Below are 55,837 nucleotides of genomic sequence, written 5' to 3'. Positions count from 1 at the left end.
TGGCCCGTACTCCCGGGCGTGGCGGCGGACCCCGAGGGGCGCGGCCGCTGCGGTTGCCCTGACCCCGAGTGCACGGTGCCCGGCGCGCACCCCTTCGACCCCGGCCTGCTCGCGGCCACCACCGACGGGCGCATGGTCCGCTGGTGGTGGAGCAACCGGCCGGCGGCGCCGATCGTCCTGGCCACCGGCGGCAAGGCCCCCTGCGCGGTCTCCCTGCCGGCCCTGCCGGCCGCCCGCGCCCTCGAAGCGCTCGACCGCTCGGGGCTGCGGCTCGGCCCGGTCGTCGCCTCCCCCAGCCGGTGGGCCATCCTCGTCAAGCCGTACTCCATGGAGCAGCTCGGCGAACTGCTCTACGCCAAGGACTTCGTGCCCGGCTCTCTCCGCTTCCACGGCGAGGGCGGCTACCTCGCGCTGCCCCCGTCCGAGACGGGCCAGGGCGAGATCCGCTGGGAGCGGGCGCCGCTGCCCGGCTCGGCCTCGCCGTGGGTGCCCGATGTGGAGGCCGTGGTGGACGCCGTGGTCGAGGCCCTCACTCGTACGGGTGTGAGCGCGCCCGAGTTCTAGGACTGTCGGGCGCGCCGAGCCCGGGTTCCGCCCCGGGGCGTTAAGTTCCGGGGTCATGCCGCGTCATTCCCGGGGCCGTCCCCGGGACCTCAGAGAGTTCCGGTTTCTCGCCCTCGCGGGTGTCGTGGCGGCGTGCGCGGTCGCACTGCCCCTGGCGGTGGCGTCCGCGGGCTCCCCGGGCTCCCGCGGTTCAGGGGATACGACCCGTGCCGGGGGCTCGGTGGACCATGCCGGCGAGCGTTCGTCCACGCCGTCCGCGGGCGGTGAGGAGCCTTCCGCCGGGGCCGGCCTCCCCGCCCTCGGCCCGGGCCTGTCGACCGCCGCGCGCTGCGGTCCCGAACTCTCCTCTCCCGAGGGCGTCGAGGCGCAGACCTGTGTCGTGACGCAGGCCGCGGACACCTGGGCGCGGACCTACTACCGCAACGCGACCGGCGAGACGCTGGACGCCGTACTGAGTCTGATGGGGCCCGGCGCCCGGACCGTGCGGATCACCTGCGCGGTGGGCGCCGAGGACGAGCCGGGGACCTGTGAGACGCCCCGCGAGCCCGCACGCGGGGAGCTGCGGGCGTACACGGCGGTCGCGGAGTTCGCCCGGCGGGCCGGCCAGGGGCCGCTGCTGCTGCGCTCGGGAAGCAACTCGCCCACGGCAGCGGGCAGTTGAGGAGCGGCTGCGTTCGGTGAACGGCCGCGCGCATGAAAAGACCCGGTTGCTGGCGACGGGGGATGCACCAGCAACCGGGCTACTGGAACGGTAACAAGAGATCGGCGGTTCGCAAATTCGATCTCGCCCTTTCCGGTCACCGATCGGCTTGTCCCGACCGGCAGTTGTGAAGGGCGTCACCTGTCCGAGCGCGAGGGTCCGGCCGGCCGTCGAAGGGCCGGACCGGGCCCTGTGCCGAGCCGTCAGCTGAGCGTGACCTGCCGGTTGGTGAGACCGCCACGCGCGCGGCGCTCGTCCGGAGTCAGCGGCGCGTCCGCGGCCAGGGCGGCGGCGAGGCGCTCGGCGAACTCGGCCGCCGGCTTCTCCACGTCCTCGGCCTTGACCCCGCTCGGCAGGTCCCAGACCGGCACGGTGAGCCCGTGAGCGCGGAAGGAGCCCACCAGACGTGTGCCCTCGCCCAGGCTCGACCGGCCCGCGGCGTGCAGCCGCGCGAGAGCGTCCAGAAGCTGCTCCTCGGGGTGGGGCATGACCCACCGCAAATGGTTCTTCTCGGGCGTTTCGCACCAGTACGCGGCGTCCACGCTCTGGAGCTTGACGGTCGGGATGGCCGCGGCGTTGGCCCGCTCCAGGGAGGCGGTCACCTCCGGTGTGGCGTTGTCCGGGTCCGGCACCCAGAACTCGAAGCCGCTGTGCACTTCTGGCTCGAAGGCGCCCTCCGGGTCGAGCAGATCCTGGAGCCGCGGTCCGTCGGCCGGGGCGCGGCGGCCCTGCACCGGCGTGCCGGGCTCGGCTTCCAGGGCGCGCTGGAGGATGTCGGCGAGGTCGCGGCTGAGGTCGCCCGACGAGGTGTCGTTCTGCAGACCGAGGAGGACCGAGCCGTCGTCGCGGCGCAGGGCGGGCCAGGCCATCGGCAGGACCGTGGCCAGCGTGACCGACGGGACGTCCTCGGGGAGGCCGTCCTTGAGCGTCAGCCCGGCCGTGGCCGCCGGGACCAGCTCGCGCAGGGCCACCCAGTCACACTCGCCGGGCAGGCCCTCGAAGGGGCGGTGCACCAGCTCGGTCACGGCGTGGGCCGCGGCCCGGCCGTGACAGGCCTTGTAGCGGCGGCCGCTGCCGCAGGGGCAGGGCTCACGAGCGCCGACGACCGGGATCTCTCCGTCGGTGATCTGCGGGCGCTTGGCCTTCGTCTGGGGTCGCTTCTTGGCCATCGATGGGTCTCCCGGTTACGGCTCGTCTCGTACGGTCGCGAGCCTAGCCGTTCGTGCCCCGGGGAGCGGGGTCCTGTGGACAACGCGGGTCCGGGGCGGCGCGGGGCTGTGGACTACACGGGCCTGTCGACCTGTGGACAACGCGAACCCCGTGACAGGGCGGGCCCTGTGGCCGAGGCGGCCCGTGTAGACAAGGCGGACCCTGCGAGTAACAGGTTGGGCCGGGCCGGTGCCGGGTCAGTCCATGTCGTCGAAGGCGTCCGCGAAGTCCAGTCCGGGTATCTGGGACACCGCCGGGGCCGTCACACGGGTCGCGAAGTCGTCGCGGCGGTGGCCGGCGTCCGGGTCGTACACGTCGGCGTGGACGACGACCCAGACGGTGACCTCGCCGCGGATGTCGTCCCGCACACCCCAGTCGTCGGCCAGCGCGGTGATGATGTTCAGCCCCCGGCCGCCGTGCGCCGTGACCGACGGGGTCGCGGGGGCGGGACGGGTCGGGCCGCCGCCGTCCGTGACCTCGACGATGAGCCGGCCGGACGGGTCCACGCGCCACGCGGCCCGGACGTCACCGTCACCGGAGAACGCGTCGCCCAGGGGCCTGCCGTGTTTGCACGCGTTGCTCAAAAGTTCGGAAAGGATCAGTACGGCGTCGTCGATGACCGATTCCGCTACGCCACCTCTGCGCAACTGTGCACGCATACGGTGTCTCGCTTCCCCCACGCCCGCAGGGCCATGGGGTACGGCCATGCTCGACGACGTGGGCACCTCCTGTGCCACCACCAACGCCACCCCCGAGACCTCCTTCGCCCCACGCCACGGTGTGGATGCCCCATTGGCCTGTACCGGAAACCGGCCAATCCACGTCCGGTGACGCATTCACCACGATCGAATACGGATCGAACGCGCCGGAGCACTCCCCGTAATCGCGTGGCTGGATTTCATCGGTGTGGCCGAGACGCGAGGATCCCGTCCGGCAAGGTATGAGGTCAAGAGGTGTGCGTGAGTCTGGTGGGACTTATGGGCTCGGCGGACCTCAGCGGCCGAGTTGGTCGAGCACCGCGCGCGGGCGGTTGGTGATGATGGCGTCGACGCCCAGGCCGACGCAGAGGTCCACGTCCTCGGGCTCGTTCACGGTCCACACGTGCACCTGGTGGCCGGCCCGTTTCAGCCGCTCCACATAGAGGGGGTGGTTGCGCACGATCCGGAGGGACGGGCCCGCGATCGGCACGCCCGGGGGCAGCCGTCCGTCGCGCAGCCGGGGCGAGGCGAACTGCGCCAGGTACACCGTCGGCAGGGTCGGCGAGGCGGCATGCACGCGGTGCAGCGAGCGGGCCGAGAAGCTCATGACCCGCACCCGGGACTCCTCGGCGGTGGCCGGGGCGTCGAGGCCGAACCGCTTCAGCAGGACCAGCAGCCGCTCCTCGACCTGCCCCGCCCAGCGCGTGGGGTGCTTGGTCTCGATGGCCAGTTCCACCCGGCGCCCGGCGTCGGCGACGAGTTCGAGCAACCGCTCCAGCGTGAGGACGGACGTCGCCTCACGGTCCTCCGGGCGGTGCTCCCAGTCGGGGTCCTCGTCGCGCCCCTTGTAGGCCTCACCGCTCTTCCAGGAGCCGAAGTCCAGGGCGGCGAGGTCGGCGAGCTCCAGGGCCGAGACCGCGCCGCGGCCGTTGGACGTACGGTTGATCCGGCGGTCGTGTACGCACACCAGGTGGCCGTCGGCGGTGAGGCGCACATCGCATTCGAGGGCGTCCGCGCCGTCCTCGATCGCCTTGGTGTACGCGGCCAGGGTGTGTTCCGGGGCGTCCTCGGAGGCACCGCGGTGGGCGACGACTTGAATCACATGCTGTCGAGCGTGAGTCACCGCGTCATGGTGCCACCGCGCGCGGGTACGCGTCTGGTCGGACGGACCCGGCGGATTCACAGGTCCGGACGGAGACACTGGAATTGCATCCTTTTCGTCGGTAATGACCTATATAAAGAATGGCCCCGGACCCACAGCCACCGCTTATGGTGCTCTGACGGCCAGTGGGAAAAGCTGACGCCATACAAAGGGACAAGCACAGCTGTATCGCGCCGGACCGTCACCAGCGTGAAAAAGCGTGACCGAGTGCGACCCAGGAAACAGCCGTGGATCGAGGAGAGAAGCTGTGAGCACCGAGAACGAGGGCACCGCGGTACCCCCCGCCCCGTCCGCACCCCCCGTGCCGGTGGACGCTCCCGCTGCTCCGGCGCCCGAGGGGCAGGCATCCCAGGGGCCGGGACCGTACGGACAGGACCCGCAGGGACAGCCCGCCCCCGGCCGGCCCGCCCCCGGCCAGGGCGCTCCTGGTGACACCGCGCATCACGGTGTCTCCTCCTCCGCTCCCGACCCCTCCTGGCCCCCGCCCCCGCCGCCCACCTCCCCGTACGGCGACGGTGGTTCCGGTTCCGGCGGCGGCTGGGGTTCCTCGTACCAGCAGCCGGCGCCGAAGTCCGGCCGTGGCCGTGGTGGTCTGGTCGCCGCGCTCCTGGTGGCCGCGCTGGTCGCGGGCGGCCTGGGCGGCGGTCTCGGCTACACACTGGCGAAGAACAACGACGACAGCAGCGGCTCGACGACGGTCTCCGCCTCCAGCAGCGGGGGCGACGTCAAACGCGACCCGGGCACGGTCGCGGGCGTGGCCGCCAGGGCGCTGCCGAGCACGGTCACGATCGAGGCCGAGAGCAACAGCGGCGAGGGCGGCACGGGCACGGGCTTCGTCTTCGACAAGCAGGGCCACATCGTCACCAACAACCACGTCGTGGCCGGCGCGGTGGACGGCGGCAAGCTCACCGCGACGTTCCCGAGCGGCAAGAAGTACGACGCCCAGGTGGTCGGGCACGCGCAGGGCTACGACGTGGCGGTCATCAAGCTCAAGGACGCCCCGTCGGACCTGAAGCCGCTCACCCTCGGCGACTCGGACAAGGTGGCGGTCGGCGACGCGACGATCGCGATCGGCGCACCCTTCGGCCTGTCCGACACGGTGACGACGGGCATCATCAGCGCCAAGAACCGCCCGGTCGCCTCCAGCGACGGCAGCGGCAGCCAGGCGTCGTACATGAGCGCCCTGCAGACCGACGCCTCGATCAACCCGGGCAACTCGGGCGGTCCGCTGCTGGACGCGCAGGGCAACGTCATCGGCATCAACTCCGCGATCCAGTCCACCGGCAACGGCGGCTTCGGCACCGGCCAGTCCGGCTCGATCGGCCTGGGCTTCGCCATCCCGATCAACCAGGCCGAGTACGTCGCCCAGGAGCTGATCAAGACCGGCAAGCCGGTGTACGCGAAGATCGGCGCGTCCGTCTCGCTGGAGGACACTTCGGGCGGCGCGCAGATCTCCAAGGAGGGCGCGGGCGGCGCCGCTTCACCGGTCGAGCCCGGCGGCCCGGCCGCCAAGGCCGGCCTCAAGCCCGGCGACGTCATCACCAAGCTCGACGACCGGGTGATCGACTCCGGCCCCACCCTGATCGGCGAGATCTGGACCCACAAGCCCGGCGACAAGGTCACGATCACCTACGAGCGCGACGGCAAGCAGCACACGGTCGACGTGACCCTGGGCTCGCGCGTCGGCGACAACTGACCGGCAGCCGCACGCACCGACCCGTTACCCTTGTCCCGCGCCGCCGATCACGGCCGGCGCGGGGAGGCGTGCCCGAGCGGCCGAAGGGAACGGTCTTGAAAACCGTCGTGGCAGCGATGTCACCGTGGGTTCAAATCCCACCGCCTCCGCGCAGGTCATGAACCTTGCAGGTCAGAAGGGGCGCCCCGCGGTGAGGGGCGCCCCTTCTGTATGGGGGTGTGGGCGGAGTACGCCCTGGATACCCGGGTGCAATGGTTGGGACGCTGAAACGGCATGGGAGGCACGGCGGGCACAGCGCGACCGACCACAAGGCCGAGACCGCGCGGGCGCCTGAGGCCGGGCCGGATGAGCAGGTGGAGCGGCAGGCGCCGGATACTCTGGCGCAACTGCCCAAGCGCTCCTGGGTGGTGGTGCTGAAAGGCACCCTGAAGGAATTCAAGAAGGACGAGCTGGCCGACCGGGCGGCGGCGCTGACCTACTACGGGATTCTGGCGCTGTTCCCGGCGCTGCTGGCGCTGATCTCGCTGCTGGGAGTCGTGGGGCAGTCGGCGTCGCGGCAGGTGCTGGACAACATCCAGAATCTGGCCCCGGGCGCGGCGCGGGACGTTCTGCGCAACGCGGTGCAGCAGATGCAGGGCAACGCCGGGATCGGTTCGGTCATGGCGATCGTGGGTGTGCTGCTGGCGGTGTGGTCGGCCTCCGGCTATGTCGCCGCGTTCATCAGGAGTGCCAACGCCGTCTACGACGTCCCGGAGGGCCGTCCGGTGTGGAAGGTGCTGCCGGTGCGCATCGGTGTGACGGTGGTCCTGATGGTCATGGCCGTGGTCAGCGCGGTGATCGTCGTATTCACCGGCGGCCTGGCACGGGAGATCGGCACTGCGCTGGGAGTGGGCGACACGGCCCTCACTGGTGGTCGATCGCGAAGTGGCCGGTGCTGCTGGTCCTGGTGACGATCATGATCGCGATCCTTTACTGGGCGACACCGAACGCGAAGGTTCGCGGCTTCCGCTGGATCACGCCGGGCAGTTTCCTGGCGCTGGTGATCTGGATGATCGCCTCGGCAGGTTTCGCGCTCTACGTGGCGAACTTCGCCTCGTACAACAAGACCTACGGCACCTTCGCCGGCGTGATCATCTTCCTGGTGTGGCTGTGGATCACCAATCTGGCGATCCTGCTGGGCCTGGAGTTCGACTCGGAGATGGCCCGGCAACGCGCGGTGGCGGGCGGTCAGCCGGCCGGGGAAGAGCCGTACGTCGAGCCGCGCGACACCCGGAAGTGGGACGAGGAGGATCGCCGCCGTCTTGGACCCTGAGGTACGGCAGGGTGACCACACGCCCGGACGGTGAGGCGGCGCCGCAGGGGGTACCCGGACAGCCGACCGGATCAATGGGCGAGCCAGGCCCATGCGAACACTCGCGGGGCCCGCCCGGAACGCCGACGTAGGGCAGGTGAGCATGCATGACGGCAGACAGCCCCCACCGCACCGGTGCCGGAGCGCAGGAACCGGTGGGCGACCTGGTGCAGCGTGCCTCGCAGCAGCTCTCGCAGTTGGTGCGTGACGAGATGCGCCTGGCGCAGGCGGAGATGACCGAAAAGGGCAAGCGGTTCGGCAAGGGCGGTGGCCTGTTCGGCGGCGCCGGACTGGTGGGTGTGCTCACCCTGCAGGCGCTGGTGGTCACCGTGATCGCCGCGCTGTCGCTCACCATGGACGTGTGGCTGGCGGCTCTGATCGTCACCGGCGTCCTGGCCGCCATCACCGCCTTGATGGCGGCGCTCGGCAAGCAGCAGGTCGGCAAGGCATCGCCGCCGACGCCCGAGCGGACCATGGACAGCGTCAAGGCCGATGTGGCCGAGGTCAAGGAGAAGGCACAGCGATGATCCCGGACAAGTCACACACGGGCGATGAGGCAGCAGCACCTTCCCCGGAGGAACTGCGCGAGCATGTCGAGGCAACTCGTGAGGAACTCGGCGAGACCGTCGAGGCACTCGCGGCGAAGTCCGACGTCAAGACCCGCACCCAGGAGAAGACGGCAGCCGTCAGGCAGCAGGTTGCCGAGAAGACCACACAGGTCAGGGCCCAGCTGAAGGACAAGGCGACGCACGCCGCTCACGCCGTCCAGGACAGGACCCCGGAACCGGTACGTGCCAAGACCGCTGCGGCCACTGAGCAGGTCCGCGACAAGGCCGTGCACGTCGCAGAGCTGGCCCGGGACAAGGCCCCGCAACCGGTCCGTGAGAAGGCCGGCCACGGCATGGAGGCGGCGCGGGCCAAGCGGACCACGCTGCTCGCCGCCGCTGGCGCGTTCGTCGCACTGCTGCTCATCCGCCGTTCCCGGAGGCACCGATGAAAGCCTCGAAGATCGCTTACAAGCCGGTCGGCCTGGCCATGGGTGCCCTCAGCGGTGTGCTGGCCGGGGCGGTGTTCAAGGAGGTCTGGAAACGGCTCGGGCACGAGGAGGACGCCCCTGACGCCACCGACGAGCACCGCACGTGGCGGGAGGTGCTGCCGGCAGCTGTCCTGCAAGGTGCGATCTTCGCCGGTGTCAAAGCCGCCGTCGACCGCGGTGGCGCCACGGCCACCCGCCGCCTGACAGGCACCTGGCCCGGCTGACGGCTCCCGTTTACTCGTCGGCGGCTTTGCCCACCTCGTAGAGGGTCGGCCGGCCCCCGGGGGTAGAGGTGGGCATCGTGTCGCTCCGGTGTGGGCGCAGACGCAGATGGGCCGTGATCTGCTTTCCCACGGCGCGGAATCCGACGACGACTGTGTCGCTGACCGTGTGCACCAGGTGGAGTCCGTGCCCGCCGACGCGGTGCCGGTCGCGCTTGTGCACCACCGGTTCGTCGGGGGAGGTGTCCCACACGGTGATCGCGAGTGTGCCGGCCGACAGCTGCAGGACCAGCCCGCACGGGCCGGGAGCGTGCCGGATGGCGTTCGTGGCGAGTTCGCTGACGATCAGTTCGGCGTCCCTGGCCGGCAAGGCCGGTACGGGTGTGCGGCCGGTCAGCGGGGCGCGGGCGAGGAAGGCGCGGAGAACGCGGCGCGCTTCAGCGGCGCTGGCCGCACCGCTGTCCCACGCCACGTCGGAACGGAGCGTGGCGTGCTCACCCATGCCCTGCTCATCTGCCGCCTGCTTCATAAGCGGGATGACCATGTGGGGCTCTTTCGTTGTGCTCACCACTCTGGAGCGGCTTTCCGTGCTGCGCATACCCGGGCGCCGACCGCGCACACCGGGGCGGGCTCCCGGCGCCCGCGGTGCCGAACGGCCCACCCGGGGCACGTCGGTAGGCTGTCAGCGCTCCTCCCCAGGTGGGACGGGGCGATGGGAGTGGCAGATGCAGTCGCCGGAGGGAACGGGTTGAAGACCGGTGTGGCAGCGCGGGTTACGGCGTGAGCGGGCGCATCGTCGTCGTCACCGCTGTGCACGGCCCGTCGGCCCGGTTCCTGCCGGAGGCCCACACGTCCCTGTGCGAGCAGTGGCTGCCGGAGGGCTGGGCGTGGCACTGGGTGATCCAGGAGGACGGGGAGAGCGCGGACGTACGGCCGTACGTGCCCGACGACGAGCGGGTGACGTTCCGGCAGGGCCGGGCCGGAGGGCCCGGGGTCGCTCGGACCATGGCCCTGGCGCATGCCGAGGGTGCGTACGTGAAGGTCCTGGACGCCGACGACCAGCTGACGCCGGGCACGCTCGCGCGGGATCTCGCGGCGCTGGAGGCCGACCGCGGCCTCGGGTGGGCGACGTCGCGGGTGCTGGACCTCATGCCCGACGGCTCGACGGCCGGTTTCCCGGGCGACCCCGACCCCGGGCCGATCGAGCGCGGAGCCGTGTTGGCGCACTGGAAGGCCAACGGCTTCCTCGCCCCGGTCCATCCGGCCTCGCTGTTCGTACGACGGGAGCTGCTGCTCGCCCTCGGCGGCTGGATGGCGCTGCCCGCGTCGGAGGACACGGGGCTGCTGCTCGCGCTGAACGCGGTGAGCCGGGGGTGGTTCTCGGGCGAGGTGGGGCTGCTGTACCGGAAGTGGGAGGGCCAGGTGACCGGCCAGACCGCCCATGTGGACCGTGCCGAGCGGGCTGCCCGGATGGCGGTCGTGGAGGCCAGGGCCCGGGCGCTGGGCGGTTTCCGGTGGCCTTTTCCGGCCGGGCACTGACGTGAGCCGATCAATCGGCTATGGCTTGAGCTCGGTCTCCCTCGGCGCCTTCGCGGGCAGCTCATGGCGGATGTACCACTCCGTACCGAGCAACCGCTCCCGCTCGGGCGCCGGGAGCGCGGCTATCAGGCCCGGGGCTGCTCCCCGCTCCACCTCCGTGCGGTGCGCCAGCACGGCGGCGATTTTCCGGTCCAGCCAGCCGGTGACGTCGACGGTCGCCGTGACCCGGTCGTCCGGGACCGTGCGCATCGTCTTGCCCGTGGGGGCCAGGTGGCCGCCCCACGCCCGGACGGCGGAGTGCGGGTGGGTGGACAGATACAGCGCGCTCGGCTGCCAGGGCTCACCGGCGTCCGGGTAGAGGCGTTCGAATCCGGCGGCGTGCACTGCCGACAGGGTCACGCGGTGGGTGTGCACATGGTCCTCGTGGCCGGTCAGGCCGCCGTAGGCGTCGTGGGTGACGACGATGTCGGGGCGGAAGTCCCGGATCTGGGCGACCAGGGCGCCCACCGCCTCGTCGAGCGGGGCGTCGCACAGGCGCGGGCTGCCCGGCGCCGACCGCGGGACGCGGGAATCGGCATAGCCCAGCATGCGTGGGCGGCCGGCGCCGAGGATGTGGAGCGCCTCGGCCAGTTCCGCGGCGCGCGGGGTGTCCCTCGCCCAGGTCGCCGTGACGACGGCCGTGCGGGCGCCCGCCGCCGCGTGCCGGGCGAGGGTGCCGCCCGCCGTCAGGGACTCGTCGTCGGGGTGGGCGAAGACCGCGAGCAGGCTCGGTACCGGCACAGGCCCTCGCTACGGGCGGTCCGGTGACGAGGGCGCGTCGGTGGCGGCGGCGGTGGCTGTGGCTGTGGTGGTGACGGTGATGCTGATGCTGATGGCCTGACTGGGGCACTTCTCCGCCGCCTCCAGGGTCTCCGGGGCGTCGCCCGCCTCCTCGCGGCCCGGGCGGACGGCACCGAATCCGTCGACGAACTCGAAGACCTCCGGGGCCCTGTGGACGCACTCGGCGGAGCCGTAGCAGAGGTCGCGGTCGACAGAGACCTTGTGCGCCTTCATTCCGTTCATCCCCCTCGTCCCCCACCGGCCGATGCCGGAAGCCGGTGACCCGAGGTGTTGACTGCCCAGCGCGAGGCCGGCTGAACCGGCCCTCCCTACCGTGCGGCGGCCGCCGCCAGCCAGTGGGCGACCCGGCGTACGGCGGCCTCGTCGAGGCGTTCGGCGAGGGCCTGGACGGTCGCGTCGTCCTCGGGGGAGAGGTCGTAGAGGCCCGCCTTGCTCAGCCCGGACAGGAGGACCTGGTGGCGGCGGCCGGTCATGCGTTCCGACAGCCCGGTCGGTTGGGGGACAGAGGTGCCGGACTTCGGGGGTGTGCCGGACGTCAGGGGTGTGCCGGACGTCCGGGGTGTGTCGAAGCGGTGCCAGTCGCCGTCCTTCGGGCCCCACAGGGTGAAGGTCACCTCGTCCCCACGCGCCCGCAGGGTCTGTGTCATCTCGCCCAGGGCATGCAGAACGGGCGAGCGGTGGGGCGACTCCGCGGCTGTCCGCCAGGTCTGCTCGGCCGGGCGGCAGTACATCGCCACCCAGCGCGGGGCGCCCTGCGGGCGCGGGCTCTCGGGACGTGGCTCCACTGTGCTCACCCCTGTACGTCGCTTGCGGCGGCAGGGCGACCATAGCTGACGGGTCGTCAGTTATCCAGGGTTGGAGAGCGCTGGCCGCTGGGGAGGATCACCACGTCGTCCGGCACCGGTCCCTCCCCTCGTGGGGACCGGTACCGAACGGTGGGGGTCAACTCGTCCGGCTCCGCTGGAAGCCGACCGGATCAGTGCGCTGCTGCGTCCGGATCCTGCCAGTTCCGGCCACCGACGAGGAGTCTCCGGTTCCGGGTAGGCGGTATTACCGCAGGTCAGGCATATAGAGTGAGTTTTCCGGTCCGGACGTCCAGGCGCGGAGAGTTAAGGAGTGGAGACCTTGGGTTCCGACTCCGGGGCACGTACCGCCTTCGCGGAGCGCCTCGCACTGCTGTACAAGGAAGCCGGGAACCCTCCGCTCAAGCGGGTGTCCGAAGCGGTCGTCCGGCTCCAGCGGGTCGACGAACGCGGGCGTCCCGTCCGGGTGTCCGCGCAGCGCATCAGCGACTGGCGCCGGGCCCGGAACGTACCCGCTCAGTTCACCGCCCTCGCGGCGGTGCTGCACGTGCTGATCCCCGAGGCGCGGCGCACGCGGCCCACGCCGGTGTCCCCGGGCCTGTACGACCTCGGGCAGTGGCAGCGGCTGTGGGAAGCGGCGGTGGCCGGTCCGGTCGGCGAGCGCGGCTCGGAAGCCGCGGAGCAGGGGCGGCCGGAGGGCGAAGCCCCGCCCGTGCCGCCCGGCGGGGTGTGCCCGTACCGGGGGCTGGCCTCCTACCGCAGGGAGGACGCCCGGTGGTTCTTCGGCCGGCAGCGGAGCACGGACGCGCTCGTCGACCAGCTCCGGGCCGTGGCGGGGCCGGGCGGCCTGGTCATGCTCGTGGGCGCGTCGGGGGCCGGGAAGTCCTCACTGCTGAACGCCGGGCTGGTGCCCGCGCTGCGGGACGGGGCGCTGGATGATGGTGGCGAGGGTGGTGATGGTGGGGACGGCTCCGGTGAGTCCAGTGAGTCCAGTGACCGCAGTGGTGCAGGTGGTGCCGACGAGGCCCGTCACGCCACGGAAGTCGTGCAGCTCGTCCCCGGCGTTCATCCCCTGGCGGAGCTGACCCGGTGCATCCCGGAGCTGGCACCCGTCGTCTCGGCCGTGATCGCGGCCGACCCACCCGACGCTCCCGGCGCGGAGGACCCCGTCGTCCCCACCACCGTGGGTCCCCGCGTCGCGAGGGCCCCCGACGTCCGCGCCGCCGTCGCAGCCTGGGCGCGGCGCGAGGCGCCGTCCGGTGCCCGGCCGGTCGTCATCGTGGACCAGTTCGAGGAGACGTTCACCCTCTGCACCGACGAGACGGAGCGCCGTGCGTTCATCGAGGTCCTGCACGCCGCCTGTTCGCCGGCCGGTGACGGCGACCCGGCCCCGGCAAGCGTGGTGCTGGGCATACGGGCCGACTTCTACGAGCGGTGCCTCCGGTATCCCGAACTGGCCGACGCGCTCCAGCACCGGCACATGGTGCTCGGCCCCCTGACCACCGCGGAGCTGCGCGAGGCGGTGACGGGCCCGGCCAAGGCCGTCGGTCTGGAACTGGAACCGGGCCTGGCGGAGCTGATCGTCCGGGAGGTGAGCGCCGACGGCCCGCGCGGGGCGCACGGCGCGGGCGTGCTGCCGCTCCTCTCGCACGCCCTGCTCGCCACCTGGCAGCGCAGGAAGGCGGGCCGGCTGACGCTCGCCGGGTACCGCGCGGCCGGCGGCATCCAGGGCGCGGTCGCGGCGACCGCCGAGCGGGCCTGGTCCGGTCTCGACCCGGCGGCGCGCACGGCGGCCCGGCTGCTCCTGCTCCGGCTGGTCCGGCTGGGCGAGGACACCCAGGCCACGCGCAGGCGGGGCACCCGCCGCCAGCTGGCGGAGGAGTCGACCGACCCCGGCAAGACCGAGGAGTCCCTGGAGGCCCTGGTCCGCGCCCGGCTGGTCACGCTCGACGCGGAGACCGTGGAGATCACCCACGAGGCGCTGCTGCACGCCTGGCCGCGGCTGCGCGACTGGATCGACGACGACCGGCAGGGCAATCTGCTGCGCCAGCGTCTGGAGGAGGACGGCCGGGCCTGGGAGGAGTCGGACCGCGACACCTCACTGCTCTACCGGGGCTCCCGGCTGGAACAGGCCCACGGGTGGGCGAAATCCGCCGGGGATACGTTCCTGACCCGGAGCGCGGTGGAGTTCCTGGCCGCCTCGGTCCGGCTGCGCCGGCGCATCATCTGGATCAGCCGGGGCGCGGTGGCGACCCTGGTCGTGCTGGCGGTGCTGGCCGTCGGGGCGGCCGTCGTCGCCTGGAAGCAGCGGGACGAAGCCGTGTTCGAGCAGGTGCTCGCCCAGGCCGATCGCGTCCAGTACACCGACCCCTCGCTCTCCGCGCAGCTGGACCTGGTGGCACACCGGCTGCGCCCGGACGACAAGGGCGCGAACAGCCGCCTGATCTCCATCGTGAACGCCCCGCTGTCCACGCCGCTGGTCGGCCACAGCGGCGCGGTCTACCTCACGACGTTCAGCCCGGACGGCCGTACCCTCGCCACCGCCAGCTACGACCGGACCGTACGGCTGTGGAACACGACCGACCCCAAACGCCCGAAGCCCCTGGGCAAGCCGCTCACCGGTCACACCAGCTGGGTGAGCAGCGCGGTCTTCAGCCCGGACGGCCGGACCCTCGCCAGTGCCTCCGACGACGGCACGATCCGGCTGTGGGACGTGACCGACCCCGGCCACCCGAAGCGGCTCGGCAAGCCCCTGACCGGCCACGACGGCACGATCTACCTGGTCGCCTTCAGCCCGGACGGACGCACGCTGGCCTCTGTCGGCGACGATCACACCGTACGGCTGTGGGACGTGGCCGATCCACGCCGGCCGCGGGCGCTCGGCAAGCCCCTGACCGGGCACGAGGCCGCCGTACGGTCGGTGGCGTTCAGCCCGGACGGCCGGACGCTGGCGGCCGGCGGCGACGACGGCACGATCCGGCTGTGGGACGTGGCGGACTCGCGGCGTCCCGAGCCGGTCGGGAAGCCGCTGACCGGCCACACCGCCACGGTGCACTCCGTGGCCTTCAGCCCGGACGGCCGTACGCTCGCCAGTGGCAGCTCGGACAACACCATCCGCCTCTGGAACATGGCCGACCGGCGTCACCCGGCGGCGATCGGAGCGCCGCTCACCGGCCACACGGGCCCGGTGTGGTCCGTGGCCTTCAGCCCCGACGGCAGCATGCTCGCCGCCGCCAGCGCGGACAGCACGGCGAGTCTGTGGAAGGTCGGTGATCCGGCGTACCCGTCGCAGGTCGGCGCGCCCCTGGCGGGCAGCAGCGGCGAGATGTACGCGCTCGGCTTCAGCCCCGACGGGCGCACCCTGGCCACCGGGTCGGGCGACAACAAGGTCCGTCTGTGGGCGCTGCCGACGGCGGACATGATCGGCCGGACGGGAGTGTTCCGGCCGGACGGGCGGGTGCTCGCGACGTCGGCGCTCGACGGGCGGGTCCGGCTGTGGGACGTGCGCAAGCCGGGCAGGCCCGTGCCGATGGGTGAGCCCTTCCGGCCGAAGGGCGGCGTGCGCTCGCTGGAGTTCTCCGCGGACGGCCGCACGCTCGCGATGGTGACGGGGAACCGGGCCCTGCAGCTGTGGAACGTCGGCGATCCGGACCGCCCCGTCCCCCACGGGCCGCCCGTCCCGCTGCACATCCGGTTCGCCGATCCGCTGGCCTTCAGCCCGGACGGGCACCTGCTGGCGACCGCCGATGACGACCGCACCGTCCAGCTGTGGGACATCGGCGACCCGTCCCGCCCGCGCCCGCTCGGCGCGCCCCTCACCGGGCACAAGGGGTACGTCAACTCCCTCGTCTTCAGCCCGGACGGCCGTACGCTCGCCAGCGGCAGCGCCGACGGCACCATCCGGCTGTGGAACGTGACGGACCCCGGGCGGGCCGTCCTGCGTGGCGCACCCCTCACGGGGCATCTCGGAGCCGTCAACGTCCTCGCCTACAGCCCCGACGGGCGGACGCTGGCCAGCGGCGGCGACGACAACTCGGTCCGGCTCTGGGACCTGGAGAACCCGGACAGGGCCTCGCAGCGCAAGAGCCTCACGGGCCACACGGAGGCGGTCGTGTCCCTGACATTCAGCCGGAACGGCCGCACTCTGGCCAGCGGCGGCAACGACAGCACCGTGCGGCTCTGGAACCTCTCGGACCCCGCCAGGGCCACCGCGATCGGCCAGTCGATGAGCCCCAATTCCAGGAACGGCGGCACCTTCCTGTCGTTCAGTCCGAACAGCCACATGATCGGGGTGTCGAGCGGCACCGACACCATCCGGCTGTGGAACCTGGACGTCGAGGCGGCCGCACGCCGCGTCTGCACGATGACCCGGGGTGTTCTGACACCGGAGACCTGGAGCGAGTACCTGCCCCGGCTGTCCTACGACCCGCCGTGCGAGCCCTGACGGGGCCGGTCGCCCAACAGGCCGCCCTCGCCCGGCAGTTGAGTGATACGAGTCACAACCTGGGCTTTGCTGACGAACAGCCGGTTCCCATGGGCAAGCGCTTGTTACCCTTGGCCATAGCCCGACCGCTGGTGCATCCCCCGTCGCCAGCGGTCGGGCCTTTGTGTGGGCGCGTCGGGCCTTATGCGGGCGCTTGAGCCCGCAGGTCGAGCCGCATCAGGACCCGGGGGTGGCCGGCCAGCACCGAGGTGGTGTCCGCCGCGTATGTGAAACCGGCGCGTTCGAAGTTCTTCCGCAGTCCGGGGTACGCCATCGTCAGGTCGACCTTGGCGTCGCCGTTGTCCAGGGCGTACGCCTCGATCGCCGGTGCGCCGTGGGCGCGGGCGAACTCGACGGCGCCGGCGATGAGGGCGTGTGAGATGCCCTGCTTGCGGTGACCGGGGCGGACCCGGACGCACCACAGCGACCAGACGGGCAGGTCGTCGATGTGCGGGATCTTGCGGTTGCGGGCGAAGGAGGTGTCCGCGCGCGGGGCGACGGCGGCCCACCCGACCGGTTCACCGCCGTCGTAGGCGAGCACACCGGGCGGAGGATCCTGGTGACACAGCTCGGCGACGTACTCGCCGCGGGCCGGGCCGCGCAGCTCGTTGTTGAGCTTGGAGGGAATCCGGTAGCTCAGACACCAGCAGACGTTCGCCCCGGGCGACTTGGGTCCCAGCACGGCACGGACGTCCTCGAAGACCGTGGCCGGCCGAACGTCGATGCTCATGCCTCCACGATGTCACGAACTGCTGGGCTAGGTGTGCTGTCGCCCGCCCCCTCCCTCGCCACCGGGTTCGGCGGCCAGGGCGGAAGAACCGCCTTGAAGAACGACGAGCGCGAGGAGCAGCGCAACGGCACGAGACAGCAGACGAGATCGCATGCCCGCTTCAACGGACTGCTTCGCCGCTGGTCACAGGGCTGCCATTGTGATTTAGGAGTACGGATACGCTTCCGTCATGGACGTCCGTGTCGAGATCATCCGGGATCCGAGCGAGGAGCTCCTCGACGCCTTCGGGCGATTGCTTCCGCAGTTGTCCACGACGGCCCGGCCCCTGGACCGGGCGGCGGTCGACCGGATGGTCCGCTGCGACGCCGTCACCGTGCTCGTGGCCCGGGCCGGTGGCGTGATCGTCGGCACCCTGACCCTCGCGCTGCTGCCCCTGCCGTCCGGGCTGAGGGGCCGCGTCGAGGATGTGGTCGTCGACGACGCGGCGCGCGGGCAGGGCGTGGCGGGCCTGCTCATCGAGGAGGCCGTGCGGATCGCCCGCGAGGCCGGGGCCCGTACGGTCGACCTCACGTCCCGGCCGGACCGTGCCGCCGCGAACCGCCTCTACGAGCGGCTCGGATTCCGGGCCCGCGAGTCCACGGTCCACCGCATCGCGCCTTAGGGCCTGTCCGCCGAATCCCCGCCTGCTCCGCGGCGTCTGGCACGCCCGCTCGCCACGTTGCCGAACCGCCCACGTGGCTCCTGCCTCATCCAACCTCGCGCTGGGGACCCCATCGAGGGCGCTCCGGCGCCTTGCGGCCGCACGCACCAGACGCGGCGGAGCCCGCCCTCCGGGCGGACGACGGGGATGTGTCAGACAGGCCCTACGGGGAAGCCGCCCGCAGCATCCGCAGCTGGCCGATTTCCGTCGCGTTCTTCATCAGTTCCGCGTTCAGCCATGCCGCCATGTGCGCGACCGTGTACTGCGGGTCGTTCGGCCAGGGGAACGGGGCCGTGGTGTCCAGGTCGGCGTCGGTGAGGTCGTCCAGGACGGTCAGCCATTGCGTGTGCAGGCCGCGCAGCCAGTCGACGGCCGGTGCGCCCTCGCCGGGCCAGGTGATGTCCGTGCGGTCGCGGGGCGGGCGGCCCTGGGCGTGGTCGAGGGCCACGCTCCACCACCAGCCGATGTGCCAGCTGACCCAGGCGACGGTGGGGACGGGCACGGGGTCGGGCTCGGTCTCCGCCCAGTCCGGTACCCAGGTGCCGTCGGGGCCCTTGCGCAGCGTCCAGCAGTGCGGCGCGGGCTCCCAGAGGAAGTCCCCCGGCTCCAGCCGCTCCAGGTGGTACTCGAACAACGACCAGATCAACTCGTGCTGCCAGCGCAGCAGTTCCGTGCGGGAAACGCTCATCGCACGACACTACGCAAGCGCCCTGGCGTCCCGGGCCAGGCCCGCCCAGTCGAGGTCGCGCAGCCCGGGCTCCGCGTCGCAGCCCGAGGGCAGGCGGGGCGTGGCCTGGAACCAGACGACGGTGAGCCGGGAGCGGTAGGCGACCGGGTCGTGGGCCGGATCGAGAGCCGTGGAGTGGAACGTGCCGACGCAGGCCACGGCGGGCAGGACCTCCACGGGCCCGAGGCCGCCCGCGTACTGGTCGGGGTAGGCGCGCCGGGGCGGGAGCAGGTGGACCGGTGTGCCGGGGCGGGCCCGCCCGGCGGCGCGCAGCAGGCCGCGGATCCGCCGATCGTTCACGGGCTTGCAGGGGTAGCCCTCCAGCAGGTCGCCGTACGTCGACGTGAACCGCAGCTCGGCGAGATCCACCGGGCGGCCGGAGGCCAGGACGAGGCGGGCGAGCGCCAGGGCCGGCGTTGTGACGTGCTGTCGCATGGAAGTCTTTCGGTGCTCATGGGCAGGCCCTGGCTCAGGGCCGGTGCCCCGTCAGCCGCGCTGCCGATGCGATCGTCGCCCGGGCCTCGCGTTCGGTGAGGCCGGTGCCCCGGGCGGCGTCGACCAGCGCGTCCACGAGCGCGGGGCCGATGCCGTCCTCGTAGGCCCGGCAGGCCGCCCAGAACAGCCGGGTGTTGCGCTGGCCCTCGTGCGCGGCGAGGACGAACTGCACCAGGCCCTGGCCGTGTCCGCCGGTCGCCGGGGGCGTGGGGTGGTGGGTGCGGGGCGGCGGGAGGAGCAGGCGAAGGAGGGAGCGCGGACAGGGGGCGGGGGCCAGGTGCGCGGTCCCCGGGGCCGCGGCGTACACGCCCTGGCCGGTGCGGGAGCCGGGGCCGACGAGGTAGCCGCCGGCGCCCCGGATGTCGATGCCCGGGGCGAGGCGGCCCGCCGAGTTGGGGACGACCACGTCGGGCGGGCCGCTCAGCCAGAGGTGACGGCCGCCGGACGGGGTCACGACGACCACGGTCGGCGGGATGGTGAACAGGTGCCGCAACGCCAGCTCGCGCAGGGCGGCCGAGGCGTCCGTGCCGGTCTTCACGTCCAGGTCGATGCCGATCAGATGGTGCGGGGGCAGGCCGCAGGCGATGCCGTACCCGGTCGCCCAGGGCGCCGCGGCGAACAGTTCGCGGATGCGGGCGGGGTCGGTTGAGGCGTCGTAGACCCCGTGGCCGAGCCGGCCGCACTCGCCGTGGCAGGGGGAGGGGGCGGGGTCGTCGCGGTGCGGGGAGCGCAGGGCCGGGAGCTTGGTGCGGGACAGGGGGATGACGGCCAGTCCGCGTTCGGCGGCTGACAGGGCGTGTGCGAGGGCCAGCGTCGTGGCCTGCCGGTCGGTGGTGGCCATGCTCCTAGTTTCGTACGTACGTTCGAAAAAGGAAAGAGGGAACGGGTGTGGCTCGCCGGGGCGGAGAGGCGGACGGGAAAAACATGGGAACGCTTCGGCCTTGCGGCACCTGGGATTGACAAGCGCCTGCGCGGCGGTGCTTCGGTGTCACCGCGCAGGCGTTTTCGACGGCTGCGGGGCCTTGACGGAACCGTGGAACTGACGGACAGTCAGAAACCGTGAACGGTGAGCCGGAGGTCCACGAGGAGTTCGAGGCGCGCCTGAAGGCCTACGAGGGCCGCCCGGCCGCCGCCACCGGGGTCGGCCGGGACCCCGTCAACGCCCCGATGATCAGGCACTGGTGCGAGGCCATGGGCGACACCAACCCGGCGTACACGGGCCCGGACGCCATCGCACCCCCCACCATGCTCCAGGCGTGGACCATGGCCGGCCTCTCCCGCCGCCCCGAACGCACGGCGGCCTACGACGAACTCCTCGGCCTGCTCGACGAGTCGGGCCACCACGCGGTCGTCGCCACCGACTGCGAGCAGGAGTACCTCCGCCCCCTGCGCCCCGGGGACGAGATCACCTTCGACTCGGTGATCGAGTCGGTGTCGGAGCGCAAGACCACGAAACTGGGACCGGGCTACTTCGTCACCACCCGCACGGACGTCAGGGTGGGCGGCGAACTCGCCGGCACCCACCGCTTCCGCATCCTCAAATACGCCCCCGCACACCGGCCGAAAGCCTCGAACGCCCCTGAAGAGCGCCGCCCCCGCCCCGTCGTCAACCGCGACAACGCCGGCTTCTGGGAGGGCGTGGCGCGCCACGAACTGCTGATCCAGCGCTGCACCGGCTGCGGCACCCTGCGTTTCCCCTGGCTGCCGGGCTGCAACAGCTGCGGCTGGCCGGACTGGGACACCGTCGAGGCGAGCGGCGAGGGCACGGTCTACTCGTACGTCGTCATGCACCACCCGCCCTTCCCGGCTTTCGAGCCCCCCTTCGCGGTGGGGCTGATCGAGCTCGCGGAGGGCGTGCGGATCGTCAGCAACGTCGTGGGGGTGCCGTACGACAAGGTGCGGATCGGCATGCCGGTGCGGCTGGAGTTCCGCCGGTACGACGACGAGCTGGTGCTGCCGGTCTTCCAGGGGGTGACGCGGTGAACGCCGGCGACCGCCTCCCGCCGCTGGAGATCCCGATCACCCGCACCCTGATCGTCGCCGGGGCGATCGCCTCCCGGGACTACCAGGACGTGCACCACGTCCCGGAGCTCGCCCGGCGGAAGGGCTCCCCCGACATCTTCATGAACATCCTGACGACCAACGGCCTGGTCGGGCGGTACGTCACCGACCACTTCGGGCCCCGGGCGGAGCTGCGCCGGGTGGCGATCCGGCTCGGCGCGCCCAACCACCCCGGGGACACGATGGTGCTGACGGGCACGGTCGAGGAGGTCGACGGGGACACGGCGACCGTCCGGGTCGTCGGCGCGAACGGTCTCGGCAAGCACGTCACGGGCACGGTGACGGTGAGGGTACCGGCATGAGCCTGAGGAGACGGGACGGGCTCGGCGGGCGCGCGGCCATCGCCGGCATCGGGGCCACCGAGTTCTCGAAAGACTCGGGCCGCAGCGAACTGCGCCTGGCCGTCGAGGCGGTGCGCGCGGCCCTCACGGACGCGGGGCTGACGCCCGCCGACGTGGACGGGATGGTCACCTTCACCATGGACACCAGCCCCGAGATCACCGTCGCCCAGGCGGCCGGCATCGGCGAGCTCTCCTTCTTCTCCCGGATCCACTACGGCGGCGGCGCGGCCTGCGCCACCGTCCAGCAGGCCGCCCTGGCGATCGCCGCGGGCGTGGCGGACGTGGTCGTCTGCTACCGGGCGTTCAACGAGCGCTCGGGCCGCCGCTTCGGCTCCGGGGTACGGCACCGGGAGCCGTCGGCGGAGGGGGCGGCGCTCGGCTGGACGCTGCCGTTCGGCCTGCTCACCCCGGCCTCGTGGGTGGCGATGGCGGCCCAGCGCTACCTCCACGCCTACGGGCTGACCCCGGAGGCCTTCGGACACGTGGCCGTGGCCGGCCGCAGGTACGCGGCGACCAACCCGGCGGCCTACTTCCACGGCCGGCCCATCACCCTGGCCGACCACGCCGCGTCCCGCTGGATCGTCGAGCCGCTGCGGCTGCTGGACTGCTGCCAGGAGACGGACGGCGGTCAGGCACTCGTCGTCACCTCCGTGGAGCGGGCCCGGGATCTGCCGCACCCGCCCGCCGTGATCGCGGCGGCGGCCCAGGGCGCCGGACGCGCGCAGGAGCAGATGACCAGCTTCTACCGCGACGACCTGACCGGCCTGCCCGAGACGGCGGTGGTGGCCCGGCAGCTGTGGCGGACCTCGGGTCTCGCCCCGGCCGACATCGACGTGGGGATCCTCTACGACCACTTCACGCCGTTCGTGCTGATGCAGCTGGAGGAGTTCGGCTTCTGCGGCCCCGGCGAGGCGGCGGACTTCGTGGCCGGGGAACGCCTGCCGCTCAACACGCACGGCGGGCAGCTGGGGGAGGCGTACCTGCACGGGATGAACGGCGTGGCGGAGGCGGTCCGGCAGATCAGAGGGACGGCCGTGAACCGGATACCCGGTGCGGAACGGGTCCTGGTGACGGCGGGGACGGGCGTGCCCACCTCGGGACTCGTACTGACAGCCGACCCTCAGGGTTGACCCGCAGTACCCCGGGTCCTTCGCTCCACCTACAGGAGGTGCGGCTGACCCCACCCGTACAACCTGAGGGGGACCCCGCTTCGGGACCTGCGGCCGATCCGCTGACGGTGGCCCCGCTCATAGCGTTGAGCCATGACCACACTCGTCTGCACCAGCGCGTCGAAGGCCGCCGCACCAGCGGCGCAGGCTCCTCCGTACCCGTCGTTCTCGTCGTACGTCAGGGCCCGCCAGCCGGTGCTGTTGCGTACCGCCCGCTCGCTCACCGGCAACCCGAGCGATGCGGAGGACCTGTTGCAGACCGCGCTCACCAAGACGTACGTCGCCTGGGAGCGTATCGAGGACCACCGCGCCCTCGACGGCTATGTGCGCCGGGCGCTGCTGAACACGCGGACGTCGCAGTGGCGCAAGCGCAAGGTCGACGAGTTCGCCTGCGAGGAGCTGCCCGAGCCGGATCCGGTGCCCGGCGGTGACGACCCGGCCGAGCAGCAGGCGTTGCGCGACGCGATGTGGCGGGCGATCATGCGGCTGCCGGCCCGGCAGCGGGCGATGGTGGTCCTCAGGTACTACGAGGACCTCAGTGAGGTCCAGACGGCGGAGGTGCTCGGCGTCTCCGTGGGCACGGTGAAGTCGGCCGTCTCCCGTGCGATCAGCAAGCTCCGCGAGGACGCTGAGCTGGGACTTGTCCGGCAGTGAGGGGATCTGTCGGTCGGCGGTGAGCGGTTCCGTCGGCAGCCGTGACCTGATCGATCACCCGGTCCTAGTGACATACCACGCGGTATGTGCGCAGAATCAGCGCAACCTTTACCACCGCGTAGGCAATGTCGCCCGGGAGGACGCCGTGCTGAGCACGATGCAGGACGTACCGCTGCTGATCTCGAGGATCCTGACCCATGGGTCGACGATCCACGGGGCATCGCAGGTGACCACCTGGACCGGTGAGGACGAGCCGCACCGCCGCTCCTTCGCCGAGATCGGCGCCCGCGCGGCCCAGCTCGCCCACGCCTTGCGCGAGGACCTCGGCGTCGCCGGCGACGACCGGGTCGCCACCCTGATGTGGAACAACGCGGAGCATGTGGAGGCCTACTTCGCGATCCCCTCCATGGGCGCGGTCCTCCACACCCTGAACCTCCGGCTCCCGCCCGAGCAGCTGGCATGGATCGTCAACCACGCGGCCGACCGCGTGATCGTCGCCAACGGTTCGCTGCTCCCCCTGCTCGCCCCGCTGCTCCCGCACCTGAAGGCGGTCGAGCACGTGGTCGTCTCCGGCCCCGGGGACCGCTCTCTGCTCGCGGACGCGACCGCGCGGGTCCACGAGTACGACGACCTGATCGCCGGGAAGCCCACCTCGTACGACTGGCCGGAGCTGGACGAACGCCAGGCCGCCTCCATGTGCTACACCTCCGGCACCACCGGCGACCCCAAGGGCGTGGTCTACAGCCACCGCTCCATCTATCTGCACTCCATGCAGGTCAACATGGCCCAGTCGATGGGCCTGACCGACGAGGACACCTCGCTGGTCGTGGTGCCGCAGTTCCACGTGAACGCGTGGGGGCTGCCGCACGCGACCTTCATGACCGGCGTGAACATGCTGATGCCGGACCGCTTCCTCCAGCCGGCCCCGCTCGCCGCGATGATCGAGGGCGAGAGGCCGACCCACGCCGCCGCCGTCCCGACCATCTGGCAGGGCCTGCTCGCCGAGCTGACCGCGCACCCCCGCGACGTCTCCTCCCTCACCCAGGTCACCATCGGCGGCTCGGCCTGCCCGCCGGCCCTCATGGAGGCCTTCGACAAGCTGGGCATGCGGGTCTGCCACGCCTGGGGCATGACGGAGACGTCCCCGCTCGGCACGATCGCCCGTCCCCCGGCCGGTGTGGTGGGCACGGAGGAGGAGTTCGCCTACCGCCTCACCCAGGGCCGCTTCCCGGCCGGTGTCGAGGCCCGGCTGACCGGACCGGGCGGCGAACGCCTCCCCTGGGACGGCGAGTCGGCCGGTGAGCTGGAGGTGCGCGGCCCGTGGATCGCGGGCGCCTACTACAACGGTCAGGGGGCCGACCCGCTCCGCCCCGCCGACAAGTTCAGCGAGGACGGCTGGCTCAAGACAGGCGACGTCGGGACGATCTCGCCCAACGGCTACCTCACCCTCACCGACCGGGCCAAGGACGTCATCAAGTCCGGCGGCGAGTGGATCTCGTCGGTGGAGCTGGAGAACGCCCTCATGTCCCACCCCGAAGTGGCCGAGGCGGCCGTCGTCGCCGTCCCCGACGAGAAGTGGGGCGAGCGTCCCCTGGCCACGGTCGTCCTCAAGGAGGGCGCCACCGCCACCTTCGAGACGCTGCGCGCCTTCCTCGCCGATGAGGGCGGCATCGCCAAGTGGCAGCTCCCGGAGCGCTGGACGGTCATCGAGGCGGTGCCGAAGACGAGCGTCGGCAAGTTCGACAAGAAGGTGCTGCGCAGGCAGTACGCGGAGGGGGAGCTGGAGGTCACCCGGCTCTGACCGGTGTCGCGCTGACCGCCGTAGGCCATGACGTCATCGCCGTACGGCGGTCAGCCCCCACCCCAGCACCAGCCACAGGCCCGCCACGGCGCACACCCCGCCCCAGCCGAAGTGGCTGAAGGCCGACCCGGCGAGGGCCGAGGCGCTGGCGCCGCCCGCGAAACCGGCGACGACATAGGCGGTGTTGGCGGTGGCCGGGGTGGAGGTGGCGGTCAGGGCGAGGGTCTGGTTGGCGACGTGGGACGCCACCAGCGCCGCGTGGATCAGCACCGCGGCGGCGAACAGCGCGCCCAGGGTGTGCCCGCCCAGCCAGAACAGCGGCACGGACACGGCGGCGAGCAGATACGCGGACCGCACGACACGCGCCGCCCCGAACCGGTCCACGAGCCCGCCGGCCAGCGGCGCCACCGCACTCGCCGTGAGCCCGAACAGCCCGAAGAGCCCGGCCGTCGCCGTGGACAGCCCGTACTCCGGCCCGGTCAGCAGCAGGGCGAGCGAGGTCCACAGCGCGCTCCACGCCCCGAACATCCCGGCCTGCCGCAGGCAGGCGCGCCACAGGTCGCGCGAGTGGCGCAGCACCGCGGGCAGCGCGGCGAGCCCGGCGAACAGCGGGCCCTCCCGCCGCCGCTGCGACGGCAGGACGAGGGCGGTCGCGAGCCCCAGGACGAGGGTGAGCACGGCCGCGCCCGCGAACACCCACCGCCACCCGAAGGCCTGCCCGGCCAGTCCGCCCAGCACCCGGGCGGCGACGATGCCGGTGAACAGGCCCGCGATGACGGCCGCGACATGGCGGCCACGCCGCTCGGCCGGGGCGCGTTCGGCGACCAGCGGGACGAGCAGCTGCGGGATCACGGTCGCGGCCGAGGCGACGAACACGGCGACCGCGAGGGCGGTGACCCCCGGAGCGGCCGCACTGGCGGCCAGTGCGGCGGTCGTGACGAGCGTGAGCCCGCCGACCAGCCGGCGCCGGTTCGCGCTGTCGCCGAGCGGGGCGAAGAAGAGCAGGCCGACCGCGTAGCCGAGCTGCGCGACCGAGGCGATCCAGGCGATGGCCGAGGGCGCCGATCCGAAGTCGCGCGCCATAAGCGAGAGCAGGGGGGCGGCCAGGTAGATGTTGGCGGCGGTGACCGCGCTGCACACGGCGATCAGGGTGAGGAAGAGACCGGGGCCGGGCGTACGCGCCTCGCGTGCGGAGGCGGTGCCGGCCGGGCGGGACACGGTCGTGGCGGTGGTCGCTGACGGCATGGGAGGAGGACTCCTTGGAGTCGGCTCTAACAACTAACTGGTTGGTTGGATGATGGGGCAACAGTGTGGGCCGCCCTTCGATTCCCTGTCAACCAAACAGTTGGTTACTTGGCGCGCTACCCTCTCCCCCATGGGAGCAGCAAGGGACCCCGAGGCCACCAAGGCCCGGATCTTCGAGGCGGCGGTCGCCGAGTTCGCACGGCACGGCATCGCCGGCGCCCGCATCGACCGCATCGCCGCCGAGGCCAAGGCCAACAAGCAGTTGATCTACGCCTACTTCGGCAACAAGGCGGAGCTGTTCGCGATCGTCCTCGAGAAGAAGATGCTCCACCTCGCCGAGGCCGTCCCCGTCGACCCGGACGACATCGAGGGCTGGGTGGACCGCCTGATGGACTACCACGCCGCCCACCCGGAGCTGCTGCGCCTGCTCTTCTGGGAGGGCCTGGAGTACGGCACCGACGAACTGCCCCACGAGTCCGACCGCCAGGAGCACTACGCCCGCAAGGTCGCCGCCCTCCAGGACGGCCAGGACCGCGGAGTCGTCACCGACGCCATCCCGGCGGCCGACCTGCTGTTCCTGCTCACGGCCCTGGCCAACTGGACCGTGGTCGTGCCGCAGATGCGGCGCATCCTGGTCGGGGGCCGGGAGCCCGACCAGGACCGTCTGCGCAGCTCGGTCCAGGAGGCGGCGCGCCGCCTCACGGCCAGGTAGGACCGGCCAGGTAGCCCCGGGTTGGCCCCGGTAGGGCCTAGTTGGTCCCGATCCGGGAGAGCAGCTCGACGATCCGGGTCTGCACCTCGCCGCTGGTGGACCGCTCCGCGAGGAACAGCACCGTTTCGCCGGAGGCCAGCCGCGGCAGGTCGGCCTGGTCGACCGCGGCCGTGTACACGACGAGCGGGGTGCGGTTGAGCTGCCCGTTCGCGCGCAGCCAGTCCACGATCCCGGCCTGCCGCCGGTGCACCTGCATCAGGTCCATCACGACCAGGTTCGGCCGGAACTGCCCCGCCAGCGTCACCGCGTCGGCGTCACTCGCCGCCCGCGCGACCTGCATCCCGCGCCGCTCCAGCGTCGCCGTCAGCGCGAGCGCTATCTCCGCGTGCTGCTCGATCAGCAGCACACGCGGCGGGTGCTGCTCACTGTCGCGCGGCGCCAGCGCCTTGAGCAGGACGGCGGGATCGGCACCGTACGCCGCGTCCCGCGAGGCCTGCCCGAGTCCGGCCGTGACCAGGACGGGCACCTCGGCGGCGACCGCGGCCTGCCGCAGCGACTGCAACGCCGTACGCGTGATCGGTCCGGTCAGCGGGTCGACGAACAGCGCCGCCGGGAAAGCGGCGATCTGCGCGTCGACCTCCTCGCGCGAGTTCACGATCACGGGCCGGTAGCCGCGGTCGCTCAGCGCCTGCGAGGTGCTGACGTCCGGGGCCGGCCACACCAGCAGCCGCCGCGGGTTGTCCAGCGGCTCCGGCGGCAGCTCGTCGTCCATCGGCTGCGGCCGCGGCGGATCGGCCACCTCGACGGCACCGCCGGGCCCGTCCAGCGGCTCCGGCCCCTCGGCGGCGTTCTCGTCCGGCGCGCCTATGGCGTACGACCGTCCGCCGCCCTCGGTCATCTGCGCGAGCCGCGACTGACCGGCGAGGGACGGCTGCGCCGGAACGGGAGCGGGGGCCGGGGCGGTGCCCTGCGCGGTGCCTTGTGCGGGAGTCGGCTCGGCCGTCGGATGCGGGCGCGCGGCGTGCTCCGGGCGGGGCGCCGGTTCCTGGCGGGAGGCCTGTTCGGGCCGCCCGCTCCCTTCCGTCCGTGTGGCCGGGTCGGGCGGTGTGCCGAGCTTGCGGCGCCGGCCCGATCCGCCCGACTGGTGCGGGGGCGGCGTCGCCGACGACTGGGGCGCGGGCGCGCCCGGTACCTGCGGGGCGGAGGCCGGACGTGCGGCGGGCATGCCCGACGGCTGCTGCACCTGGGCCGCCTGCCGGTTGAACGGCACGCCCTGGCCCAGCGTCCGCACGCTGATCGCCCGTCCCTGTGTGGAATTCGGGTCGACGGGCGCGGCCGCCTCCGCGGGCAACGGCTGAGCCGCGCGATGCGCCTGCGCCGCGCCCTCCGGAGGCAACGGGGTGCCGGGGGCCGGGGTGTGGCTCTGGGGTGCCGGAGCCGCGGCCGGGGCCTGGGCCTGGGCTGCGGGGGTGCCGTTCGGGTGTACGGGATGGGCCGTGCCGTTGGGGGCCACGGACTGTGCCGGCTGTGCCGCACCGTTCGGCGGTACGGCGACACCGGCTCCCGAGCTGTCGTCGGCGGCGGGCCAGGGCTGTGGCTGGGGGGCGGGGGCGCCTTGGGCCGGGGCAGGGGTGCCCTGGGCCGGCGTGCCCGGTCCGGGCGCGGCCTCGGCGGGCAGCGGCTGACCGGCGGAAGGCTGCTGCTCCGGCGCGGCGACGCCCTGCTGCGGCAGGGGCTGTGCGCCGAGGGGCTGGTTCGGGGACACGGGCTGAAGCGCCTGCCCCGGGAGAGCCGCCGCCTGCACGCTGTGCCCGAGACCGCCCGGGGCGGGGACGGACACGCCCTGCGGAGGTACGGCGACACCTTGCGGGGGTACGGCGACACCTTGCGGTTGGGGGATGTTCCCCTGCGGGACGTTCCCCTGGGGATGCATGGCGTTGGCCTGTGGGTGAGCGGCGTTGCCCTGCGCCGGAACCGCCACGCCCTGCGGCGGCACGGCCGTACCGGGAGCGACCTGCCCGGCGGCCACCCCGGCCTGGCTCACCGGAACCTGACCGGTGACGTCCTGCTGCGCGGGAACCCCCTGCGCGTCAACCCCTTGCACGGACCCCGCGGGCACGGCCCCGGCCGGCACAGGAACCTGCTGTCCGGCGCCCTGCACCGGCACACCGGCCACCGCACCCGCCGCCGTACCCGGCGCCTGCGCTCCGGCCCCGTCGGTCGGCTGAGCCGCCACGGCCCGCCGCCGACGCCCGGTCGGCGCACTCGTGGGATGCGGCTGAGGCGGAGTGTGATCGGCGGACTGGTCGTGCGGGACGGCGTCGTGCCGCCCCTCCTCGGCCACCCCGGCGGCAGCCGAACCGTGAACCGCCACGCCCCCGTGCGCGGCCTGGTCCGGCACCTGCCCGTGACCGGGCACGCCACCTGGCGCGACCTGCTGCCCCTGATCGGAGGGGCCGAACGGGCCGGACGGGTCGGAGAGGGCGGCCGGGGCCTGATCCGCCTCGGCCGGCGGCAGGGCGAACACGGGACGCGGCCCCGCCGCGGCAGCCTCCTGCGCAGCCGCCCGCTCGGCCGCGGCAGCCAGCGCCCGCCGCCGACGCCCGGTCGGCTGCGAAGTCTGCCCCTGACCCTGCCCCTGCGCCGCATCAGCGGACCCGCCCGCGGCCTCGCCGGACGGCGCGGGCAACGCAGGCGGCAGCGCGTGCTGCTCACCGGGCTCGCGCCGGGCCCGCTGCCCGGAGGGCGGCGCGGGCACGCCCTGCGGCGGAACGGTCCCGCCCAGCCCCGTACCCGAGGCGGCGGTCCCCGCCGCATGCTCGGCGGCCGTGACGACGGCCCCTTCGGCGACACCCTGGACGGCACCCCCGACGGGCAGGGCCGGAACCGCACCGGCGTCCTCGGCCGCACGCCGCCGCCGCCCGGTACCGCCCGATGCGGGCGCGCCCTCACCGGAAGCCTGCGCGGGAAGGGCGGCCGGTTCCCCGGCGGCCCGCCTCCGCCGCCGCCCGGTGGGCTCACCCTCAGCCGGGACATCACCGTCCAGGAAGGCATCGGTGGTGACCCGCCGCGCCCGGCGCCGCCCCCCGCCAGAAGTCTGCCCACCGGACGTCTGCCCGTCATCGGCAGCGTCGCCGACTGCCTGGCCGGCGTCCGCATCCGCGGCAACGGCCCCGGCCCCGCCCCCGATCGGCACTTCGAGGACGTACGCGTTACCGCTCATCCCCGGCACTTCATGCGTCTGCAGCACGCCGCCGTGAGCCCGGACGATCCCGCGGACGATGGGCTCGTGCACGGTGTCGCCGCCGGCGTACGGCCCGCGCACTTCGATGCGTACGACCTCGCCGCGCTGCGCCGCCGCCACCACGACGGTGTTGTCCAGGTAACCGCCCGCCGACACGGGCGTGTTGCCGGTCGCGTCGACCCCCGCCACGTCCGCGACCAGATGCGCGAGGGCGGTGGCGAGCAGCCGGGGATCGACCTCGGCCTCGATGGGCGGCGCGTGCACGGCGAACTGCACCCGCCCGGGCCCGATGAGCTCGACGGCCCCGTCGACACCGGCGGCGACGACGGCGTCCAGCATCACCTTCGTACGGGAGATGCCCTCGCCGCCCGCGTCGAGCCGCTGGTAGCCGAGGACATTGTCGATGAGGGTGGTGATGCGCGAATAGCCGGCGGACAGGTGGTGCAGCACCTGGTTGGCCTCGGGCCACAGCTGCCCGGCGTCGTCCGCCGCCAGCGCGGCCAGCTCGCGCCGCAGCTCCTCCAGCGGCCCGCGCAGGGACCGCCCGAGCAGGGTCAGCAGCTGCTCGTGCCGCGCGGCGAGCGCCTCGTACCGGTCCTTCTCCCGCTCCCCGAGGGCGGCGTACCGCTCCTCGTTCGCGCCGAGCGCCTCGGCGTGCCGCTCGTGCAGCTCCTCCAGCTCGGTGACGTGCTGCTGGCGCAGCGCGGTCAGCTCGGAGGCGTGCTCCTCGGCGATCCGCTCCAGCTCTTCCGCGTGGCGCTTTTCCGCCGCCTCCTTCTCCTCGACGACGGCGTCGTACGGCCGCCGGTCGGTGAAGGTCATCACGGCGCCGACGAGCTGGTCGCCGTCGCGCACGGGCGCGGTCGTCAGATCGACCGGCACCTTGCCGCCGTCCTTGGCGTACAGCACCTGCCCGCGCACCCGGTGCTTGCGCCCGGAGCGCAGGGTGTCGGCGAGCGGCGACTCCTCGTACGGGAAGGGCGATCCGTCGGCGCGCGAGTGCAGCACGAGATCGTGCAGTGCGCGCCCGCCGAGATCGCTGGCCCGGAAACCCAGTATCTGAGCGGCGGCCGGATTGACGAGCACGATCCGCCCGTCGGTGTCGGTCCCGACGACGCCCTCGGACGCGGCCCGCAGGATCATCTCGGTCTGCCGTTGCGAACGCGCGAGCTCGGCCTCGGTGTCGACGGTCCCGGTCAGGTCCCTCACGACGAGCATGAGCAGCTCGTCACCGCTGTACCCGTACCCGTCGTAGGCCTGCTGCCCGTTCTGCAGATTCGCGCTGGTGACCTCGACGGGGAACTGCGTCCCGTCCGTCCTGCGCGCGATCATCCGGGTCGGCTTGGTCCGGGCCTGCGGATCGAGGTGCTCCGGCCGCCGCATGGACCCCGGGATGAGCTTGGAGTCGAACTGCGGCAGCAGGTCGAGCAGCCCGCGGCCCACCAGAGCGGTCCCCGGCGTCTCGAAGGCCTCCAGGGCGATGGTGTTCGCGTTGACGACCGTGCCGTTGGCGTTGACCAGCACCAACGCGTCGGGGAGGGCGTCCAGTATGGCTGCGAGGCGAGCAGCGCCTCGGGATGGCCTGCTGCTCACGAGACGCTTCCTCCCTGTTACCGCACCTTGCCGACCGCTCGGGCCATCTTGCCAACCGTCCCGCGGCGTGTCACGCGAGGGAGTCTAAGGGCTGCGGTTGCGCTCGCGACGCCGGATGAGAGCGAGGTCGCACGAGGAAGTGACCCCGAACCGACGACCGAGTAAGCGGAAACGCCCGCCCTCCTGCAAGGACGTCGCGGGACCTTCGCGGGACCTTTACGAGGTCAGCGTTTCTGTACCTTTTCGCCCGGCTGGCCGAATGGGGCCGTGAGGTGGCCGGATAGGGGCGAGTGCGGCGACACGGGGCGGAACCGTCACGGGCTTCCCTCCGGGGCGTTTCTCGGACGTCATGTCCGGCAGCAGCGGCACGAGCCGGTCCCAGCGGGCGATCCCGCAGCCGTCACGGCGGTCGTACGTGGCGTCCACGGGCCGCCCGGCCCAGGTGCCGGTGACGTGCGCGGTGGCCGGTCCGCCGTACTGCATGGTGCAGAAGCCTCCTTCCGGGGCGGGTGCGAAGACGTCCTTCCCCCACCGCGTGTCCCGCTCCAGGACGGCACAGGCTCCGCGCGGGTCGGGATGACTGCCGCCGTGGGGCCCGCAGTACAGCTCGTACGTCCCGTCGACCTCACCGCCCGCGTTCCGCACGGCGACGGTGAGATGGTCCCGGTCCGGGCCCTGGCCCCCCACGAGCCGGGCCGGGGACGGCCCGGCCTGGCCGTACGCGGACGGGGACACCGCCGCCAGCGCCCCGAAGGCGGCGACGGAGGCGGCGGCCCCGACGACGAGCCGCCGCAGACGGGGACGGGCGGTGGCCGGGAAGGCACCGGAGGTCTGAGAGGTGACGGCGGTCTCAGGGGTGACGGAGGAGGCACCGGAGGCCGGCGAGGTCCGGGACGCGTTTCCGGGGGCACCCCGGCGAATGGCATGCGACATCGACATGACCTGACTAACGCGGCGCGGCCCACTACGTTGCGCGCCGGTCGGCGGCGCCGCACGACTCCACCGCACACCCACCCGCCCCGCGCCCCCCGATACAGGCTGCAGGGGCCGCACAAGGCCTTTGCCCTGCGACCTTCCCGCCTAGTACCGTGGGGGTCGATTGGTGACAGCACGCTCGACTGTGTCATCATCGGCACGCACCGACTCGCGCTCGCGCGGGCGGATGTGCACTGGAGGCGTCGCCTAGTCCGGTCTATGGCGCCGCACTGCTAATGCGGTTTGGGCCTTAAAGCCCATCGAGGGTTCAAATCCCTCCGCCTCCGCACTCCGACCAGGGAGTTCGGCCCCACGCGGCTGGACTCCCTGAGTCGTTCAGGCCGTCTTCACCGATCGGCCCCGAACAGCCCCTCCACGATCCGCCGCAGCACCGCCTCCTCCTGGCCGGCGGCTTCCGACCGCTCGTACTCGGTGAGCGCGAGGCCGGCGAGAGTGAACTCCTCAGTCAGTGCCCGCACCGCCCCGACCAGCTCCTCCACGCCGAGCCCGCCCGGCTCGGGCGTACCGACGGCCGGGAACACTGTCGGGTCCAGGACGTCGAGGTCGATGTGCACGTACACCGCCTCGGCGCCGGTGGCGCGCACGGCAGCAAGGAGAGGCCCTGGTCCCGCCAGCTGCTCGACGCCGAGGTGCCGTACGCCGCGGCTCGCGACAAAGTCCTGCTCACCCGGGTCCAGCGACCGCGTGCCCGCCAGCACGACGCGGTCGGCCGCCAGACTCCGCGCGGGCCGCAGACCCTCGGGCCCGTCGCCGATGAGGGCGCGCAGCACCATGCCGTGGAAGGCTCCGGAAGGCGACGACTCGGGGGTGTTGAGATCCCCGTGCGCGTCGAACCACACCACCGTCAGCCGGTCCCCGAACGCGCAGAGCGCGGCCTCGACCGGCGCGAGGTCGACCGCGCAGTCGCCGCCGACGGTCACGGCCGGCTCGCCTGCCGGAACCTCGGCCAAGGCCGCGCGCACCGCCACCAGATGGCGCTCCAGCACATCGGCGTTCCGCACGCCGCCCCGCGCCTCGCCGACGCCGTCGTCGATCGTGACCGTCCGCCGTCGACCTGCGGGTATCAGCCCGGCGAGCCAGGCGGCCCCGCTGGGCAACCGACGGGCCGTAGGGGCCCCCGACCCCTGCCACTGCGCCACCTCGAGCACCACCGGACCGCCCACGAAGGCTCCCCTCCACCACTCGAACACGAGGCCCCATCTGAGGCCATTTATGCAGGTCACAAGGGGTATGGCAAACGGATTTCACATGGCGGCGGCAGTCATGTAATGTTCTTCCTGTCGCCGCGAGCGAGCCACAAGGCCCGGGAGCGGCGAAAAAACAAAACAAGCACTCGTAGCTTAACGGATAGAGCATCTGACTACGGATCAGAAGGTTGCAGGTTCGAATCCTGCCGAGTGCACACAGATCAGGAGCCCCGGAGAGATCCGGGGCTCCTGGCGTTTTGGACCGCTTCGCCGGCTAGTTCAGATTCTTCAGCCGCATCCCCGGCTCTCGGCGATACGGAGCGCGTCTGCCAGCGCTTCGGTCAGGCGCTCGGCGAGGAAGCGGAGTTCTCCGGGCGGGGTGTCCGGCAGCATGTTGTAGGAGTGAGCGAGGAGTTCGCTGCCCATGCCGAGCTGGATCGACTCTGTGACGTCGGCCAGCCGGGACACCGGTCCGCCAAGGTCGTCGGTGATCAGGTAGCTGCGCTTGCCTTCACCGCCGGGGAGCAGACGAAGATCGTTCGGCATCAGGCCGCCTCCAGCCCGTGGATCCAGTACGGGCCGGCGGTCGTCTCCTGGCCCAGGGCGGTGGTTGCCATTTCGCGTCGGCGCTGCTCGTGGGCGGTCACGTACGGACGTACCGACCTCACTGCGGTGGCGTCGAGCGGACTGTCGTCCAGTGCATACGGGCTGCACGGCAGCGGTGGCCAGGAGGCCCGAGGGACGTCGGTCGGCAAGACCGAGCTGGGAGGCTCGGAGGGCATGTCCGCACCGCGCCCTCCCTTCAGCAAGAGGGAAGCCCAGGCGGTGAGGAGGCGGATAAGGTCGGTCACGTCGTCAGCTCCGATCGGTTTGGCTGGTGGCCGCGCCCCCGGACGGCGGCATCCGTCGCGGGGGTTCTTCACAAGTCAGCGCGGTGTACCGCGGTCTACTGCGGTCGCGCGGTCTACCGCAGAGTTCTAGCGTCCACCGCATGTGTCCCGAGCTTGACCGCACTCGTCCCGTCTGGCGCCAGGTCGCCGCAACCATCGCCACCCGCATCGCTGACGGCGAGTACCCGGTCGGTGCTCGTGTCCCCTCCGTCGTCGAGTTGTCGGCCGAGTTCGGCATCGCCAGCTCGACGGCACAGAAGGCGCTGGCTCATCTCAAGGCGGAAGGACTCATCCGAGCCGAGGTCGGCCTGGGCTCGTTTGTCGCCGAGCGGCCTGTGGAGGCCGACGCCGAGAAAGAGGCGTAGGCACCGATCCCGCTCCCGTCCCTACAGTGCCGGATGAGGCGCTTGCGGGTCAGCTAAGGGCTTTGGCCACTTCGTAAAGGGTGGGCCTGTCCTCGGGCGCATGGCTGAGCATGGCGTCGATCAGTTCGCCTAGCTCACCAGGCACCTTCACGGGGCGGCGTCTGCCACTGGCCACGGCCTCTCTCTGGACGGGGCGTGGAGCGTCATCCGGGTACTCGACAGCCCGCCAACCGGTGGCGGAGATGAGCAGGGAGGAGCCGAGGGCGTAGATGTCGGCTTCTGGCGTTGGCTCGGCTTCACCCGTGGCGAGCACGCTGCGCGAGATCTCCGGTGCTTCGTAGTGGACGAGACAGCCGCGGAAGGGGAAGTCGTATCCCTCGGGGACGCGTCCGCCTCGGGCTAGAGCCAGGTCGATCAGGTGCGTTCGTTCCGGCCCGATGATGAAGTGGGCGGGCTGCACGTCACCATGGGCCCAGCCCTTGGCGTGCAGTTCGGCCAGGGCCTCGACACAGCCCAGCGCCACGCCGGCGGGCGGTGCGACGGACGAGCTTTTGCTACGGCAGGGCTCCCACAGCCGGTACAGGTCCGGCCCTTCATGCCACGGCTGGAAGTTCCACGTCCCGCCCTCCCACTCTCCGTATGCGAAGTCGTCGAAGCCGAGGCGATGCAGTACGGCACCCTCGCGTGCGGGCGCGAGGGCAGTCCAGGGCTGGGCGGGCCAGTCGGCCGTAGCCTCGATCGGATAGCCGACCTTGACGGCGTAGTGACCTCGATGACTCTGCACCTCCCAGACCATGGAGCCCCGGCGGTTCAGGACCAGGCGCTGAGACGTGGGCATCAGGGCGTCGAGCACCACGATCGGCAGTTCAGAGGGTGAGCCGGACAACGTCTGTTCTCCTTCCGGGCGAACGCGGCCGACCACGAGTCGAGGCCGGCCGCGCCGCTGCTGTCTTGTGCTACGCCTGGCCGTACGGGCGGCCGCAGTCGGAGTCGCACTGGGCAAGGTTCGTGCCGTTCACGGTCCACAGGTCGTCGAAGACCATGAACCCGGCCGTCTTCATGGCGCGTGCCGAAGCGGCGACCTGCTTCGGGTCACGGCCGCCACCACCGGGCTTCGGGTTGTGGTGCAGAAAGCGGCCCGCGTACCGCTCGCACAGCTCGGCGTACTCCTTCGTGTGCAGGATGAGCGCGTGCAGACCCAGGTCCACGTCGTCCGACGGGACCATGGGGACGGTGGCGGTGGCTGCGGTGACCACGAAGGCGACCGCCTGGTCCGCGATCCGCTCGGCACGCTCGGGTGACTGCCCGTTGTGGACGACCACGAAGTGGGCGAGGCTCTGGAACAGTTCCTCGCCAGCCACCGCGCGGCCGGCCCTTTGCTCGTTCGCCGTTGCCGTCATGCGAGTACTCCCTTTTTGGGTAGTGGAGCGTGGCACTTACGGAGTTGGGAGGCCGCCCCGACGGGGGTGGGGGAACCGGGGAATGAGCACCCGTCCGGGGCGGCCGGTCTACTGGCCGACAGCGAGAGCCATGCCGATCACCAGGCCGCACGACCCGCTGATCATGATGATGAAGAGGACTCCCGCGTATCGGCCGATGGCGCGCATCACAGCCCGTCCCTGCTGTTGCCGTTCCTGATGGCCAGGCGTGCGCTCAATTCCTCCCGAGCACTCGGCTGCACCACCATGTCCGGCATGGCGTCCCACTCCCGGCCGCCGCCGATGGGCCGTATCTGCACTCGGCCGCCGAGCTCACCATGACGATGCCGATACGTCCCTTGGCGGTGTCCTTCGCCAGTTCACCGATGCCTGGTCTGGTCTGCTGGTTGCTCGCCATGCACACGAGCATCGCGATCGGAAGGCCGCCGCTAAAAGGTCAGGCTGATTACCCAACTTGGGTAACATCGCGGGAAGTAGAGAACCAGCGACGTTGCGTAGCCCTCGCAGTGTGGGAGCTTGCCGATGCCCGACCCGGACCGGCCGCAGGAACTGCCGGCCAGGCTGCTCACCGATCCCGAGATGATCGATGCGTGTCGGGTCCGGGACTTCGCCAGAGTCTTCCGGCTGGTGAAGGTCAGGGCGGGGATCTACCCGTCGATGATCGCCCGGCGTTGTGACCTGACGCCGAGCCGAGTGGGCGAAGTCATCGCAGGCCGACGCCACTTGCAGCACATGGATGTCATCGAGCGAATCTCAGACGGCTTGCGCATCCCAGGAGACATGCTGGGGCTTGCTCGCCGAGCGTGGGAGACGCCTCAGGCCCTGGTGGTCGACGAGCGCGAGGCGCCCCAGATACCGGAAGCCGAGCAGCCTGCCCCCGCGTCTCTGCCAGGTCCTGACGTGGACAGCATCTTGGCGCTGGCCACGCGAACCAGTCTGAACAAGGCCACGCTTGAAGCCTTCCGCTCTTCGATCGAGGACTACTGGCGACGGGACGACCAGCACGGTGGCGAAGCACTGCGGCCCGCCATCGTTGGCCAGCTCCGTTATGTCGTCGGACTCTTGAAGGAGAGCCGTCCGCCGTCGATCCAGAACGGTCTCTACGGCATCGCGGCCGAGCTGGCCCGCCTGACAGGCTGGACCTACTTCGACGCCCGCCAGTACAACCAGGCCCGCGCGTACTTCACGGAGGCCCTGCAACTGGCGAAGGAGATCGACGACCGGCAGTTCATGGCCAACGTCCTCGCCTGTATGAGCTTGCAGGCGACCTACCAGGACAAGCCCGCGGACTCGTTGGCACTCGTGACCGCAGCCCAGGATCAGGCTCGGTCAGCACTCGGCAGTACGCCGCGCGTTATGTCGATGCTGGCCATGCGGGAAGCATTCGCCCACGCCACACTCGGTAACCGTGATGACACGCACCGGGCGATCGGGGAAGCACACAGCCAATTCGAGCGGATCGGGGCGAGCGATCCGGACCCCTCATGGGTGACCTACTTCGACGAGCCGAAGCTCGTCGTGGACACGGGCATTGCCCACGGCCGTCTGGGCGAAGCGGCGACCGCCGAACCTTTGATCGCAGACGCCCTGCGGCGGGAGGACCACACCAACCAGCGAGGCCGCGCGTTCCACTCGTTCTGGCTGGCCCGTACGCAGCTAGACCAGGGCAAGCTTGACCAGGCGTGCAGCACCGCCACGCAAGCTCTGGAACCTGCCTCGGCGGTGGCCTCCGAGCGGGTATCAGGGCATCTCAGGGAGTTCTACGACCAGTTGGCCCCTCACAGGCAGGAGCCCGTAGCCCTTGCCTTCGAGGCACGACTACGGGAACTCCTCCCGCCGGTCAGCGGATCGCTTCGTCCATGAGCAGGTAGAGCAGCCCTACGAGAGATCCGCTGCTCACGACCTCGCGGCGGTCTATCATCCCGCGCACCTCTGAGAGGGGGATCCACTCGATGCGGTCGGATTCGTTCTTCTCTGTGGGCGGACCGGCGTAGGTGGCGCCGTCGATGCGGAAGACGTGGTGCTGTGAGTCGGTGATCCCGTTTGCCGGCTCGGCATAGATCAGAGGCTTGATGGGGCCGGGGCGCCAGCCGGTCTCTTCCAGGACTTCGCGGGCGGCAGCTTCTTCCGGGGTCTCGCCGTCCTCGACCAGGCCCATGGGCAGTTCCCAGGCCCAGGAGTCCGTGATGAAGCGGTGCCGCCACATCATCAGGACCTCTTGGCGGTCGTTGACCACGGCGGCAACGGCCAGGTGCCGGAGGCGGACGACGTGGTACTCCCACCTGCGTCCGTCAGGCTGTTGGACGTCGACCAGACACAGATTCACCCACTTGTTCGTGTAGACCTGTCGCTCACCGTGGGTCTTCCACTCCATACCTGCGGCCCCTCTCACGCGGTACACCCAGCATCGCAGACCAAGCTGGAGCTGGGCACGAGATTATCGTCAATGCGACGACACGCTGGGATCTGTGCCAGCCCACTCACTATGCGATCACTTCGTCAACTGCCTTGTGGCTACTGAGGTAGGACACCCACCGAGCGGCAGCAACGCACCCGTCCTCGCACGATGATGGGATCAGTTGAGACCTCCGATACAAGATGCGGGCGCGGCCGAGTTGGCGCAACATGAGTACTAGGACTAGGAAGATCCTCGATTAGGCGGGGGCTACCTATGAGGCGTCAACTGCAGCCACTTGCCCAAAAGGGCACTCGCATCAGTGGCGGCGCACCAATCGTTGTCACCTATTATTCGATATGCGGCGCGTCACTGTGTCCTGGTGATTCACTTTGAGTGGCCATCGCCCCACCCAGCCGAGCGTCCACTGCCACGACGACTGAGGTCACAACGTCTTCCCCTAGGCAATTTCACCGCTACTTGGCAGACAGCTGCGCTGTGCGCGGTGGGTAATAGTTGCGGCAAACATTGAATGTGTCGAAGAATCGCAAGGAAAGGTGTCAGGCGATGACGACCGACATCAAGAACTGCCCCAATTGCGGTGTGTCAGTAGAGAATGGCGCCTCCTTCTGTCATAACTGTGGGAGCAGGCTCGAACAACAATCTGCTCCCTCGTCTGAACCCTCTTCAGGTGATGCTCGTCGGCAAAGCTGGGAAAGGGCGAACATGGTCCCGAAGCAGGTACAGCTTCAGATTCATTTTGTCCCTCGACGTGACTGGCCCCTGATTGCCGCTGCCGTGTCCCTGATTCTCTGCTTTCTCATGCTCTTTCCTTCATGGATATCAGGGGACGTTGACGCTAATGCGTTTGAAGAGATAGGTGAAGGTCCAGGGCTTCGAATTGCTGGCCAGATTGGACCGGTTCTGATAGCCATCATAGCGATTTTGGTGCTGTTTTTTATAGCGCTTGGTCTAGCTAGCGGCGGGCCGCAATACTCTATTGTCGCTTTGGTGTTGACTTCCAATTTGTTCGTAATATACCTCGTCGAGGCAGGGGTTGTTTACGAATACATAGATAAGGGCAATGAGGGGGGGCTAGATATCTCGATGGGTGCTGGCATATGGCTGGGCCTTGCTTTTTCATTCCTCACGCTGTTTCTGCTCGGATTGGCCCATGCCCTTAGGCGAGGGCTCGTCGGGATCGATGTCGCTCGCGTAGATGCAGACAATACCTGAGGGCTATGGGGGATCTCATGCTAACCGGCAGAGGATACCGACTAAAGTCCCGGACAGTAGCTCGCTCGGCCGCTACCACAATTGCAGTAGCGGCGATTATGACACCGATAGCCTGCGGCTCGGAGTCTGAACCTGGTCAGACGACGGCCACCGAGACGCGTGCAGTTACCTCGGCAGAGCCTAGTCGGAACTCTACCCGGTCAGAGAATGCTGGAGAATCGCCTACGTCGCAGACTGAGTATCTTACTGATGTTGAGCCACTTTCATTTACCTATCCTGCAGAGGGAGGACCGGCCGATATAAACGGGAAATACTACCCGCGCAGTGTTATAGAAGCGGTTGACAAGACCTCCATTCCGGCTGTCGAGCTCGAATACAATATCGGTCGTCGATGGGACAATTTCGGTGCCGTGATTGGTATCCGAGACGACTCTCCATCTGAATGTTCAGTGAAGTTTGACGTGTTTGTCGACGGCAAGTCTGTGTATCAGCATGTGATTTCTATAGGTGATTCAGTAAGCATCTCCATTCGGATTCACAAGTCTTTGCGCTTGAAGCTCTCCGTCAGCTACGCTGGCCCAATTGAGCCTCGTGAATACTGCTATGCAGCATGGGGTGACGCGCGACTAATCAATAAGCCGTGATTTGGAATGCGCCGAGAGCCGCTGCGGCGGTGACCGGCAAAAAGATCGTCCGCAGCCAGAGGTGTAGCTCGGCCTCAGGGCGCAACGTGGAACCAGGAAGATTTAATTCGGATTCGGGGACTGCCGATGACGAATGAGTCGCGACCCCACTGCACGAATGGGCATATCCCTCCGCCAGGCAAGGCGGCGTCAAGGTTCTGCGTACTTTGCGGAGCGCCAATAGTCGTTACATGTCCCCTCGGCCATGAGGTGAGACCAGCTCCTTATTGCAGCGTGTGCGGTGAACCGATAACTTCTATACGGCTCCCTTCACGCAGAGACGACGGCGCTGCCATCGCCTCCCACTCCCGACCCGCAGATACCACCTTCGGGGGCCCACGCACGGCCCACAGCAAAAAGCATAGACGGAGGTTGCTCACTGCCCTCGGAGTCATGCTCCTCGTCATACTCATCGGCACCGGGTCATACTTCGGTATCACTCATCTGACAAATTCAGACTCGGGTAAGACAGCGAATACCGTGCCCACATCCGAGGCCCCCTCGCCAACCGCCAACGAGCCATCGGTATCGGTTGACGCCCGGCGCCAACAAGCCGCAGATCTTGACAGCCTGCTCGACAGAAGTGCCGTGGATCGGGGCAGAGTGTCCACTGCAATCGGGCAGATCGAGAGATGTACGAATCTAACTGGGGCCCGGAAAGAGCTTTCTGAAGCGGCAGCAAACCGTGAGAGGCTTGTGCGAGATTTGGGCAGTATGGAGCTGTCCGCCTTGCCTGGCTGGGAGACACTGCGCGTTGACCTTGAGGATGCTTGGGATGCTTCGGCAGATTCCGATCGCAGTTACGCATCCTGGGCGGTTGAGGCGGGGGATGCTGGTTGCCCTCCTGGTGGGCCGGCGCCGCGTACCCCGAGCTACAAGGCTGCACAGCCCACTGATCAGCTAGCTACCGAGAGCAAGGAGGGTTTCGTTTCGCACTGGAATCCCATTGCCTCTGACTACGGATTGGAACAGCGCACCGCAGGATCTTTCTAGACTTCCCTGAGCCGGTGTCTGGCCTCACCCGCGTGCTGATCTGACGGCAGTTCTGACGGCAACGACGGCACACGCTCGCACGCGATCGCCAACCTGGGCGATCGAGGTCAGAGGCTGTCGGCAGGGGGCAGGACGCCCTGCCCGATCCTACGGATCAGAAGGTTGCAGGTTCGAATCCTGCCGAGTGCACACAGATCAGGAGCCCCGGAGAGATCCGGGGCTCCTGGCGTTTTGGACCGCTTCGCCGGCTAGTTCAGATTCTTCAGCCGCATCCCCGGCTCTCGGCGATACGGAGCGCGTCTGCCAGCGCTTCGGTCAGGCGCTCGGCGAGGAAGCGGAGTTCTCCGGGCGGGGTGTCCGGCAGCATGTTGTAGGAGTGAGCGAGGAGTTCGCTGCCCATGCCGAGCTGGATCGACTCTGTGACGTCGGCCAGCCGGGACACCGGTCCGCCAAGGTCGTCGGTGATCAGGTAGCAGCGCTTGCCTTCACCGCCGGTCCAAGGGAGTAGACGAAGATCGTTCGGCATCAGGCCGCCTCCAGCCCGTGGATCCAGTACGGGCCGGCGGTCGTCTCCTGGCCCAGGGCGGTGGTTGCCATTTCGCGTCGGCGCTGCTCGTGGGCGGTCACGTACGGACGTACCGACCTCACTGCGGTGGCGTCGAGCGGACTGTCGTCCACCTGGAGATTCCGGGGCCGGCCACACCTGGATACGGATCTTCTCGGTCGTTTCGGGGCTCTCGTCGGAGTCGACGTCGGCCTCGGCTGCCCGAGCCAAGTTGCTCCGAGACACGCGGACGCGGTTCCAGCCTGACGGGACGTCGAACGTTGCCGCATCGGGGGCGTGGTCCGTGCAGCCCAGAACCATCAGGCGCCCCGACGACACATCGAGGCCGGCCTCAACCACGTGATCGAATTCCGAACTGTCGTCGATCGGCTCCCCAGGCAGGACGACGACAGTGACGGATACGTTGACATTGACCGACGTGCCGATGCCCAGCGCATCCGGTGCAACCGCGAGCTGGTCGGCAACGGCCTGATCCGTCCACGCGTCGCTGAGATCACCGTCCGAGTCGGCATCGGACACGTGTATCTGGAAGTAGTCGGCGAAGAGGGTGAGCTCTGTCGTTGTCGTCATGGCGGCACAGTGCCAGGCAGCACTGACAGCGTCGGAGATGCGCCCCGCTCGACGGGCGCCCATCGTCCGCCCCCCGGCCGTTCGAGGGATGTGAGGGCCGCCGCCGGCGCTTTCCCGCCCCGCGGGGGCATCCCTTGAGGCAACGAAAGGGAGACATGATGCCGCTCTACCTGTCGAGGTTCAGCTACACCCCGGAGACCTGGGCGAGGCTGATCGCCAACCCGGAGGACCGGGCCCGGGCCGCGCAGTCGTACATCGAGTCCGTCGGCGGAAAGCTCCATGGCTTCTGGTACGCCTTCGGCACGCACGACGGCTACAACCTGTGGGAGGCCCCGGACAACGTCTCCATGGCCGCGGTCGCGCTGGCGATCAGTGGAGGCGGCGCGCTGAGCTCGTTCGAGACGACGGTTCTCCTCACCGTCGACGAGACGATCGAGGCCCTGCGAACAGCGGAGCAGGTTCGGTACCGGGCTCCTGGCACGTAGCGGTCCGGATCGGTTGGAGCATCCGGGGTCGGGCATACCGCCGGGATAGGCTGCCGACCTTGGCATGGACCAGCCAAGCTTGATTCCGGGGGGAATTGTGGGGATTTCATCTCGCGGTCGCGTACCGCGCACAGTGACGAGCGCGGCGTTCGCCGCTGTGCTGCTCACCGGGGGAGCGGTTGCCTGCGGAGAGGGCTCGGCGAGTGACTCCCCGAATGAGGGTTCGCGCAGGGTGACGCCCGCGACGGCCGTCGCGAAGGCGGCGGCGGTCTCCGGGCGCATCAGGTCGCTCCACTACCGGGTCACCGGGACCGTGCCGGAGAAGGGCCGGCTGGAGGCCGAGGCATCTATGCGCACGGAACCGGCGGTCATGGAGATGAAGATGAACGCGACCGAGCAGAGCGCAGACGGCCAACTTGAGATCCGGTTCGTCGACGAGGTGATGTACGTCAGCGGGAGCGCGGTCGACTCCGAGAAGCTGGACGGGAAGGGCTGGTTCAGCGCCGAACCGGCTGTATGGGGACGCGGCGCGGTGGACAACAACTCCTACCGCGTACTGCCGCGTCCTATCGAGGGCAGCCCGGTCGCGCAGTCCACGATCCTCACCGCCTCCAAGGACGTGCGGAGGATCGGGACGGAGACGATCGACGGCGCCCGGACCACTCACTACAGAGGAACGGTCATCGGTCGTGGCATCAGCGCCGCCCGTGACGCCGCCGTGAACAAAACGGCTCGGGAGCGCCAGATCGACAACCTTGATCAGTTCATGGCGTTGAGCATCGACGGCACGCTCACCATGGATCTGTGGATCGGTGACGACAACCAGACCAAGCAGTACCGCATGCGGGGCGATACGCGCGCCACACGGGGCGGCACCGAGGGCAAGCCACTCGAGTTCATCGACGGCGAGCCCCTCGACCTGACCGTCACCTTCCTCGACATCAACCAGCCGGTGACCGTGGAGGCACCGCCGTCCGAAGACACCGCCGACCTCGCCGCGTCGGCGGACGAGGTCCACGTCGGCTGAGCGGCACCTGGGAAGACCTGAACCGTGCCGGTGGTGTTCAGTCAGTGCCGCAGTGATCCTCCAAGTAGTCCGCCGCCAGCGCGCTCGCGCGGGTGAACCAGTCGTTCAGGACCGCGATTTCGTCGGGAGAGTAGTCGGCGAAGAGCTGCGTGAGGCGGGCGTAGTACGGCTCGTAGACCTCTCGGACGCGGGCGACCGCGTCGGGCTGGGCGGCTACGCGGATGCGGCGGCGGTCGGTCGGGTCGGGGCGGCGGATGATGTAGCCGGCGCGTTCCAGACGGTTGAGGATGCCGGTGACCGCGCCCGTCGTGACGTGGACGCGGGCTGCCAGGTCGCCGGCCGTGGGCAGGCTCTCCCCGGCCTCGATGACGTAGGCGAAGCAGGTGAGGTCGGTCACACTCAGGCCCACCTGTTGGGCGATCTCGTGCTGCCCGACCAGGTGGGTCGCGATGAGGTGGTCCATCGCCGACAGCGCCTGCTCCGGCGTGGCGGCCGGACGCGGCTTGGCTTGCATTCCCAGATCCCTTAGTTCGTGAGATGTTTGGGCTTTAAAAGGCTTAGTTGGTGAGGGGTTCGCGGGTGCGGGTTCCCCGGGCCTTGGTGTGTAAGGGGGCAGCATATGAGCGCACATCAGTATGACCACGGCCATACCGTCGCGGGATGGGTCGGAACCGGGATCGGGAGTGTCGGGGCCGTCGTAGCGGGGGCGGGGGTGTGTTTCGTCTCCGGTGTGCTGATCGCCGGTGGGCTCGCGATCGGTGTGGTCGGCCTGTTGGTCACCTGGGCGCTGCATTTGGCCGGCTGGGGGAAGGGGCCTGGGATCCGGCCCAGGGAGGAGTGGGGCTGGCGGGTGCGGGACTCGGGGGCGCGGGCCGGGCATGACGAGTGCCTCGGGTGCCGGTTGGCTGGGCGGGGGCGTACGGCGGGCTCGGGCCGCGTGACCGAGGTGGCCAGGGGTGCTTCCGTACGCGGCGAGGCCGAGCCCGCTGCCGTGGGGGCCGACTCCGGGCGCTGAATCGGACGCTGCTGCTCGCCCGACGCCGGTGTCAGTGGTGCCCTCTACGCTCGACAGAGATGGCACAGGCATGGAAGTGCTCGGGGCTGCGGTGGTTGGCCGGTGGTCCCGTGCTGGTGTGGGACGGTGGGCGGCGCAGTGCGCTGACCTGGGGGAAACGCGTGGCCTTCGGGGTCGCGGAGGGGGGTGTGCGGACATGCGTGGGGGCTCGGGGGCATTCCTGTCCGACGGGGGCGGCCGTGTCGGCGCGGAGTACGGGGGCGAGGTGCGAGGAGTGCGCGCGGCTGGACCGGGCGCACTCCGTGGCCGCCGACACGATCGCGGACGACCCGCGGCCGTATCACGTATATCTGGCGTGGTTCGGTCCCGGCATGGTCAAGGTCGGGATCACGGCGGAGGAGCGGGGCTCCGCGCGGCTGCTGGAGCAGGGAGCCGTGTGCTTCAGCTGGCTCGGTGTCGGGCCGCTCATGGCCGCGCGGCGTACCGAAGAGCTGTTGCGGGCCGCGCTGGGAGTGCCCGACCGGATTCCCTACGTCGAGAAGCGGACCGTACGGGCCGTGCTGCCGGAGGCGGCGGCTGACCGGGCCGCCGAGGTCGCCGAGTTGTATGGGCGGGCCGTGGCGCTTCCCGCGTGGCCGGAGTCGCTCGTGCGGGAGCCCCTGCGCGTTGTCGACCACGTGGAGGTGTTCGGGCTCGCCGGGCTGCCCGTCGCCGTCGGGGAGGTGGGTGAGCTCGTCGCCGGCGGGGTGGTGAGCGGGGAGCTCGTGGCTGCCGCCGGGCCCGATCTGCATCTGGCGACCGGGGGCGGGGTCGTCGTGCTGGACACGCGGTTGATGAGCGGGTGGGGGCTGGTGCCTGCCGGGGGTGGGGAAGTGACCGTGCCGGTGCGGGAGTTCAAGGAGGAGGCCGGGGTGCAGGACGGTTTGTTCTGACCCACCCGCTGATGAATCCCGCTCGCTCATAAACCCCGCCCGCTGATGAACCCCGCCCGCCGGCATTCCCAGCCGTTCCCTGAGAAGCGCCTGTGTGTTTCTCAGAGAAATCACAGGCTGCGGAAAGGTGGCTCTCAGAGCGGGCCGACATCGTGTTCACCATGACCACGACCTCGCCCCAGGGGCGCACCGAACTGCTGAGGCCGGACGGGAGCCCCGTCCGAGTGCTCGTGGTGGACGACGAGATGTCGATCACCGAGCTGCTGTCCATGGCCCTGCGCTACGAGGGATGGCAGATCCGGAGCGCCGGTGACGGCACCGGCGCCCTGCAGACCGCGCGGGACTTCCGGCCCGACGCCGTCGTGCTCGACATGATGCTGCCCGACATGGACGGGCTGGCGGTGCTCGGACGGCTGCGCCGTGAGCTGCCCGATGTGCCGGTGCTCTTCCTCACCGCCAAGGACGCCGTCGAGGACCGGATCGCCGGGCTGACGGCCGGCGGGGACGACTACGTCACCAAGCCGTTCAGCCTCGAAGAGGTCGTCGCGCGGCTGCGCGGGCTGATACGGCGGTCCGGTGCAGCCGACCGGCGCTCCGACTCCACGCTGGTCGTGGGCGACCTCACCCTCGACGAGGACAGTCACGAGGTGACCAGGGGCGGTGAGAACATTCACCTGACCGCGACCGAGTTCGAGCTGCTGCGGTTCCTGATGCGCAATCCGCGGCGCGTGCTCAGCAAGGCGCAGATCCTCGACCGTGTGTGGTCGTACGACTTCGGCGGGCAGGCCAACGTGGTCGAGCTGTACATCTCGTATCTGCGGCGGAAGATCGACGCGGGGCGCGAGCCGATGATCCACACCCGGCGTGGTGCCGGTTACCTGATCAAGCCCGCGGTCTCGTGAGCGGGCGGCGACGGCCGAATGCGCAGCAGAGGGCGGGCAGACTGTCGCGAGCGGGCAAGCCTCGCACTCTGCGGACGCGGCTCGTCGTCGCGTCCGTGGTGCTGATCGCCGTCGTGTGTGCGGTGATCGGGACGGTGACGACCCTCGCCCTGCGGTCGCATCTGTACGAGCAGTTGGACGGGCAACTCCGCGGGGCCGCGGCCAGGGCCGCCCAGAGCCCGCCCAGGGATTCCGGCGAGGATCTGAACGGCGGCCCCGACGCGCCCGCGCAGAAGAAGGAGAGCCTCACCGAGTTCGTCACCCGGGGACCGCAGCCGGGCGGCACGGTCGCCGCCAAGATCGAGGACGGCCGGATCACGGAGTCCAAGTACGGCGTGTCCGTGGACAACTACCCGATGAGCGCGAGGTCGTTGAACTCCGCCCAGACCGCCGCGCTCGCCTCCGTGCCGCAGACCGACGGACCGCCGAGGACCGTCGACATCCCGGGCCTCGGCGAGTACCGGGTCGAGTACACGAGCGGCGACAAGGGCAGCTACTACGTCGCCCTCCCGACCACGGACGTCACCAACACCATCAACACCCTCATCCTGGTCGAGATCAGCGTCACCGCAGCCGGACTGGCCGCCGCGGGACTGGCCGGTTCCGTACTGGTCGGCGTAGCCACCCGCCCCCTCCGCCGCGTGGCCGCCACCGCCACCCGCGTCTCCGAACTGCCCCTGCACACCGGCGAGGTGAATCTCAGCGAGCGCGTGCCCGACTCCGAGACCGATCCGCACACCGAGGTCGGCCAGGTCGGTGCCGCGCTCAACCGGATGCTCGACCACGTCCACGGCGCCCTGCACGCCCGGCAGCAGAGCGAGACACGGGTCAGGCAGTTCGTCGCCGACGCCAGTCACGAGCTGCGGACCCCGCTCGCCTCCATCCGCGGGTACGCAGAGCTGACCCGGCGCGGCAGAGAGGACGTCGGGCCCGACACCCGGCACGCCCTCGGGCGGATCGAGTCCGAGGCCGGGCGTATGACCCTGCTCGTCGAGGATTTGCTGCTGCTCGCCCGGCTGGACGCCGGGCGGCCGCTGCAGTTCGAGGAGACCGACCTCGTACCGCTCGTCGTGGACACCATCAGCGACGCCCGTGCGGCCGGTCAGGACCACAACTGGCGTCTCGATCTGCCCGACGAGCCCGCGCTCGTGTCGGCGGACGCGGCCCGGCTCCAGCAGGTCCTCGTCAACCTGCTCGGCAACGCCCGCACCCACACCCCGCCCGGTACGACCGTCACCGCCCGCGTCCAGCGGCGCGGCCCCTGGCTGTGCGTGGACGTCGAGGACAACGGGCAGGGCATTCCCGCCGAGTTGCTGCCGCACGTCTTCGAACGGTTCGCGCGCGGCGACTCCGCGCGGACCCGCGCCACCGGCTCGACCGGTCTCGGCCTCGCCATCGTGCAGGCCGTGGCGAGCGCGCACGGCGGTGCCGTGACCGTCGACAGCGTGCCCGGGCGGACCGTGTTCACGGTGCACCTGCCCGCGCTGCCCCCGCAACCACAGCCGGACATGAACCGGCCGCAGCACTCACAGGCACGCCACAGCGTCACCACATGGGTGCGACAGGGCGCCTGACGAAAGTCGGTTCCATGCGAACCGACTCTTCTCCCGGCACCCTGCCGGCGCGGGAGCACCTCCCGGCCGCACCAGCCGGTACGCCTGTCCTGGACGTAGTGATCCCCGTCTACAACGAGGAGAAGGACCTCCAGCCGTGCGTGCGCAGACTGCACGATCACCTCGCCCGCACGTTCCCGTACGCGTTCCGCATCACGATCGCGGACAACGCCTCGACGGACACCACCCCGCAGGTCGCGGCCCGGCTGGCGGCGGAGATCCCCGAGGTCGGCACCTTCCGCCTGGAGCAGAAGGGCCGCGGCCGGGCCCTGCGGGCCGTCTGGTCGGCCTCGGAAGCCCCGGTCCTCGCCTACATGGACGTCGACCTGTCCACCGACCTCAACGCCCTCCTCCCGCTGGTGGCGCCGCTGATCTCCGGCCACTCCGACCTCGCGATCGGCTCCCGGCTGGCGCCCAGCTCCCGCGTGGTGCGCGGCCCCAAGCGGGAGTTCATCAGCCGGGTCTACAACCTCATCCTGCGCGGCTCGCTCCAGGCCCGCTTCTCGGACGCCCAGTGCGGGTTCAAGGCGATCCGCCGGGACGTGGCGCAGGTGCTGCTGCCCCTGATCGAGGACACCGGCTGGTTCTTCGACACGGAGATGCTGGTGCTCGCCGAGCGCGCGGGGCTGCGGATCCACGAGGTGCCGGTCGACTGGGTCGACGACCCCGACTCGACCGTGCACATCGTCAGGACCGCGACCGACGACCTCAAGGGTGTGTGGCGGATCGGCAGGGCCCTGGCCACCGGTTCCCTGCCGCTGGACCGGCTCGCCCGGCCGTTCGGCGACGACCCGCGCGACCGTGAGATCACGGACGTACCGCGGGGCCTGGCCCGTCAGTTGGTCGGGTTCTGCGTGGTCGGCGGTCTCTCCACCCTCTTCTACCTGCTCCTCTACAGCGGCTTCCGCGTCTTCACCGGCTCCCAGACCGCCAACGCCCTCGCCCTGCTGGTCTCGGCGGTCGCCAACACCGCCGCGAACCGGCGGCTCACCTTCGGGGTACGCGGGCGCGGCGGGGCCGTACGGCACCAGGCGCAGGGCCTGGTCGTCTTCGGTATCGGGCTCGCCCTGACCAGCGGCTCGCTCGCCGCGCTGGGCGCGGCCACGTCCGAGCCGGCGCACTCCACCGAGCTGGCGGTCCTCATCGCCGCCAACCTCGCGGCGACCGTGCTGCGCTTCCTGCTCTTCCGGGCGTGGGTGTTCCCGGACCGGCGCGAGGACGGCTCTCTGGTGGCCGCTTCGTACGACACCACCCAGTTCCGCGCCGGCGATGTCGCGGACTCCTGGCAGGACGCCACCGTGCAACTGCTGCCCATGCGCCCCCACAACACCGATGCGAGGGACTTCCGATGACCGTCCACTACGACCAGCAGATCACCGACAGAGGTCAGAGTCCCGATGTCGGGTCCCATCGGACCCCTGCCCACGCACCGGCCCCCGACGCCGGTGAACCCAAGCGGCCCCTGCCGCACCGGCTGTGGCGCGGCCGGCCCGAGGACCCCCGCTGGGCCCGCCCGGCCTTCCTCGCCCTGCTCCTGGCGACCGCGGTGCTCTACCTCTACAACCTGAGCGCCTCCGGTTACGCCAACTCCTTCTACTCGGCGGCCGTCCAGGCGGGCAGCCAGTCCTGGAAGGCGTTCTTCTTCGGCTCGCTGGACGCGGCCAATGCCATCACCGTCGACAAGCCCCCGGCCGCGCTGTGGCCGATGGCCCTGTCCGTGCGGCTGTTCGGCCTCAGCTCCTGGGCGATCCTGGTCCCCGAGGTCCTCATGGCCGTCGGCACGGTGGCCGTCGTGTACGCCTCCGTACGGCGCCGGTTCAGCCCCGCGGCCGGTCTGATCGCGGGCGCGGTGCTCGCGCTCACCCCCGTCGCGGCGCTGATGTTCCGCTTCAACAACCCGGACGCGATGCTGGCCCTGCTGATGGCCGTGGCCTGCTACTTCGTCATCCGGGCCCTGGAGGACGGCCGTACGAAGTGGCTGGTGTGGGCCGGGGTCGCCATCGGCTTCGCCTTCCTCGCCAAGACCCTCCAGGCCTTCCTCATCCTGCCGCCGCTGGCCCTCGTCTACGGGGTGTGCGCACCCGTCTCGGTGAAGAAGCGCCTCGGGCAACTGGCTGTGGCCACGGTCGCGTTGGTCGTCTCCGGCGGCTGGTGGGTCGCGATCGTCGAGCTGTGGCCCGCGTCCTCCCGCCCGTACATCGGCGGCTCGCAGAACAACAGCTTCCTGGAGCTGACCTTCGGCTACAACGGCCTGGGCCGCATCAACGGCGACGAGACCGGCAGTGTGGGAGGCGGACGCGGCGGGGGCAACGGCGGTGGCAACTGGGGCGAGACCGGCTGGGACCGCCTGTTCGGCTCCAGCATCGGCGGCCAGATCTCCTGGCTGATCCCGGCCGCGCTGATCCTGCTCGTCGCGGCCCTCGTGGCCACGCGCAGGGCACGGCGTACGTCGGTGACGCGCGGTTCGTTCCTCGTCTGGGGCGGCGCGCTGCTCACGACCATGCTGGTCTTCAGCTACATGCAGGGCATCTTCCACGAGTACTACACGGTGGCGCTCGCCCCCTACATCGCGCCGCTGATCGGCATGGGCTCGGCGCTGCTCTGGCAGAAGCGGGACAAGGTCTGGGCGTCGCTGACCCTGGCGGCGGCGATGACGGCCACCGCGGCCTGGGGCTACGTCCTGCTCAACCGCTCCTCCGACTACCTGCCCTGGCTGAAGTGGCTCGTCCTGGTCGGAGGCCTGACGGCGGCGCTCGGCCTGATCTTCGCGGGCCGGCTGGGACGTGGACTGGCCCTGGGGGCGGCCGGAATGGGCCTGGTCGCGGCGCTGGCCGGGCCGGCGGCGTACACGCTCACCACGGTGAACGAGGGACACACGGGCTCGATCGTCACGGCGGGGCCGGCGGTCGCGGGCGGCCGGGGCGGTCCGGGCGGTGGTGGCGGTCCCGGCGGTGGCGGCTTCCCGGGCGGCGGCGGCCAGAACCAGCAGAACGGCACCGGCAACGGCACCGGCACCGGCAACGCCCAGGGCGGGCAGGGCAACGGCTTCCCCGGCGGCGGTTCCCCGGGCGCCGGCCAGAACCAGCAGGGCCAGAACCAGCAGGGCCAGAACACCACCCCTGGAGGCCGGACCGGCGACGGCGGCCGGATGGGCGGCATGGGCGGTGGCGGGATCGGCGGTCTGCTCAACGGCGCCGGCGTCGGCTCGGAGGCCAAGAAGCTGCTGGCGACCGACGCCGACCAGTACACCTGGGCCGGGGCGGCCATCGGCGCCCAGAACGCCGCGAGTTACCAGCTGTCCACCGGCGAGCCGGTGATGGCCATCGGCGGCTTCAACGGCACGGACCCGTCCCCGACCCTGGCCCAGTTCAAGGAGTACGTGGCGGAAGGAAAGATCCACTACTTCATCGCGTCCGGCACGGGCGGCGGCATGCGCGGCGGCAGCGACGCCACGTCCTCCCGGATCACCTCCTGGGTCGAGGCCAACTTCAAGAAGGTCACGGCCGGTTCGGCCACCTTCTACGACCTCACGCAGAAGGCGAGCAGCTGACCGTTCCCTGACCGGGAGAAGGGCGGTGGCTCTCGGCCACCGCCCTTCTCCCGTTGCCCGATTACTCGGTTGTACGGCGTATGGGAACTATTCTACGGTGTACAGCATGACGACGTCCCCCCAGGAAGAGGCCCTGCCGCAGACGGCATCCGGCGGCCACCCCCAGCGCTGGCTGATCCTCGGTGTCATCTGCCTCGCGCAGCTCACCGTGCTGCTCGACAACACGATCCTGAACGTGGCGATCCCCTCGCTCACCCGCGAGCTGGACGCGACGACCGCCGACGTCCAGTGGATGATGAACGCCTACTCACTGGTGCAGTCCGGCCTGCTGCTCACGGCGGGCAACGCCGCCGACCGCTACGGCCGCAAGCTGCTGCTGATGGCGGGCCTGGTGATCTTCGGCGTGGGCTCGCTGGTGGCCGGGCTGTCCCAGAGCCCGGTCCAGCTGATCGCGGCCCGCGCCGGCATGGGCGTCGGCGGCGCGCTGCTGATGACCACGATCCTCGCCGTCGTCGTGCAGATCTTCGACGACAAGGAGCGGGTCAAGGCCATCGCGCTGTGGTCCACGGTCAGTTCGCTCGGTTTCGCGGCCGGGCCGCTGATCGGCGGAGTGATGCTGAACCACTTCTGGTGGGGTGCGATCTTCCTGATCAACATCCCGGTCGCCGTGCTCGGCCTGATCGCGGTCGCGGCCCTCGTGCCGGAGTCCAAGCACAAGACGGGTGACCGGCCCGACCTGGTCGGCGCGGTGCTGTCGACCATCGGCATGACGTCCGTCGTGTACGCGATCATCACCGGTCCCGAGCACGGCTGGACGTCCGGCCAGGTGCTGGTCTCCGCGCTGATCGGCGTGGCCGTACTCGGGCTCTTCGTCCTGTGGGAGCTGCGGACCGGGAACCCGATGCTCGACATGCACTTCTTCCGCAACCAGAAGTTCGTGGGCGCGGTCGCGGGCGCGATCCTCGTGGCGTTCGGCATGACGGGCTCGCTGTTCCTGCTCACCCAGCACCTCCAGTTCGTGCTCGGCTACGAGCCGCTGGACGCCGGTCTGCGGACGGCGCCGCTGGCGTTGACCGTGGTGGCGCTCAACTTCACGGGGGTCGGCGCCAAGCTCGTGCTCAAGGCCGGTACGCCGGCGGCCATCGCGCTCGGCATGACCCTGGTGTCGGCCGGGCTGGCGGCGATCGCGCTGCTCGGCGGGCACGGGTACGGCGGGATGCTGCTCGGCCTGGTCGTGATGGGCGCGGGTGTGGCGTTGTCCATGCCCGCCATGGCCAACGCGATCATGAGTGCGATACCGCCGGAGAAGGCGGGGGTCGGAGCGGGGATCAACGGGACGCTCGCGGAGTTCGGCAACGGGCTCGGGGTCGCGGTCCTCGGCGCGGTGCTCAATTCGCGGTTCGCGTCGTTGGTCGCCGTGTCGGCGGCGTCGTTGCCGGCGGCGCTCGCGGCAGCGGACTCGGCTGACGAGAAGGCGCGTATCTCCGACGCGTTCGCCTCCGGGCTGGAGACCAGTCAGTTGGTCGGGGCTGTGGCTGTGCTGGCCGGTGGTCTGGTCGCGGCGGCGTTGTTGCGGCGGGCTGAGCGGGCAGAATCCGCCTAGGAGCTCGGGGTGTGCGGTTGTCGTGCGGGTGCGGGTTCGTTGTGGCTGGTCGCGCCCGCGCGGCGGAGTCGCAAGTCGATACGGCCCCGCGCCCCTGAAAAACAGGGGCGCCTAGCATGATCGGCATCAGCAAGTCGAGGAAGGTGCGCCATGGCGAAGGCGTCCGACAAGGCCGCGCGGACCAGCGTCTGGCTGGAGAGCAAAGCGCACCGGCGGCGTGGTGGCTCAGGGCAGCCCTCGGGGCTGGACCGGGCGCACATCGTCGAGGTCACCGTGCGGCTGCTCGACGCCGAGGGGCTGGCCAGGTTCTCGATGCGGCGGCTGGCCGGTGAGCTGAACGTCACCGCGATGTCCGTCTACTGGTACGTCGACACCAAGGACGACCTCCTGGAACTCGCCCTGGACGAGGTCATGGGCGAGATGCGGCTGCCCGATCCGGACGCCGACGAGGACTGGCGGGACCAGGTGCGGGCGCTCGCCCGGGAGTACCGGACGCTGCTGGTGCGTCACCGCTGGGTGTCCGCGCTGGTCGGCGTCTTCCTCAACATCGGCCCCAAGAACCTGGCCTTCTCGCGGGCCGTACAGCACGTCGTGCGCAGGACCGGACTGCCCGCGAACCGGCTGACGAGCACGATCGCGGCCGTCTTCCAGTTCGTCTACGGCTACGGCACGCTGGAGGGCCACCTCTCCGCCCGGGCCGCGGCCGGCGGCATGACCGTGGACGAGTACTTCCAGCAGTCCCTGAGCACGGCGAACGCGGCCCCGCAGGCCGCCGACGTCCTCAAGGAGTCCCAGGAGATCATGGCGGCGCGCGGCGGTGACACCGTCGCCGAGATGCTGGAGCGGGACTTCGAGTTCGCGCTGGAACTGCTGATCGCGGGCATCGAGGCCATGGTCGCCCGGGAGCGGGAGGACTGAGCGGGAGGACTGAGTGGGACGACTGAGCGGGAGTTCCCGCTACTCCCCCTCCACCAGCCGCGCCGGGAACCCGCCGGTGGCCACCGGCCCCCACCGCTCCGGTGTGATGCGGATGATCGACTTGCCCTGCTTGACCATCGCCGCGCGGTACTCGTCCCAGTCGGGATGCTCCCCGGCGATGTTCCGGTAGTACTCCACGAGCGGTTCGACGGAGTCGGGGGTGTCGAGGACCTCGGCCGTGCCGTCGATCTGGACCCAGGGGCCGTTCCAGTCGTCGCTGAGGACGAGCAGGCTCACGCGCGGGTCCCGCTTGGCGTTGCGGGTCTTGGCCCGCTCCGGGTACGTCGAGACGACGATCCGGCCGGAGTCGTCGACCCCGCAGGTCAGCGGCGAGCCCTGGGGGCCGCCGTCGGACCGCCGGGTCAGCAGGATCGCGTGGTGCCGGGGCCGTACGAAGTCGAGCAACTCGTCGAGGGAGACGCGGGTGTTCGTCGCGATGTTCGGTGCCATGCCAGGCAGCCTACGACGCCATGGCCTCGGCGAGGTTGTCGTACACGGGCACGTCCCGGCGCAGGCCGGTCAGCTCCAGTACGCGGCTCGCGACACCGTCCGGCCGGGCCACCACACGCATCCGGGCCCCGGGGCGCAGCCGGAGGCGCA

The 55,837-nt window shown here is 70.8% G+C and carries 51 protein-coding genes, 3 tRNA genes and 3 pseudogenes (2 of these 57 running past the window's edge); 33 read left to right on the top strand and 24 right to left on the bottom strand.

The window, feature by feature from the left end:
- Together ACIBL4_RS35175 and ACIBL4_RS35170 are read left to right on the top strand one after the other, a co-directional pair.
- Positions 1–564 carry the 3' portion of a bifunctional DNA primase/polymerase gene (locus ACIBL4_RS35175; RefSeq protein WP_399415841.1) on the top strand. It extends 102 nt beyond the left edge of the window, so only the last 564 of its 666 coding nucleotides appear in the window; its start codon lies off the left edge, out of view; its stop codon occupies positions 562–564.
- A gap of 55 nt (positions 565–619) precedes the next feature.
- Positions 620–1,225, top strand: coding sequence for a hypothetical protein (locus ACIBL4_RS35170; RefSeq protein WP_399415840.1), 606 nt, complete (start codon positions 620–622; stop codon positions 1,223–1,225).
- A 242-nt stretch (positions 1,226–1,467) separates the two neighbouring features.
- Here the strand turns inward: ACIBL4_RS35170 and ACIBL4_RS35165 are convergent, their stop codons facing one another.
- The 3 genes from ACIBL4_RS35165 to ACIBL4_RS35155 form a co-directional block, all read right to left on the bottom strand.
- A complete protein-coding gene (locus tag ACIBL4_RS35165; protein ID WP_399415839.1) occupies positions 1,468–2,433 on the bottom strand; it encodes a DUF5926 family protein in 966 nt (321 codons plus the stop codon).
- 237 nt (positions 2,434–2,670) lie between these two features.
- Positions 2,671–3,309 (bottom strand): ATP-binding protein, encoded by a 639-nt coding sequence (locus tag ACIBL4_RS35160; protein WP_356928248.1) that lies wholly within the window; start codon positions 3,307–3,309, stop codon positions 2,671–2,673.
- 157 nt (positions 3,310–3,466) lie between these two features.
- Positions 3,467–4,294, bottom strand: a complete 828-nt coding sequence (locus tag ACIBL4_RS35155) for a glycerophosphodiester phosphodiesterase (RefSeq protein ID WP_399415837.1) — start codon at positions 4,292–4,294, stop codon at positions 3,467–3,469.
- Between the two features lie 286 nt (positions 4,295–4,580).
- Between ACIBL4_RS35155 and ACIBL4_RS35150 the strand changes: the two genes are divergently transcribed.
- The 6 genes and pseudogenes from ACIBL4_RS35150 to ACIBL4_RS35125 all read left to right on the top strand — a co-directional run bounded on the left by ACIBL4_RS35150 (position 4,581) and on the right by ACIBL4_RS35125 (position 8,640).
- Positions 4,581–6,029: a S1C family serine protease gene (locus ACIBL4_RS35150; protein WP_399415836.1), complete on the top strand. Its 1,449-nt coding sequence runs from the start codon at positions 4,581–4,583 to the stop codon at positions 6,027–6,029.
- A 62-nt stretch (positions 6,030–6,091) separates the two neighbouring features.
- Positions 6,092–6,178: transfer RNA gene (locus ACIBL4_RS35145), tRNA-Ser, on the top strand.
- Positions 6,179–6,280: 102 nt separating this feature from the next.
- Positions 6,281–7,341, top strand: a pseudogene (locus tag ACIBL4_RS35140) (YihY/virulence factor BrkB family protein).
- A 146-nt stretch (positions 7,342–7,487) separates the two neighbouring features.
- Positions 7,488–7,907: a phage holin family protein gene (locus ACIBL4_RS35135; protein ID WP_399415835.1), complete on the top strand. Its 420-nt coding sequence runs from the start codon at positions 7,488–7,490 to the stop codon at positions 7,905–7,907.
- Positions 7,904–8,377 (top strand): DUF3618 domain-containing protein, encoded by a 474-nt coding sequence (locus ACIBL4_RS35130; protein WP_399415834.1) that lies wholly within the window; start codon positions 7,904–7,906, stop codon positions 8,375–8,377. The genes ACIBL4_RS35135 and ACIBL4_RS35130 overlap by 4 nt, the downstream gene beginning before the upstream one ends.
- On the top strand, positions 8,374–8,640 hold the full coding sequence (locus ACIBL4_RS35125) for a DUF4235 domain-containing protein (protein WP_399415833.1): 267 nt from the start codon (positions 8,374–8,376) through the stop codon (positions 8,638–8,640). Before ACIBL4_RS35130 ends, ACIBL4_RS35125 begins: the two co-directional genes overlap by 4 nt.
- A 10-nt stretch (positions 8,641–8,650) precedes the next feature.
- Here the strand turns inward: ACIBL4_RS35125 and ACIBL4_RS35120 are convergent, their stop codons facing one another.
- Positions 8,651–9,181: an ATP-binding protein gene (locus tag ACIBL4_RS35120; protein ID WP_399415832.1), complete on the bottom strand. Its 531-nt coding sequence runs from the start codon at positions 9,179–9,181 to the stop codon at positions 8,651–8,653.
- 236 nt (positions 9,182–9,417) lie between these two features.
- Between ACIBL4_RS35120 and ACIBL4_RS35115 the strand changes: the two genes are divergently transcribed.
- A complete protein-coding gene (locus tag ACIBL4_RS35115) occupies positions 9,418–10,176 on the top strand; it encodes a glycosyltransferase family 2 protein (RefSeq protein WP_399415831.1) in 759 nt (252 codons plus the stop codon).
- Between the two features lie 18 nt (positions 10,177–10,194).
- On the opposite strand, the gene ACIBL4_RS35110 is transcribed toward ACIBL4_RS35115, so the two are convergent.
- The 3 genes from ACIBL4_RS35110 to ACIBL4_RS35100 form a co-directional block, all read right to left on the bottom strand.
- Complete coding sequence (locus ACIBL4_RS35110; RefSeq protein ID WP_399415830.1) at positions 10,195–10,956, bottom strand: PIG-L deacetylase family protein; 762 nt, start codon at positions 10,954–10,956, stop codon at positions 10,195–10,197.
- A gap of 9 nt (positions 10,957–10,965) precedes the next feature.
- Positions 10,966–11,229, bottom strand: a complete 264-nt coding sequence (locus ACIBL4_RS35105) for a ferredoxin (RefSeq protein WP_399415902.1) — start codon at positions 11,227–11,229, stop codon at positions 10,966–10,968.
- Between the two features lie 95 nt (positions 11,230–11,324).
- Positions 11,325–11,801 (bottom strand): hypothetical protein, encoded by a 477-nt coding sequence (locus ACIBL4_RS35100; protein WP_399415829.1) that lies wholly within the window; start codon positions 11,799–11,801, stop codon positions 11,325–11,327.
- Between the two features lie 331 nt (positions 11,802–12,132).
- Between ACIBL4_RS35100 and ACIBL4_RS35095 the strand changes: the two genes are divergently transcribed.
- Positions 12,133–16,263 carry a hypothetical protein gene (locus ACIBL4_RS35095; RefSeq protein WP_399415828.1) on the top strand — a complete coding sequence of 1,377 codons (4,131 nt, stop codon included), beginning with the start codon at positions 12,133–12,135 and terminating at the stop codon, positions 16,261–16,263.
- Positions 16,264–16,444: 181 nt separating this feature from the next.
- Here the strand turns inward: ACIBL4_RS35095 and ACIBL4_RS35090 are convergent, their stop codons facing one another.
- Positions 16,445–17,032 (bottom strand): GNAT family N-acetyltransferase, encoded by a 588-nt coding sequence (locus ACIBL4_RS35090; protein ID WP_399415827.1) that lies wholly within the window; start codon positions 17,030–17,032, stop codon positions 16,445–16,447.
- A gap of 229 nt (positions 17,033–17,261) precedes the next feature.
- Between ACIBL4_RS35090 and ACIBL4_RS35085 the strand changes: the two genes are divergently transcribed.
- Positions 17,262–17,693 (top strand): GNAT family N-acetyltransferase, encoded by a 432-nt coding sequence (locus ACIBL4_RS35085; protein WP_399415826.1) that lies wholly within the window; start codon positions 17,262–17,264, stop codon positions 17,691–17,693.
- A gap of 202 nt (positions 17,694–17,895) precedes the next feature.
- Here ACIBL4_RS35085 and ACIBL4_RS35080 read toward each other — a convergent pair whose 3' ends face one another.
- From ACIBL4_RS35080 to ACIBL4_RS35070, 3 genes are read right to left on the bottom strand one after another with little or no spacing between them, the layout of a single operon-like run.
- On the bottom strand, positions 17,896–18,420 hold the full coding sequence (locus ACIBL4_RS35080; protein ID WP_399415825.1) for a DinB family protein: 525 nt from the start codon (positions 18,418–18,420) through the stop codon (positions 17,896–17,898).
- A gap of 9 nt (positions 18,421–18,429) precedes the next feature.
- Positions 18,430–18,894 carry a hypothetical protein gene (locus ACIBL4_RS35075; RefSeq protein ID WP_399415824.1) on the bottom strand — a complete coding sequence of 155 codons (465 nt, stop codon included), beginning with the start codon at positions 18,892–18,894 and terminating at the stop codon, positions 18,430–18,432.
- A gap of 34 nt (positions 18,895–18,928) precedes the next feature.
- The gene (locus ACIBL4_RS35070) at positions 18,929–19,795 is read right to left on the bottom strand and encodes a bifunctional DNA primase/polymerase (protein ID WP_399415823.1); all 867 of its coding nucleotides are present in this window, start codon (positions 19,793–19,795) and stop codon (positions 18,929–18,931) included.
- A gap of 218 nt (positions 19,796–20,013) precedes the next feature.
- On the opposite strand from ACIBL4_RS35070, the gene ACIBL4_RS35065 reads away from it, so the two are divergent.
- The 5 genes from ACIBL4_RS35065 to ACIBL4_RS35045 all read left to right on the top strand — a co-directional run bounded on the left by ACIBL4_RS35065 (position 20,014) and on the right by ACIBL4_RS35045 (position 24,980).
- On the top strand, positions 20,014–20,937 hold the full coding sequence (locus ACIBL4_RS35065) for a bifunctional MaoC family dehydratase N-terminal/OB-fold nucleic acid binding domain-containing protein (protein ID WP_399415822.1): 924 nt from the start codon (positions 20,014–20,016) through the stop codon (positions 20,935–20,937).
- Entirely contained in the window at positions 20,934–21,317 is a 384-nt protein-coding gene (locus ACIBL4_RS35060) for a MaoC family dehydratase (protein ID WP_399415821.1), read from the top strand. Before ACIBL4_RS35065 ends, ACIBL4_RS35060 begins: the two co-directional genes overlap by 4 nt.
- The gene (locus tag ACIBL4_RS35055; RefSeq protein WP_399415820.1) at positions 21,314–22,486 is read left to right on the top strand and encodes a lipid-transfer protein; all 1,173 of its coding nucleotides are present in this window, start codon (positions 21,314–21,316) and stop codon (positions 22,484–22,486) included. The genes ACIBL4_RS35060 and ACIBL4_RS35055 overlap by 4 nt, the downstream gene beginning before the upstream one ends.
- Positions 22,487–22,618: 132 nt before the next feature.
- Positions 22,619–23,179, top strand: a complete 561-nt coding sequence (locus tag ACIBL4_RS35050) for a SigE family RNA polymerase sigma factor (protein ID WP_399415818.1) — start codon at positions 22,619–22,621, stop codon at positions 23,177–23,179.
- A gap of 157 nt (positions 23,180–23,336) precedes the next feature.
- Positions 23,337–24,980: a long-chain fatty acid--CoA ligase gene (locus ACIBL4_RS35045; protein WP_399415901.1), complete on the top strand. Its 1,644-nt coding sequence runs from the start codon at positions 23,337–23,339 to the stop codon at positions 24,978–24,980.
- A gap of 33 nt (positions 24,981–25,013) precedes the next feature.
- Here the strand turns inward: ACIBL4_RS35045 and ACIBL4_RS35040 are convergent, their stop codons facing one another.
- Positions 25,014–26,225: an MFS transporter gene (locus ACIBL4_RS35040; protein WP_399415817.1), complete on the bottom strand. Its 1,212-nt coding sequence runs from the start codon at positions 26,223–26,225 to the stop codon at positions 25,014–25,016.
- Positions 26,226–26,355: 130 nt separating this feature from the next.
- Between ACIBL4_RS35040 and ACIBL4_RS35035 the strand changes: the two genes are divergently transcribed.
- On the top strand, positions 26,356–26,937 hold the full coding sequence (locus tag ACIBL4_RS35035) for a TetR family transcriptional regulator (RefSeq protein WP_399415816.1): 582 nt from the start codon (positions 26,356–26,358) through the stop codon (positions 26,935–26,937).
- A 37-nt stretch (positions 26,938–26,974) separates the two neighbouring features.
- On the opposite strand, the gene ACIBL4_RS35030 is transcribed toward ACIBL4_RS35035, so the two are convergent.
- Positions 26,975–31,774, bottom strand: coding sequence for a PAS domain-containing protein (locus ACIBL4_RS35030; RefSeq protein ID WP_399415815.1), 4,800 nt, complete (start codon positions 31,772–31,774; stop codon positions 26,975–26,977).
- A 333-nt stretch (positions 31,775–32,107) separates the two neighbouring features.
- A pseudogene (locus tag ACIBL4_RS35025) lies at positions 32,108–32,509 on the bottom strand (SSI family serine proteinase inhibitor); the annotation flags it as partial.
- 436 nt (positions 32,510–32,945) lie between these two features.
- On the opposite strand from ACIBL4_RS35025, the gene ACIBL4_RS35020 reads away from it, so the two are divergent.
- Positions 32,946–33,036 (top strand) — tRNA-Ser (locus ACIBL4_RS35020).
- 60 nt (positions 33,037–33,096) lie between these two features.
- Here the strand turns inward: ACIBL4_RS35020 and ACIBL4_RS35015 are convergent.
- Complete coding sequence (locus ACIBL4_RS35015) at positions 33,097–33,933, bottom strand: arginase family protein (RefSeq protein ID WP_399415814.1); 837 nt, start codon at positions 33,931–33,933, stop codon at positions 33,097–33,099.
- A 166-nt stretch (positions 33,934–34,099) separates the two neighbouring features.
- Here ACIBL4_RS35015 and ACIBL4_RS35010 point away from each other — a divergent pair.
- Positions 34,100–34,172: transfer RNA gene (locus tag ACIBL4_RS35010), tRNA-Arg, on the top strand.
- Positions 34,173–34,245: 73 nt separating this feature from the next.
- Here ACIBL4_RS35010 and ACIBL4_RS35005 read toward each other — a convergent pair.
- Complete coding sequence (locus ACIBL4_RS35005; protein ID WP_399415813.1) at positions 34,246–34,503, bottom strand: hypothetical protein; 258 nt, start codon at positions 34,501–34,503, stop codon at positions 34,246–34,248.
- A 445-nt stretch (positions 34,504–34,948) separates the two neighbouring features.
- Here ACIBL4_RS35005 and ACIBL4_RS35000 point away from each other — a divergent pair, with 445 nt between their 5' ends.
- Positions 34,949–35,212, top strand: a complete 264-nt coding sequence (locus tag ACIBL4_RS35000; protein WP_399415812.1) for a GntR family transcriptional regulator — start codon at positions 34,949–34,951, stop codon at positions 35,210–35,212.
- A gap of 49 nt (positions 35,213–35,261) precedes the next feature.
- Here ACIBL4_RS35000 and ACIBL4_RS34995 read toward each other — a convergent pair whose 3' ends face one another.
- From ACIBL4_RS34995 to ACIBL4_RS34985, 3 genes and pseudogenes are all read right to left on the bottom strand, one after another.
- Positions 35,262–36,098 carry a protein kinase gene (locus ACIBL4_RS34995; protein WP_399415811.1) on the bottom strand — a complete coding sequence of 279 codons (837 nt, stop codon included), beginning with the start codon at positions 36,096–36,098 and terminating at the stop codon, positions 35,262–35,264.
- 70 nt (positions 36,099–36,168) lie between these two features.
- Positions 36,169–36,612 (bottom strand): glycine-rich domain-containing protein, encoded by a 444-nt coding sequence (locus ACIBL4_RS34990; protein WP_399415810.1) that lies wholly within the window; start codon positions 36,610–36,612, stop codon positions 36,169–36,171.
- Between the two features lie 206 nt (positions 36,613–36,818).
- Positions 36,819–37,060: pseudogene (locus ACIBL4_RS34985) on the bottom strand (hypothetical protein).
- Between the two features lie 113 nt (positions 37,061–37,173).
- On the opposite strand from ACIBL4_RS34985, the gene ACIBL4_RS34980 reads away from it, so the two are divergent.
- The gene (locus ACIBL4_RS34980; protein WP_399415809.1) at positions 37,174–38,514 is read left to right on the top strand and encodes a hypothetical protein; all 1,341 of its coding nucleotides are present in this window, start codon (positions 37,174–37,176) and stop codon (positions 38,512–38,514) included.
- Here the strand turns inward: ACIBL4_RS34980 and ACIBL4_RS34975 are convergent.
- Positions 38,492–39,025, bottom strand: coding sequence for an NUDIX hydrolase (locus ACIBL4_RS34975; protein WP_020274944.1), 534 nt, complete (start codon positions 39,023–39,025; stop codon positions 38,492–38,494). The two genes, ACIBL4_RS34980 and ACIBL4_RS34975, sit on opposite strands and share 23 nt — an antisense overlap.
- A 588-nt stretch (positions 39,026–39,613) precedes the next feature.
- Between ACIBL4_RS34975 and ACIBL4_RS34970 the strand changes: the two genes are divergently transcribed.
- A complete protein-coding gene (locus ACIBL4_RS34970; protein ID WP_399415808.1) occupies positions 39,614–40,282 on the top strand; it encodes a zinc-ribbon domain-containing protein in 669 nt (222 codons plus the stop codon).
- Between the two features lie 5 nt (positions 40,283–40,287).
- Positions 40,288–40,926 carry an NPCBM/NEW2 domain-containing protein gene (locus ACIBL4_RS34965; RefSeq protein WP_399415807.1) on the top strand — a complete coding sequence of 213 codons (639 nt, stop codon included), beginning with the start codon at positions 40,288–40,290 and terminating at the stop codon, positions 40,924–40,926.
- A gap of 1,294 nt (positions 40,927–42,220) precedes the next feature.
- On the opposite strand, the gene ACIBL4_RS34960 is transcribed toward ACIBL4_RS34965, so the two are convergent.
- Complete coding sequence (locus tag ACIBL4_RS34960; RefSeq protein ID WP_399415806.1) at positions 42,221–43,093, bottom strand: hypothetical protein; 873 nt, start codon at positions 43,091–43,093, stop codon at positions 42,221–42,223.
- A 158-nt stretch (positions 43,094–43,251) separates the two neighbouring features.
- Between ACIBL4_RS34960 and ACIBL4_RS34955 the strand changes: the two genes are divergently transcribed.
- The gene (locus ACIBL4_RS34955) at positions 43,252–43,578 is read left to right on the top strand and encodes a GYD domain-containing protein (protein ID WP_399415900.1); all 327 of its coding nucleotides are present in this window, start codon (positions 43,252–43,254) and stop codon (positions 43,576–43,578) included.
- A 232-nt stretch (positions 43,579–43,810) separates the two neighbouring features.
- Positions 43,811–44,605, top strand: coding sequence for a hypothetical protein (locus tag ACIBL4_RS34950; RefSeq protein ID WP_399415804.1), 795 nt, complete (start codon positions 43,811–43,813; stop codon positions 44,603–44,605).
- A gap of 37 nt (positions 44,606–44,642) precedes the next feature.
- On the opposite strand, the gene ACIBL4_RS34945 is transcribed toward ACIBL4_RS34950, so the two are convergent.
- Positions 44,643–45,119, bottom strand: coding sequence for a MarR family winged helix-turn-helix transcriptional regulator (locus ACIBL4_RS34945; RefSeq protein ID WP_399415803.1), 477 nt, complete (start codon positions 45,117–45,119; stop codon positions 44,643–44,645).
- 105 nt (positions 45,120–45,224) lie between these two features.
- Between ACIBL4_RS34945 and ACIBL4_RS34940 the strand changes: the two genes are divergently transcribed.
- The 8 genes from ACIBL4_RS34940 (at position 45,225) to ACIBL4_RS34905 (ending at position 55,177) form a co-directional block, all read left to right on the top strand.
- The gene (locus ACIBL4_RS34940) at positions 45,225–45,620 is read left to right on the top strand and encodes an HGxxPAAW family protein (RefSeq protein ID WP_399415802.1); all 396 of its coding nucleotides are present in this window, start codon (positions 45,225–45,227) and stop codon (positions 45,618–45,620) included.
- A 59-nt stretch (positions 45,621–45,679) separates the two neighbouring features.
- Complete coding sequence (locus tag ACIBL4_RS34935) at positions 45,680–46,552, top strand: DUF2797 domain-containing protein (RefSeq protein WP_399415801.1); 873 nt, start codon at positions 45,680–45,682, stop codon at positions 46,550–46,552.
- Between the two features lie 161 nt (positions 46,553–46,713).
- Positions 46,714–47,454, top strand: coding sequence for a response regulator transcription factor (locus ACIBL4_RS34930; protein ID WP_399415800.1), 741 nt, complete (start codon positions 46,714–46,716; stop codon positions 47,452–47,454).
- Entirely contained in the window at positions 47,451–49,067 is a 1,617-nt protein-coding gene (locus ACIBL4_RS34925) for a sensor histidine kinase (RefSeq protein ID WP_399415799.1), read from the top strand. Before ACIBL4_RS34930 ends, ACIBL4_RS34925 begins: the two co-directional genes overlap by 4 nt.
- A 14-nt stretch (positions 49,068–49,081) precedes the next feature.
- Positions 49,082–50,458: a glycosyltransferase gene (locus ACIBL4_RS34920; RefSeq protein WP_399415798.1), complete on the top strand. Its 1,377-nt coding sequence runs from the start codon at positions 49,082–49,084 to the stop codon at positions 50,456–50,458.
- The gene (locus tag ACIBL4_RS34915) at positions 50,455–52,656 is read left to right on the top strand and encodes an ArnT family glycosyltransferase (protein ID WP_399415797.1); all 2,202 of its coding nucleotides are present in this window, start codon (positions 50,455–50,457) and stop codon (positions 52,654–52,656) included. The genes ACIBL4_RS34920 and ACIBL4_RS34915 overlap by 4 nt, the downstream gene beginning before the upstream one ends.
- Positions 52,657–52,762: 106 nt before the next feature.
- Positions 52,763–54,259, top strand: coding sequence for an MFS transporter (locus ACIBL4_RS34910; protein ID WP_399415796.1), 1,497 nt, complete (start codon positions 52,763–52,765; stop codon positions 54,257–54,259).
- A gap of 150 nt (positions 54,260–54,409) precedes the next feature.
- Positions 54,410–55,177: a TetR/AcrR family transcriptional regulator gene (locus ACIBL4_RS34905; protein WP_399415795.1), complete on the top strand. Its 768-nt coding sequence runs from the start codon at positions 54,410–54,412 to the stop codon at positions 55,175–55,177.
- 39 nt (positions 55,178–55,216) lie between these two features.
- On the opposite strand, the gene ACIBL4_RS34900 is transcribed toward ACIBL4_RS34905, so the two are convergent.
- Positions 55,217–55,687 (bottom strand): PPOX class F420-dependent oxidoreductase, encoded by a 471-nt coding sequence (locus ACIBL4_RS34900; RefSeq protein ID WP_306965611.1) that lies wholly within the window; start codon positions 55,685–55,687, stop codon positions 55,217–55,219.
- A 10-nt stretch (positions 55,688–55,697) separates the two neighbouring features.
- Positions 55,698–55,837: the 3' end of an STAS domain-containing protein gene (locus ACIBL4_RS34895; RefSeq protein ID WP_399415899.1), read on the bottom strand. The gene runs 214 nt beyond the window's last position; the window shows 140 of its 354 coding nt (coding positions 215–354); its start codon lies beyond the right edge, outside the window; it ends in the stop codon at positions 55,698–55,700.

Source organism: Streptomyces sp. NPDC050416, from assembly GCF_044458845.1.
Classification (GTDB): Bacteria; Actinomycetota; Actinomycetes; order Streptomycetales; family Streptomycetaceae; genus Streptomyces.
Note: the sequence above shows the minus strand (reverse complement) of the source record. Positions and strands in the feature narration are given on the sequence as shown.

Bases quoted from the DNA above. Each gene is read 5' to 3' on its own strand.
- ACIBL4_RS35170 (WP_399415840.1), top strand. From the start codon at position 620: ATGCCGCGTCATTCCCGGGGCCGTCCCCGGGACCTCAGAGAGTTCCGG.
- ACIBL4_RS35165 (WP_399415839.1), bottom strand. From the start codon at position 2,433: ATGGCCAAGAAGCGACCCCAGACGAAGGCCAAGCGCCCGCAGATCACC.
- ACIBL4_RS35160 (WP_356928248.1), bottom strand. From the start codon at position 3,309: ATGCGTCACCGGACGTGGATTGGCCGGTTTCCGGTACAGGCCAATGGG.
- ACIBL4_RS35135 (WP_399415835.1), top strand. From the start codon at position 7,488: ATGACGGCAGACAGCCCCCACCGCACCGGTGCCGGAGCGCAGGAACCG.
- ACIBL4_RS35130 (WP_399415834.1), top strand. From the start codon at position 7,904: ATGATCCCGGACAAGTCACACACGGGCGATGAGGCAGCAGCACCTTCC.
- ACIBL4_RS35125 (WP_399415833.1), top strand. From the start codon at position 8,374: ATGAAAGCCTCGAAGATCGCTTACAAGCCGGTCGGCCTGGCCATGGGT.
- ACIBL4_RS35120 (WP_399415832.1), bottom strand. From the start codon at position 9,181: ATGGTCATCCCGCTTATGAAGCAGGCGGCAGATGAGCAGGGCATGGGT.
- ACIBL4_RS35105 (WP_399415902.1), bottom strand. From the start codon at position 11,229: ATGAAGGCGCACAAGGTCTCTGTCGACCGCGACCTCTGCTACGGCTCC.
- ACIBL4_RS35090 (WP_399415827.1), bottom strand. From the start codon at position 17,032: ATGAGCATCGACGTTCGGCCGGCCACGGTCTTCGAGGACGTCCGTGCC.
- ACIBL4_RS35085 (WP_399415826.1), top strand. From the start codon at position 17,262: ATGGACGTCCGTGTCGAGATCATCCGGGATCCGAGCGAGGAGCTCCTC.
- ACIBL4_RS35080 (WP_399415825.1), bottom strand. From the start codon at position 18,420: ATGAGCGTTTCCCGCACGGAACTGCTGCGCTGGCAGCACGAGTTGATC.
- ACIBL4_RS35075 (WP_399415824.1), bottom strand. From the start codon at position 18,894: ATGCGACAGCACGTCACAACGCCGGCCCTGGCGCTCGCCCGCCTCGTC.
- ACIBL4_RS35070 (WP_399415823.1), bottom strand. From the start codon at position 19,795: ATGGCCACCACCGACCGGCAGGCCACGACGCTGGCCCTCGCACACGCC.
- ACIBL4_RS35055 (WP_399415820.1), top strand. From the start codon at position 21,314: ATGAGCCTGAGGAGACGGGACGGGCTCGGCGGGCGCGCGGCCATCGCC.
- ACIBL4_RS35050 (WP_399415818.1), top strand. From the start codon at position 22,619: ATGACCACACTCGTCTGCACCAGCGCGTCGAAGGCCGCCGCACCAGCG.
- ACIBL4_RS35045 (WP_399415901.1), top strand. From the start codon at position 23,337: ATGCAGGACGTACCGCTGCTGATCTCGAGGATCCTGACCCATGGGTCG.
- ACIBL4_RS35040 (WP_399415817.1), bottom strand. From the start codon at position 26,225: ATGCCGTCAGCGACCACCGCCACGACCGTGTCCCGCCCGGCCGGCACC.
- ACIBL4_RS35035 (WP_399415816.1), top strand. From the start codon at position 26,356: ATGGGAGCAGCAAGGGACCCCGAGGCCACCAAGGCCCGGATCTTCGAG.
- ACIBL4_RS35005 (WP_399415813.1), bottom strand. From the start codon at position 34,503: ATGCCGAACGATCTTCGTCTGCTCCCCGGCGGTGAAGGCAAGCGCAGC.
- ACIBL4_RS35000 (WP_399415812.1), top strand. From the start codon at position 34,949: ATGTGTCCCGAGCTTGACCGCACTCGTCCCGTCTGGCGCCAGGTCGCC.
- ACIBL4_RS34990 (WP_399415810.1), bottom strand. From the start codon at position 36,612: ATGACGGCAACGGCGAACGAGCAAAGGGCCGGCCGCGCGGTGGCTGGC.
- ACIBL4_RS34980 (WP_399415809.1), top strand. From the start codon at position 37,174: ATGCCCGACCCGGACCGGCCGCAGGAACTGCCGGCCAGGCTGCTCACC.
- ACIBL4_RS34975 (WP_020274944.1), bottom strand. From the start codon at position 39,025: ATGGAGTGGAAGACCCACGGTGAGCGACAGGTCTACACGAACAAGTGG.
- ACIBL4_RS34970 (WP_399415808.1), top strand. From the start codon at position 39,614: ATGACGACCGACATCAAGAACTGCCCCAATTGCGGTGTGTCAGTAGAG.
- ACIBL4_RS34965 (WP_399415807.1), top strand. From the start codon at position 40,288: ATGGGGGATCTCATGCTAACCGGCAGAGGATACCGACTAAAGTCCCGG.
- ACIBL4_RS34960 (WP_399415806.1), bottom strand. From the start codon at position 43,093: ATGACGACAACGACAGAGCTCACCCTCTTCGCCGACTACTTCCAGATA.
- ACIBL4_RS34955 (WP_399415900.1), top strand. From the start codon at position 43,252: ATGCCGCTCTACCTGTCGAGGTTCAGCTACACCCCGGAGACCTGGGCG.
- ACIBL4_RS34945 (WP_399415803.1), bottom strand. From the start codon at position 45,119: ATGCAAGCCAAGCCGCGTCCGGCCGCCACGCCGGAGCAGGCGCTGTCG.
- ACIBL4_RS34940 (WP_399415802.1), top strand. From the start codon at position 45,225: ATGAGCGCACATCAGTATGACCACGGCCATACCGTCGCGGGATGGGTC.
- ACIBL4_RS34935 (WP_399415801.1), top strand. From the start codon at position 45,680: ATGGCACAGGCATGGAAGTGCTCGGGGCTGCGGTGGTTGGCCGGTGGT.
- ACIBL4_RS34930 (WP_399415800.1), top strand. From the start codon at position 46,714: ATGACCACGACCTCGCCCCAGGGGCGCACCGAACTGCTGAGGCCGGAC.
- ACIBL4_RS34920 (WP_399415798.1), top strand. From the start codon at position 49,082: ATGCGAACCGACTCTTCTCCCGGCACCCTGCCGGCGCGGGAGCACCTC.
- ACIBL4_RS34915 (WP_399415797.1), top strand. From the start codon at position 50,455: ATGACCGTCCACTACGACCAGCAGATCACCGACAGAGGTCAGAGTCCC.
- ACIBL4_RS34910 (WP_399415796.1), top strand. From the start codon at position 52,763: ATGACGACGTCCCCCCAGGAAGAGGCCCTGCCGCAGACGGCATCCGGC.
- ACIBL4_RS34905 (WP_399415795.1), top strand. From the start codon at position 54,410: ATGGCGAAGGCGTCCGACAAGGCCGCGCGGACCAGCGTCTGGCTGGAG.
- ACIBL4_RS34900 (WP_306965611.1), bottom strand. From the start codon at position 55,687: ATGGCACCGAACATCGCGACGAACACCCGCGTCTCCCTCGACGAGTTG.